Here is a 57,671-nt window from a genome sequence, read left to right as displayed (position 1 = left end):
GTAAAAAAGAAATTATTAAAGAACAAGCTGATTATGGGGTATGCGCCTATAAGGTTTATATGACTCCATCGGTGCCAACCTATGAAAGAGTAACAGACCCTGAAATGCTAGAGGCCTTTAGATGGGTTGCAGAAACTGGATTACCAGTAGGAATTCATGCCGAAAACTACGCTATGTGTGACTATTATGTAAATAAGTTTCAGAAGGAAGGTAGATTGGATGGACCAGCTTGGGCTGAAGCAAGACTAGAATTAGCTGAAAAGGCTGCTATTCAATTGGGAATAAGCTTTGCTGAAGAAACTGGTGCAAGATTACACATCGTTCATATGAGCACAGGCATCGGAGCAAAACTAGTAGGTGAGGCGAAAAAGAAGGGTTTAGATGTAACCTCTGAAACCTGTCCCCATTATCTAACGCTAAATTATCAAGATGCTATGACGGAGCACCGACAGTATGCTAAAATTGCACCCCCACTTAGAACAAAGAGAGATAATGAAGAGCTTTGGGAAGGTCTACAAAATGGCAGTGTAGATTTTATGGGTACTGATCATGCTCCTTATGAAATCGCAACAGAAAAAGAGGCTGAAGGTGTGAACATTTGGACTGCTTTCCCAGGAATCCCTGGGGTGGAAACATTAGTTCCTATTATCGTAAGCGAAGGCTATAACAAGGGAAGATTGACCCTTAGTAAAATGGTAGAGGTGTTAAGTACCAATGCAGCAAAGCAGTATGGACTATATCCTAAAAAGGGTGCAATGCATATTGGATCAGATGCAGACTTTACTATCATTGATCTTGAAAAAGAGTGGACAATTGATCAAAAGAAAACCTATTCTATGGCAAAATACAATCCATTACATGGAATTAAGCTAAAGGGGAAGCCAGTAAAAACGGTTGTGAGAGGTACCCTCGTATACGATGATGAAATCGGTATTGTTGGAGAAGAAGGCTTTGGACAATTTGTCAGAAGACAAAGTATTCAAAAACTAGATAGAGTAATTAAATATTAAGGAGGAGATTTTATGTCTAGACATGCGGTACTCGTAATAGATATGTTAAATGATTTTGTAGGAGAAAGGGCTTCTCTCCGATGTCCCGGTGGAGAAACCATCATACCTGACCTTCAAAAACTATTTAAATGGATTAGAAGTCGTAAGGATGATGATATTCACTTAGTTCATATTCAAGAGGCCCATAGAAAAAATGATGCTGACTTTCGTGTAAGACCAGCGCATGCAGTGAAGGGAAGCTGGGGATCAGATTTTATTCCAGAGCTATATCCAGAGGGTGATGAATACATCGTGCCTAAAAGAAGACACAGCGGCTTTGCTCATACAGACCTTGATTTGTATTTAAGAGAGGAAGCTATTGATACTGTTGTAGTGACAGGGGTTTGGACCAATGTATGTGTAAGAAGTACAGCAACCGATGCTTTAGCCCGTGCCTATAAAGTAATTACCTTGAGTGATGGTTGTGCTTCAAAGACTGAAGAAATGCATCAGTATGGTTTGAATGATTTAAGTATCTTCACGAAAGTAATGACAATCGATGAATACATCAAGGCTTGGAAAAACAGTGAAGATCCATGGATTGGTGGAGGAGATACACAAAATAAAGTTAAGTAAAAAAATGACATTTCTTCAGATAGAAAGTGGTGCTAAGCTATGAAAATTGTTGTAGGTATCACAGGAGGTAGCTGCGCTATCTATGGTATTGGACTTTTAAAAGTATTACAGACCCTGGAAATTGAGACCCATTTGGTTGTATCTACCATGGGAGAATACGTTGCAAAGCATGAATGTGGTGTGGGATTAGAAGAATTAAAGGAATTGGCTTCTGTCCATCATGACAACAAAAATCTAGCTGCTTCTATTTCTAGTGGTTCCTTTAAAACCGATGGAATGATTATTGTTCCATGCTCTATGAGGACTTTAGCAGCAGTAGCCCATGGTATATCAGATAATCTTTTAACTAGAGCTGCTGATGTAACCATTAAAGAAGGACGAAAACTGGTGATGGTTCCACGGGAGACACCTTTAAGTGTAATACATTTAGAAAATATGATGAAGTTGGCAAAGCTAGGGGTCACTATTTTGCCAGCTTCACCTGGTTTTTATCATCATCCCGAGACCATTGAGGATATTGTAAGCATTATGGTGGGGAGAGCATTGGATCAAATGGGAATAGACCATGGTTTATTTAAAAGGTGGGGAGAATAGATATAGACATATGCCTTTAAAGTTAAATTTTAATATACACGGCCTACGGTTTCGCCCAAAACCAGGGCTGCAAATGTAGACCTTAGTATATTAAAATTTAGGGGCGTATGTCTAGGATACGGAGAGGAGGGTAAGCTGAGGATGGAAACCCAAATGCTTAGGGCTGCTATTGATCAATTAAAAAATAAGGGATATTTACAGGTATGTAATGTAGAAGTGGATCCTAAATTTGAATTAGGGGCAGTCTTAAAATGTTTTAAAAACGAAGTGCCTATCATGTTTAGTAAGGTAAAGGGTAACAAAATGCCAGTAGCGGGGGCTTTATTCGGAAATAGAGAAATCTATTATGAGATGCTGGGGATGAAACATGAAGAAAGAATTTATAGAATGATGGATGCTATTGCTAATCCAAAAGCTACAAAGTTTTTGGCAAAAGGGGCAGTCATGGAGAACATTATTACTAGAAATATTGATATTCCGAAAATGTTTCCTATTCCTACCTTCCATGAAGAGGATTCCTCCAGCTATATTACTTCAGGCATTGTAGTTGTAAAAGATCCTGAAACCGGTAAGCGGCATATATCTGTTCGAAGACTACAGGTTAACGGAGGAAATGAGATCAGTATATTGATTGCTTCTCCCTTAGCTACCAAGCAGTTTTTGCAGATGGAGGAACAAAATAAGCCTTTAGAGGTGGCTATATTGTTAGGTTATGATTATAGTCTATTGCTAGCTTCTCAGGTGAGCAGTGAAGTCTATGGGGTAGATAAATATGAAGTAGACAGTGCCCTTAGGGGAGAGGCTTTAGAACTAGTGAAATGTCATAGTGTTGATTTAGAAGTACCAGCCTATGGAGAAATTGTGTTAGAAGGTATTATGCCGCCTCATCGCAGAAAAGATGAGGGCCCCTTTGGAGAATTGATGGGTTATTATGGTGGTGTAGCACCCCATCCAGTAGTAGAAATAAAAACTGTAATGCATCGAAATGATCCTATTTTTCAAACCGCATTTCCCTGTAGAGAAGAGCACCTATCCAATGGATTGATCCGAGAAATTGAGCTTTACACAGCAGTGAAAAACTTAGTGGATGTGAAGGACGTGAACGTAACCGTATCGGGAGGATGTAGATTTCACGCATTTGTCTCAATTCATAAGCGACAAGAGGGGGATGGCAAAAGTGCCATTTTAGGTGCATTAGCCAGTAGTAAAGATGTGAAACATGTGGTTGTAGTGGATGATGATGTAGATATCTTTAGTCCCGACGATATAGAGTGGGCCATTGCAACAAGGATGCAGGCATCTAAAGACTTAGTTATTGTACCTGGAGCATTGGGGTCAGGACTAGAACCCTCTCATAGCTTAAGCGGTATAACGGATAAAGTAGGGATAGATGCAACAAAACCTATAGGAGAATTGGGCAAAAGATTTGAAAGAGCGGTTATTCCTGGTTATGAGAAAATAGATATTTCTAAGTACTTCCAGGGGGAAAATTATAGGTAAGGATGGTCATGCCATATGAAGCAAGCGTTAGGAATGATAGAAACAAGAAGTTTAGTAGCCGCCATACAGGCGGCTGACACGATGGTAAAATCAGCTGATGTAAAAATTATTGATTTCAACTATGTAGGGTCAGGAATTGTAGCTGTAATGGTAGGAGGAGAAGTTGCAGCGGTGCAGGCGGCTGTAGCAAACGCAGTAGAAACAGTCGAATCTATAGCAGAAATTATTTCCACAAATGTAATTGCAAGACCCCATGATGAAGTTGATAAGTTGTTAGATTAAGATAGCATAGTAAATGGTGGTGATCGTATTGGCAAATCCATTAACAAAGGTGGTTATGAGCAATATTGCTCATAAATCTTTAAAAAGAGAGGAATGTAGAGAAAAAACAAGTGTGAGTCTACAAAAAAAAGAAGAGGATTTACTAATTAATTTAATTCACAAAAACAAAAAAAATGAAAATCTAAGGGATAAGGGTTTTTCAACAAATGATAACGAAGAGCTTCAAATTGTAACATTATCAGAGCTTGCAGCTAAGACTGGTAAGCTTCAGAGGGAAGAAAGTGAAGAGGATAAGGGGAGAGAGAGGAAAGGATTCTACTAAATTAAAAAAGAGAAATAGGGGGTGTTTTCGTGAGGGCAGCCTTGGGATTAATTGAAGCAATAGGATTAACGACGGCTATTACAGCCTTGGATGCAGCAGGTAAAGCAGCAGATGTTAAATTAGTAGGATACGAAAAAGTAATAGGGGCGGGTAAAGCTGTAAGTGTAACTGTTCATATAGCAGGAGAAGTTGCAGCTGTTAAGGCTAGCGTGGAGGCAGGGGTGGCTGCTGCTAGCAAAGTAGGAACTGTATTGTCCCACCATGTTATTCCTAGACCCCATGAAGAGGTTGATTTAATAATAAAGGCCTTTGAAAAAAACTTACAGAAAAAGGCAGTTAGAGAACAACTAAAAGAATCTGAGGGTGTAGAAGAAAATAATAGTGAAGACAAAAAGAAGGAGGAATAAATATGAGTCAAGCATTAGGCATGATAGAAACTAAAGGATTGGTAGGGGCAGTAGAAGCAGCAGATGCCATGGTTAAAGCGGCAAATGTTACTTTGGTTGGATATGAAAAGATAGGTTTCGGGCTTGTAACTGTAATGGTGAGGGGAGATGTAGGGGCAGTAAAGGCTGCTACTGATGCTGGAGCAGAGGCTGCTAGAGCTGTTGGGGAACTTCACTCTGTACATGTAATTCCAAGACCCCATGCAGAAGTAGAAAGAGTGCTGCTTAAGGGAGAATAATCATCGTTAATGGGAGAAGCCTCCTACTCTATGATTGAGGGGGAAAAGGATGAATAGATATAACCAAACCCAGAAAATTATGGAACATCTTATTTTAAAAAATAACAAAAATTTTTCTAAGGAGGAAAACCGTCATTTAATGATTGTTTTTACAGGAACAACCACTGAGCAGCAGGAGATCGTAAAACAATTGGAGAATCTTAGAAGTAAGGGATATAGCTTTGATTTTATATTTTCTATTCATGGAGAAAAATTGCTAAACATAGATGAATTAAGTAGACGGCTTCAGCCTAGAAAAGTATATAGAGAAAGTAATCTATCTATAGAACATAGCTTTATGGAAGGAATAGAGGGGGTGTTGGTACCCCTTTTAACACAAAATACTGCTATAAAGCTCTCGTTAGGAATTCAAGATCAATTGATTCCAAAGCTATTATGGGAAGTATTGTGGATGGGGAAACCTATATGGATGAACCTGAAAGGGCTGTTGGAGTATAAGGGAGTGACTAGCTCTAATCTCTATATGACAGAAAAGCTAAAGCTTGTTTTGTTAGAGCTGGAGAAGATGGGCGTTAAACCGCTAGATGCCTTTAAGGATATTGGCAAATCCATCCCTCATCATTTAGATATAAAGAATAAGGAAACAATCATAGAGCAAAGAGTCATTACGGAAAGAGATGTGTTAACATTTGACCTTTCTAGTGTAGATATGATAGTTGCCTCTGATGCAATAATAACCCCATTAGCAAAGGATACCGCGAAGGCAAGAGGGATAAGAATCATAAAAGCCTAGTAGTTCCTTTAAAAGGAGATGGTAGTATGCATATCGGTAGAGTGATTGGAACAATCGTGGCTACTAGAAAAGATGAGAGATTAACAGGCAGCAAGCTTATGATTACACAGCCTCTGAATATACAAAAAGAACCTATAGGGGAAGCATTAGTTGCAGTAGACACTGTAGGAGCAGGTATTGGTGAAATTGTTATTTATGCAAAGGGAACTGCTGCTAGACATGCTGCAGAAAAATTACAGTCTCCAATCGATGCAGCCATTGTTGGTATAGTAGACAACATCGATATTTATTGAGATGCTTTTCAGAGGAATTAAGCAGAAGGGGGGAGGAAATTGTCAGATGCTTTAGTAATAAAACAAGCTATAGAATATAGAGGACTTATTGATGTACTCATGTCAGACAAACATTTTGCTGATATTGTGTTATATCAAGGAAACATAATCAATGTGTTAACAAGGGAGATTTATCAAGGAGATATCGCTATCAAGGGGAAGTACATCCTAGTAGTAGGGGGCGCAGAAAAACTAATAGGACCAGAAACCATTGTAGTAGATGTGAGAGGAAAATATTTGTCTCCTGGCTTTATTGACTCCCACATGCACTTTGAAAGCAGTATGTTAACGATAACAGAATTCTCTAGGCTGTCTATTCCATCAGGAACGACTACTTTGGTGGCTGATCCTCATGAAATAGGCAATGCCCTTGGACCAATAGGTATGAAGGCTATGGCGGAGGAAGCCAGTGTGGTTCCTAACCATGTACATCTAGTGGTGCCAGCCTTAACCCCTGATTGTCCAGGACTAGAGACAGCAGGTTATGATGTAACCTCCAAAGATATGAAGGAGATTTTAAATTATCCTAATGTTATCGGTATAGGTGAACTGCAGGGCTTCAGTAATGCAAAACATGTCTATCGAAATACGCCAGAAGTTATTACGGATCTAGTGGCCTCTACTGTCTATGCAAAAAGCATAGGAAAGATTGTAGATGGCAATGCTCCAGAATTATTTGGGAATGAACTGGCTGCTCACATTATTTCGACTGGTGGAACGTGTTCCTGTCATGAAACAACTACAAAGGAAGAGTGTGTTGAGAAGCTGAGACAGGGAATTTACGTTTTTATGAGGGAAGGTTCTACCCAGCGAAATATGGGGGAATGTATCAAGGCAGTTACAGAAGAGAGATTAGATTCAAGAAGATGCATTCTGGCAACGGATGATATGGTAGCAGAAGATTTAGAAAAGCTTGGGCATATGAATGAAATTGTCAAGAGAACTATTGCTGAAGGAACTGATCCTATAGAAGCCATACAAATGGTTACTCTTAATCCATCAACCTATTTTGGTTTTCACGATAGGGGAGCTTTAGCTCCAGGAAAATTAGCAGATATAGCTATTATTGAGGATCTAAAGGAAATGAAGGTGGAAGCTGTATTTCTTGAGGGAAAACTGGTGGCTTCCCAAGGAAAGCTTTTGATAGATATGCCGAAATACACCTATCCAGACAATGTGAAAAATTCAGTGAAATGTAAAGGGATTACTGAAGAAGATTTAAAAATAAAAGCTCGAGCTAGTGAAGCTAACATTCGATGTATAGAGCTAATTCCAGATCAAAATTTATCAGAAAGTTTGGAATTAACCATTAGAACGCAGCAGGGAACTGTTTTGCCTGATATAAAACAAGATGCTTTGCAAATCGTGTGTGTTGAGCGATATGGCAGAAATGGAAGTATAGGCAAAGCATTTGTAAAGGGCTTTGGCTTACAACAGGGGGCTTTTGCGGAAAGTGTCGCCCATGATACTCATAACATTATTGCTATAGGAACCAACCTAAAGGACATAGTGACAGCGATTAATCATGTTGTTGAAATTGGTGGTGGCATTGCAGTAACAAAAAATACACGGGTGATAGAAGAACTAAGACTTCCGGTTGGGGGACTAATTACTGATGAGCTAACGGGGTCTGAAGTCAGTAGAAAAATTGCTGATTTAGAAAAGAGTGTTAAAGAGCAACTGGGCTGTAAAGTCCATGCGCCTTTCATGCATCTATCCTTCCTGGCCTTATCTACTAGTCCAAAGTGGAAAATTACAGACCAGGGTTTAGTGGATGTAAACAATTTTGAAATATTACCACCCGTTATATAGATATACGTTTTTAGAATTAAATTTTAATATACACGGTCTACGTTTCGCCCTTGGCTAAAAAAGCATAGCCAAGGACTGCAAATGTAGCCTTTAGTATATTAAAATTTAGCGGTGTACATCTATATAGATAACCAACCATAGATCTTAATAAATAATACTAAGTGAGTGCATTTGCAGACAGTGGCTATAATTCCCAATGAACAGAGATGTTAAATCCGTAAGAAATTTGTGTGTTTGAGCGAAGCGAGTTCGCAAATTTCAGGATTTAACATCGGAGTGAGTTGTAGGAGTTATCCACTGGCGAAACCACAGGAACGTGTATTATTTATTAAGGTTAACACTTGGTTATCTATAGAATAATGGGAATTAGAAAGGAGGGGAGCAGAGAGCGACAGATGAGAAGTGGTGTCCTACCACAGGCAGCAATAGTAAAATTCTATGCCTAAAAGGGGGTTAAATTGTGAGTACAAAGATGCAAGCAGAAAATAGTTTTTTGGAAAGAACCTTTAAGCTGAAGGAACACAAAACAAATGTGAAGACAGAAGTAATTGCAGGAATCACAACCTTCATGACGATGGCCTACATTTTAATTGTTAATCCACTGATCCTGTCGGATGCAGGGATGGACTTTGGAGCTATTTTTACAGCAACAGCTCTAGCCTCCATCATTGCTACATTGGTAATGGCTTTTTATGCTAATTATCCATTTGCTTTAGCACCAGGAATGGGACTGAATGCTTTTTTTGCCTACACAGTAGTGCTTGGAATGGGCTATTCTTGGGAATTTGCCTTAACAGCAGTACTTTTAGAAGGTATTATATTTATTTTACTTACCTTCCTTAATGTAAGAGAAGCTATCGTGAATTCTATCCCGTTGAACTTAAAGCATGCTGTTTCAGTAGGTATAGGTCTATTTATTGCCTTCATAGGCCTGGTAAATGCTGATATCATTACACCAGGTGACGGGACCATTGTAGCACTTGGGGACTTAAGCAGTCCAGCTCCAGCTTTAGCAATTATCGGAATCATTATTACTGGAATTTTATTAGCAAAAAATATCAAAGGAGCCTTGCTGCTTGGAATTATTGCAACTACAGCCATAGGAATTCCGATGGGAGTTACTGAGCTACCTGAAGGATTGCGGTTTATGAGTACGCCTCCTTCTCTAGAGCCAATATTCTTCAAATTTGACTTCTCCAATATTTTCAGCTTAGATATGTTAGTGGTACTATTTACTTTCTTATTTGTAGATTTGTTTGACACATTAGGAACCTTGGTAGGCGTAGCATCTAAAGCGGATATGTTGGATAAGGAAGGCAAGCTTCCAAAGGCAAAGCAAGCACTATTTGCAGATGCGGTAGGAACGACGGTTGGTGCCTGTCTAGGAACCAGCACCGTTACTACCTATGTAGAAAGTGCAGCTGGAGTAGCTGAGGGAGGCAAAACTGGGTTAACGGCTCTATCAACAGCAGGTATGTTTACTATTGCACTATTATTCTCACCATTGTTTATCATGATTCCTGGAGCGGCCACAGCGCCCGCCTTAGTACTGGTTGGATTGTTTATGATGTCACCAATTAATAAAATTGACTTGGATGATTTTACCGAAGCAATTCCAGCCTTCTTAACCATCATTATGATGCCTTTAGCCTACAGTATTGCAGAAGGTATTGTATTTGGTATGGTTTCTTATGTATTCTTGAAGCTTTTAACAGGCAAAGGTAATAAAGTATCTCCTATTATGTACATATTAACAATCCTATTTATCATTAAGTTTCTAATACACTAAAGGAAAGGATCTATTTCCCGTTCAGAGGGGACGGGAAATAGATATAATTAACCCTAAAAAGTAAATCTAGTATAGAGGCACATGTCCATAGCTAGGTTTAGTTTTTAAAGTTAATGATTGTAGGAGGGATTCTGTGGAAAAAATACTTATTAAAAATGGTAGAATTGTAACCATGAATACCGAAAGAAAAATAATAAAGGGTGATATCCTTATTGAAAGAGATAGGTTTAAGGCAATAGCTCCACATTTGAAAATAGAAGATGCAAGGGTAATTGACGCTGAAGGAAAAGTAGTCATTCCAGGATTAATTCAAACCCATATTCATTTAACCCAAACCCTTTATCGGGGGCAGGCTGATGACTTAGAGCTTCTAGACTGGTTAAAAGAAAGAGTCTGGCCTTTAGAAGGAGCGCATACCTTTGAGTCCAATTATATTTCTGCAAAGCTGGGAATCGCAGAACTAATAAAGGGAGGAACAACAGCGATCATTGACATGGGTACAGTCAATCATACAGATGCTATTTTTGAAGCGATAGATGAAAGCGGTTTTAGAGGAATTGCTGGTAAATGTATGATGGACTATGGCCAAGGAATTCCAGCAACATTAATGGAAGACACAAAGTCATCTATAGAAGAAAGTGTTAGATTATTAAAAAAATGGCATGGTAGAAGGAACAATAGAATTCAATATGCTTTTGCACCAAGATTTGTTATATCCTGTACAGAGGAATTATTAATAAAGGTTAAGGACCTAAGTAAGGAGTATGGTGTTATGATACATACCCATGCTTCGGAAAATAGGGGAGAGATTCAAATCGTTCAAAAAGATAGAGGGATGAGGAATGTTGTTTATCTGCATCATTTAGGTCTTACAGGGAAAAACCTGATTTTAGCCCATTGTATATGGTTAGAAGAAGAAGAAATGAAAATATTAGCAGAAACTGAGACAGCTATTGCCCACTGTCCAAATTCAAATTTAAAGCTGGCTTCGGGAATTGCCAAAATTCCTGAACTAATAGAAATGGGGGCCGTAGTCTCTTTAGCAGCTGATGGCGCTCCCTGTAATAACAATTTAGATGCTTTTCAGGAAATGAGAAATGCAGCGCTGATTCAAAAAGCTCGACTATTAAGTCCGACTGTCATGCCGGCGCAGCAGGTTTTTGAATTGGCCACCATCGGAGGAGCTAAGGCTATGGGTATGGAGAAGGAGCTGGGAAGTATTGAAGCTGGTAAAAAAGCTGACTTAGTCATCGTAAATCTAGATAAGCTACATAGCTGTCCAAACCAAGAAGTAGACGTTATATCTCAGTTGGTTTATAGTACCCATGCTTCTGATGTAGAGACTACCATAATAGATGGCAAGGTTGTTATGGAGAACCAGAGATTAACTACTTTAAATGAAAAGGACATTTTAAGGGAGGCAAACAGAGTCATTTTTCAACAAATATTGAGAGGAAATATAAAAAAAGCATAAATAGTAAAAGCTATGTTATATTTCATCTTTCCCTATCAGTGATGATTATGAAATATATACATAGCTTTGCTTCAAGTAAATGTTTTTAGTATAGGGGGATGGGGGATGGAAATAAAAGAGGTGTTTCAAACGAAAGAGATCAAGAAAACTCTTGAAATATTAGAATATTATCAACACCAGTGTAAAATTATTGCTGGCGGGACGGATTTGATCATTCAATTGAGAGAAGGAAAAGAAAAGCCAATTGCTTTGGTGGATATATCAAATATAGAAGAACTAAAAGAGGTAAAGGAGACAGCGGAATGGATAGAAATCGGCAGTGCAGTAACCTTTACTCAAATAATAGGTATCTCTTATCTACAGAATAAACTAGCAGCATTAGTAGAGGCTGCTGCTTCTGTGGGATCGCCTCAAATAAGAAATGCTGCAACAATAGGAGGAAATATTTGCAATGCCTCACCGGCAGCGGATTGTATTCCACCATTATTAGCCTTAGATGCGATCGTAGTATTGCAAAGGAAAAATATTATACGAGAAATGCACCTAGAGGACTTCATTACTGATAAAGGAAAAGCTGCGCTAGAAGCTGATGAACTTCTGACTAAAATAAAATTCAAAAAACTTCAAATAAATCAAGGCTTAGGCTTTAGCAAGCTAGGATTTAGAAAAGCTTTAGCTATTTCAAAGATATCCACAGCTGTATATATAGACAGGGAACAAAATAATAGATGTAAAGAAATAAGAATTGCCAATGGAGCTTTAGGAAGATGTGGATTGAGAGAGAAAAAGGTTGAGGAATATCTATTGGAAAAAACATTAGATAAGACAACAATCCATCAAGGTGGAATAAAGCTAAAGGAAGAAATTGAAAAAAGACTCCATGGACGTTCAACTGTAGCCTTTAAAAAAGAAGCTGTTATTGGTGTGTTTCAGAAGGCATTTAAAAAAGCATTAGAATGCTGTGACACAGAAGGGAGCATTTAGGTATGAAGAGAATACAATTAAAAGTAAATGGGAAGGTATACGAGGTTGATATAGAAGAGGATATGAGACTTTTAGATGTATTAAGAGATAAGCTTCATTTGACGGGAACAAAGGAGGGCTGTGGTGAAGGAGAATGTGGAGCATGTACCATTATTATGGATGAAACAACGGTGAATGCCTGTATGGTGATGGCCTTTCAAGGAGAAGGAAAAGAAATTATTACGATAGAAGGTGTAAAAGGAGATCATGATCTACATCCCATACAGAGGGCTTTTTTAGAAGAAGGAGCAGTACAATGTGGTTTTTGCACACCTGGAATGGTGCTATCTGCTAAGGCGCTATTGGATCAAAATCCTTCCCCTACTAGAAAGGAGATCAGGGAAGGTATATCAGGTAATCTTTGTAGATGTACAGGATATAATCAAATTGTGAATGCTATCGAAAAAGCTTCCCAGTATTTAAGAGGGGAGGAAACAAAGGAATGAAGCTAGAGATTGTAGGAGAAAATGTTATACGAGTAGATGGATTAGCAAAGGTGACAGGAAAAGCCACCTATCCACAAGATTTGTATGTGGATGACATGGTTTTTGGTAAAACCTTACGTTCAAAAAAACCTCATGCTTTCGTTAAGCTAGACATCAGTAAAGCAGAAGAAATATCTGGAGTAATAAAAATATTAACCTATCAGGATGTGCCTAACAATCATCATGGCGTATTGTTTAAGGATCATCAAGTTTTCTGCAGCAAGAAGGTTAGGTCTATAGGGGATTCCTTGGCTTTTGTCATAGCTACGTCGGAAAAAGCTGCTGAAAAAGCAGTGGCAGCTATTGAAGTGACTTATGAAGAAATAGAGGGGGTTTTTGATCCAATTGAAGCAATGAAAGAGAAAGCACCTAAGGTTCATGACGATGGAAATATTCTCTATCATTACAAGCTAAGAAAAGGAGATGCAGAAAATGCCTTTGAAAAGTGTGACGTAGTGGTGGAGGGAGAATATAAAACCTCTATGGTGGATCATGCATTCCTGCAACCGGAGGCAGGATTAGCCTATAAAGAGGGGGATACGATTGTGGTATGTGCAGCCACGCAATACCCTCATTTTGACCAATTGGAAATCGCAGAAGCATTACAGCTGCCATTAGAAAAGATTAAGGTCATCAATACTGCTGTTGGAGGTGCTTTTGGTGGCAGGGAGGATATTACTATGCAAATCCATCTGGCTTTAGCAGTGAAGGTGACGGGGAAACCGGTTAAAACTGTTTACTCTAGGCAGGAATCCTTTGAAGCTCATAGTAAAAGACATCCCATGATTATGTATTATAAAACAGGTGCAGATAACAATGGAAAACTGATGGCTATGGAGGCCAAGATCATTGGTGATACAGGTGCTTATGCCTCCTGGGCTATAAATGTCTTAAGAAAAGCTGGAGTTCATGCAACTGGGCCCTATGAAATCTCTAACGTGAAGGTGGACAGTTATGCAGTTTATACCAATAATCCCTTTGCTGGAGCTATGAGGGGGTTTGGTGCAGTTCAAGTTCCTATAGGGCATGAACAACAGATGGATATGCTGGCTGAAAAGTTAGAAATAGATCCAATTACCTTCAGATTAATGAATTGCTTCAAAGTCGGCTCTAGGACTGCAACTGGGCAGGTATTGGAGGAGAGTATCCCCTTACAGAAATGTATTGAAGAAGTAGCAAAAGCTATGGATTTTGAACAAAAACTAGAGGGGGCTGTTTAAATTGAAGAAACGTGGGATTGGTTTTGCAAGTATATTCTATGGAACAGGATATGGTAATGGCTTCCCAGACATTTCTAATGCTATAGCAGAACTTGGGAAGGATGGAATGGTAACCATCTATGCTGGAGCCACCGAGGTAGGTCAAGGAGCTAAAACAATTTTGAGCCAAATTGCCGCAGAAGTCTTAGGTGTTTCCGAGAAGGAAATTAACCTAATATGTGAAGATACAAGTATTACACCTGATGCTGGCACAGCTGCCGCCAGCAGACAAACCTATAACACTGGAAATGCTATAAAAATAGCAGCAGAGAATCTAAAGGAAGAGATGATCGCTATCGCTATTGAAAAGTTAGGATTAAATAGTAGCGTAGGATTAGCTGTTAAAGATGGAAGTATTTTTCTGAAAATCTACCCTGAGAAAGGAATTTCTTTTAAAGAAATTGCTTCTCTTGTTGAAGAGAAAAGGTTAAGAAGAGCAGGAAACTTTACTGCTCAAACAACACGAATGGATGAAGATACAGGTCAAGGAGCACCCTACTGGCCTTATACCTTTAGTGCTTATGGAGTTGAGGTGGAGGTAGATATTTTAACAGGGACTGTTGAGGTGCTTCGAAGTGTTTGTGCTCAAGATACGGGTAGGACGATTAACCCTAAGTTGGTTGAAGGGCAAATTGACGGAGGCTTTGCAATGGGTTTAGGCTATGCTATTTATGAAGATCTAAATATTCAGGAGGGGAAAATCAAGAACAATCGTTTAACAAATTACTTAATACCTACTGCTCTTGATATGCCAGAGGTGAAAAAGATTCTTATAGAAGACCCAGAATCAACAGGACCCTATGGAGCAAAGGGTATAGGGGAACCTGTAACCATCGCTGCAGCTCCAGCCATCCTTAACGCCATATATAATGCTATAGGCATAAGGATGAAGGAGATACCTGTTACACCAGAGAAGCTAATAAAGGCTTTAAGGAAGAAGGAAATGGAGGCTTAAAATGATGAAGGAGAAGCTAAAAAGAAAAATAGATATAGGTGCCGGCAGAGAAAAGGCTGAAGTGGTATTAAAAAATGCTAAAATTGTTAATGTGTTTTCCCACGAAATCATAGAAGGGGATATAGCCATTGATGATGGCAGAATTGTTGGTATTGGCGAATATGAAGGGATTAAAGAATGTGATATTGATGGAAGATATGTAGCTCCGGGATTGATCGACAGTCATGTACATATTGAATCTTCTATGGTTACTCCAGGAGAATTTGCTAGAGGAGTCGTACCGAGGGGAACTACGACAATTATCGCTGACCCACATGAAATAGCAAATGTATGCGGTGTAGAAGGAATTCAATATATGTTAAATGCCAGCGAAAATTTACCCCTTAATATCTATATTATGCTACCCTCATGTGTGCCTGCAACTTCCTTTGAAAATGCAGGAGCAATACTAAGAGCTAAAGAATTAGAAGGTCTTATTCATCATAACAGAGTATTAGGTTTAGGAGAGTTGATGGATTATCCAGGAGTAATCTCGGCAGAGGACAGTATATTAGACAAAATTATGATTACCAAAGAGAAAAAAATAGACGGGCATGGACCTAACATTATAGGGAAGGAATTAAATGCTTATGTAGCTGCAGGAGTTAAGACGGAGCATGAATGCTCCACAGTAGAGGAGATGCAAGATCGTTTAAGGCTAGGAATGTATATTTTGATACGAGAGGGGTCAGCTGCTAGAAACCTAAAAACTTTAATTAGGGGTATTACTAGGGAGAATGCAAGAAGATGCTTGTTCTGCACTGACGATAAGCATCCAGAGGATATTCTGGTAGGAGGACATATTGACAATAACCTTCGCTTGGCAGTAAAAGAAGGAGTTCATCCTATTACAGCTCTTCAGATGGCTACCATTAATGCAGCAGAATGTTATGGGCTTAAAGATCTAGGGGCAATTGCACCAGGCTATGATGCAGACCTCGTCGTTTTAGAAGATTTGCAGAATTTTGAGGTTTTAGAGGTTTACAAGAAGGGGAATAAAGTGGCAGAAAATAAAAAACCTCTTTTTGATATTGTGGATTCTGACCATGCTAAAGTGATGTATACGATCAATATGGAATTAATTACAAAAGAGGATTTAGAAGTAAAGGTTACTTCTGACATTGTTAATGTAATTAAGCTACTGCCTCACAGCTTAGTGACCCAAAAGGTAGTACGAAAAGTAGATGCAGAAAAAGGTATTTTCCAATACAACAAGAATCTAGATATACTAAAATTAGCAGTGATTGAAAGGCATAAAGCTACTGGCAATATAGGACTGGGATTGGTTGAGGATTTTAAAATGAAGAATGGTGCTATTGCTTCAACAATTGCCCATGACTCTCACAACCTCATCGTTATTGGAGATAATGATGAAGATATAGTACTGGCTATTAAAGAAGTAGAGAAGGTAGGAGGAGGCATCACGATCTGTAGTAAAGGGGAAATATTGAAAACCCTACCTCTTCCTATAGCTGGATTAATCTCTGATGGAACAATGGAGAAGGTTAACCTTCAATTGAAGGAAATGTTAAATATAGCATATGACCAGCTACATGTGAACAAAAACATAGATCCCTTTATGACTTTATCTTTTTTGGCTTTACCTGTTATTCCAGAAATTAAACTGACGGATATGGGATTATTTAATGTGACAAATTTCTCATTTATGGATTTAACATTGACAGAGTAAAGCTTGCAATATTGATCTATGTCTATAATAAAAATCAGCATACAAAAAGCCGCATGGAATGCGACGTTTTGTATGCTGATTTTTATTTAGAATAATATTGTAAGATTAAAATTTAAAGCTATTAAAGATAATAATAATAAGCTATTTTTAGAATGAAAATATACATTGCAAATATGAGATAAAATCAATTTATCGTAGCATTTAGCTAAAGTAAGTAGAGAAAGGTATTGAATTTAACTTGTTTATACCTTATAATAGGGAAGGAATTCATAGTGGGAAAAAAAATTCCAAAGGAAGGACATCTTTAAACGTAAAGAGGATCATGTTAATCTTTAGTGAAATCTCTAAATTTTTGGAGGAATAAATAAATGGACAATAATTTGAACATTTTAATAGTAGATGATGAAAAAGAGTATTTACAGGCTATTCAGTCAGTACTACTTACTAATGATTATACCTCTCACAGTGTTAATTCTGGTGAAGAGGCTATCGCCTTAATTAGAAAAACGAAAGTCGATGTAGTAATAATTGACTACAAGATGAAAGACATTAATGGATTTGAATTGGTGGATAAAATAAAAGAAATTAGTCCAGATACAGAAGTTATAGTCATAACAGTTGATGGAGATATTAAAAGTGCAGTTGAGGCAATAAAAAAGGGGGCTTTTGGTTACTTTATAAAAAATCACGATCTGGATGAATTAATACTTGAAATCAAGAAGATTGAGAAGGTCGTTAAATATAAGAATAAAGTTGAAAGTTTATCTGCTCAGAATTTTTTTCTTGAATCTGAAAACGAATCATTTAATAAAGCATTAGATTTGGCATCACGAGCTGCTGATAGTAACTCTACTATTTTACTTCTAGGAGAATCTGGAGTTGGTAAAGAAGTTTTTGCTAATTACATTCATAATCTTAGTTCAAGAAAAAACAATACTTTTGTAGCAGTGAATTGTCATGCTTTTTCTGAGAATTTATTGCAATCAGAACTATATGGTCATGAAAAGGGAGCTTTTACTGGAGCCTACGAGAAAAGAATTGGAAGAATTGAAGCAGCCCATGAAGGAACCCTATTTCTAGACGAAATTGGAGATACTTCCTTAGATGTACAATTAAACTTACTAAGGGTGCTTGATAATAGAAAAATAGCGCGAATAGGTTCTAATCGATTAATTGATATAGACTTTAGATTGATATGCGCTACCAATAAAGATATTAGCCGGAGCATTAAAGAAAACAATTTTAGGGAAGATTTTTATTACAGAATTAGTACTATTGTCATAAAGATTCCTCCGTTAAGGGATAGAAAAGAGGATCTTAAGAAGTTAATTAATTATTTTATTACAACTTACGCTAGTGAACTTAAAAAAGATATCCAAGAGATAGAAGAAGAAGCTTTAAATACTCTTATGAGTTATAATTACCCTGGAAATATCAGAGAATTGAAAAATATAATAGAACGTCTCGTAGTTCTTTCGAAGGATGGTATTATTAGTATTCGTGATATATCTGATGAAATAAATATGAATGTATCAAATCGGGTACTTCTTAAAGATGTTAGAGCAGCAGCTGAAAAGAAGCATATAGAAAAATTATTATTAATTAATAATTTCAATATGACAAATACGGCAAGTCAATTAGGCATAAGTAGAAGACAATTGTTTAATAAAATTAATGAATATAGCATTGATAAGCATTAGTTTAAAACACATTTTCAGCGCTGATATTTAAGAAAAAGGCATTCTTACAATAGTTTCATAAACATTTCTAAGAAGTATATATTAGTTAAAATGGCTTGTTTTCCCCACTATATTTGATAAATATGATGAATTGCAATAAAATGAGAAAAAAATTTCATGTCACAAGAAAAAAATTTCCCGATTCTTGCCGTCAAATTGTGTCAAAATGTTGATTTGTCTGAATTATTAAATTTGGCACACATTTTGCTTTATATATCAACGGCAATTATATTTACTAAATCATATTTAGGAGAGGGGAGTTTTAAACATGGCAGGAATTTTAGATTTTCTTAACGACATTATTTGGTCACAATGGTTAGTTTGGCTTTGCCTAGGTGCTGGGGTATACTTTTCAGTTCTTATGAGATTTCCGCAAATTCGTCTTATAAAAGACATGGTAGGTCAATTGTTCGGTGGTCAAGAGTCAGATTCAGGGGTATCATCTTTCCAAAGTTTCGCGATGGCTTTAGGTGGACGTGTTGGTACAGGTAACATTGCTGGGGTTGCATCAGCCATTGGTTTTGGTGGTCCTGGTGCAGTATTCTGGATGTGGGCAATCGCTTTCCTAGGCGCAGGCTCTGCTTATATAGAGGCAGCGTTAGCTCAGGTTTGGAAGGAAGAAATGGATGGCGAATACCGTGGAGGTCCTTCTTACTTTATTGAAAAAGGATTAGGACAAAAATGGTATGCTATGATCTTTGCAGTTGCTGCTATAATAGCTATGGGCTTCTTCTTACCAGGGATCCAAGCTAACAGCATTGCAATTTCTATGGAGAATGCATTTGGTATCAGTCCGGTGATAACTGGTTTAGTTGTTGCTGGTTTATTAGCAACTATTATCTTTGGTGGAGTTAAACGTATCGGTAAAGCGGCTGAGATTATTGTACCTTTTATGGCGATTGGGTATATTATCGTTGCTTTAATCATTATCGTGCTTAACATTAGCCAAATTCCTTCTATATTTGCTCTTATTTTCTCATCAGCATTTAGTTCAAAGGCTGCTTTCGGAGCTATTATAGGTCAAGCTATTATGTGGGGAGTTAAAAGAGGGATTTACTCAAACGAAGCTGGTCAAGGTACAGGTCCGATGGCGGCAGCTGCTGCAGAAGTATCTCATCCTGCAAAGCAAGGTTTAGTACAAGCATTTTCTGTATATGTTGATACATTATTTGTATGTTCAGCAACTGCGTTTATGATTTTAATAACTGGTGCTTACAATGTATCTGATGGGGCAGGTGGTTTTATAGCACAAGGTCTTCCTGGGGTAGAGCCGGGTCCAGCCTTTACACAGGCTGCTGTTGGTAGTTTGATGCCAAGATTTGGAGGCGCATTTGTAGCGATTGCATTATTCTTCTTTGCTTTCTCAACACTTATGGCTTATTACTACTATGCTGAAGTGAATGTTGCTTATGTAACAAGAAACTTTAAAAATCATAAGTTAATATTTAACATTACTCGTGTAACATTACTTGTTATGGTCTTCGTTGGTGCAGTTAATTCAGCAGGTATGGTTTGGGCGCTAGGTGATATAGGGGTTGGTTTAATGGCATGGTTAAACATTATTGCTATCATCCTTCTTACAAAGCCAGGCATAGCAACTCTTAGAGACTATGAAGCACAAAAATCACAAGGATTGGATCCAGTGTTTGATCCTGCTAAATTAGGAATTAAGAATGCAGAATTGTGGAATAAAATAAATGCTAAAAGAAAGGCTCCAAAGGCAGAAAAATCTTCATAAGTAGTATTAGATAAAAATACTATAGTTTTAAGAACTACTATAGATAACCAACTACAGAACTTAAGCAGATGACTGAAATCTATGATTTCATGTCAGTCGCTTATACAAGGTGAAATTTTGATATACTAAGGGCTACATTTGCAGCCCATGGTTTTGGGTGAAACCGTAGACCGTGTATATCAAAAGTAGATGACCCAAATCTTTGATTTGCTGTCAGTCACTTTCACAGAGTGCAATTAAAGTTTAAAATTGGTTATCTATAAATAGAATAAGAAATACCAGTGCACAATGATATGCTCTCCTTAAGGTAGACAGATTAAGTAATACAATCTGTTGCTGAAAGGAGAGCGTTTTTTATATACTAGGAAAGTTCTACTTTCCTAATATATAAAAATAGGGGTTGTAGGGGATGAAATCCCCTGCCCGCCTTCAGGAAGGTGCTCAGACAGCTTTGCTGTCGTCGAAGGAAACCTAGGGTTTCCTAGCGAAAGCATCGAAGATGCTTTTTTTATGTCTAAAAGAAGTAAGTATACAGCCGAAGAAAAATATCAATTCAGGTTTTGAAAGAGTCATATATTTAAGAATCTTAATCATTGATATTTAAGCATAAAAATGATATTATTCATATAATTAATGGAAAATTTTTAATAGTATGTCTTTTGAGAATCTTCACTAATAATGATTTTGGAGTGAATATAATGAAAAAAGATTATCAAGAACAAATAACTACAAATGATATTTTTCACATGAATGAATCAGAACTTAATGAAGTATTAATCATCAATACCATAATGAATAATTCACAAGATACAATCTACTTCAAAGATAGAGATTCTAGCTTTATCTTAAGTAATAAGGCCCACGCATTGCTATTTGGCATTGAAGACCCTCTAGAAGTGATAGGAAAAAATGACTATGATTATTTTCCTGAATACTTTGCTAATAATGCTTCAAAAGATGAAGAAAAAATAATGGCCACAGGTGAACCGATTGTAGGCAGAGTAGAAAAGCTAGTTAAACCAGATGGAAGCACTATTTGGCTTTCGGCTTCAAAATATCCTCTTTACGACTCCGAAGGAAAAGTTATTGGTACTTGGGGTACCTCTAGAGATATCACATCTTTGAAAAAAGCAGAAGAAGAACTGGTACAACTTAATGCACAGTTAGAGGAAGCAAATAGACAGCTAAGGGTATTGTCAGCAATAGATTGTCTTTCGGGTTTATATAATCACAGACATTTTTTTGAAGAATTGCAAAAAGCATTTGATTTGTATAAAAGACAAAAAGAAAAAGGCATTATTAATGCTTTTTCAATTATTTTATTTGACATAGATAATTTCAAAATCATAAATGATACTTATGGTCACTTAACGGGAGATTTAGTAATTAGGCACATCGGGCAAATGATCACAACAAATACTCGCTCCACTGATAGTTGTTTTAGATACGGTGGAGATGAATTTGCCATATTATTACCTGATACCAGTATAGATGAGGCAAGAATAGTTGCTGAAAAAATACGTAAGACAATAGAAGGAACTTCCATTTCTGCTCAGCACACAGAATTAAAGATTACCATCAGTCTAGGAGTTTCCTCATTTGATGAGGCTGCAAACGTTAATAATTTATTTCAAAACGCTGATAAAAATCTTTATTGCTCAAAAAATGAAGGGAAAAATAAAGTTACTTCATAAATCTCAATAGTAGGTTAACAAATAAAATAAAAGAGTATAGAAATTTATAAGCATATATACATATATGGCACTTAATGAGAAAGAATGTTTAGATATTTCTTTTTTGTGGAAGGAAAATCAACAACAATGTCGAAATAAGAAAAGTAAATAGGCAATTGTTACCAAAAATGGACGATAGCGGTATTGTTTCTTACAAGTCTAGGTTTCATCATCTGCAGGACATTATAAATAAACTATGCAATCTAATAAAAAGGGGGTTTTAAATATGAGTGGAAAGAAAGTACTACTATGTGATGATTCTATGCTTATTCGGGTACAGCTTAAGAATTTTTTGAATAACCACATAGAAGGAGTAACCATCTTAGAAGCTGCCAATGGAAGAGTAGCAATAGATATTTATAAAAAAGAAAAACCCAATTTGGTATTAATGGATATTGTGATGCCTGAAACAGATGGACTACAGTGTTTAAAGGAAATTATAGATATGGATAAAGATGCAAAGGTGATCGTGTTATCATCTGTTGGTAATAAAGAAATATTAAAGGAAACCTTAAAAATAGGTGCAATTAACTTCATTCAAAAGCCATGGGAAGAAGAACCACTTTCAAAGACAATTCAACCTTATATATAGTATGTAAAGGAGGTATGCATAAATGCTAAATCAATATTTAGGCAACTATTTATTAAATCATAATTTAGTAGATCGTGATATATTGATAAGTCTATTAGATGAAAATAAGAAAGCCCATGTAAAATTAGGGGTATTAGCGATTGATAGTAATCTAATGACAGCAAAGCAAGTCAGTGAAGTACATGAAATGCAAAAAAGATTTGATAAAAAATTCGGAGAATTAGCTGTGGAAAAAGACTACTTGAAGGAAGCGGATGTTGATTATCTTCTTAATCAACAAAAACTAAATTCAATACAGCTGAGCCAATTATTAATAGATCATAAGGTTTTTTCTTTAGAACAGCTTGAAGAAGTTTTACATGCATACAGAAAAGAAAACAATTTTACTGATGAACAATATAGACTAATGCAAAAAGGAGACTTAAATAAAATACTAGAATCAATGATACAATCACAATGTGACCCATTACATATAGGCAAAACACAGGAATATTATGATTATGTAAAGCTCTTTTTAAGAAATTTTGTGCGATTTATAGATCACCAGCCATTGATAGCTGATTCAAATGGAAAAATGTTTTTGGAAGATGCTGAGGATGTTATTGTAGCTTCCCAAGAAATATATGGCACATACAATATGGTCATTTATCTAATTATGAAGAGAGAGACTTTTATAGACTTTGCATCTCACTATTCAAAAATGAAGATAAATAAAAGAGATGAACTGGCGGAAGCTTCAGTAGCTGAATTTCTGAATCTTAATAATGGACTTTTTACAATAAATATGTCTGAAGAAGGTAATCCTATCATGTTAAAACCGCCGACGATACTAGATGAAGTAGATGATTTAGTGTTAGGCTCTCTTATTCAGATTCCTATTATAACTGGTATAGGCAAATTGGTTTTAGCAATAAAACCTCAATAACGATAAAAGTTATCCCTCGTTGTGTTGCTAATCCCTATAAGGCTTTAGGTGAGGATTAAAAAACATAGTGCTGTACTCAATACAAGATGAGTACAGCATTTACTTTTATATCTAATTAAACTTTTATACACAACTACAGAATAATTTAAGTAAAGTTGCACAAGCTAACTACTTAAATTTACACAAAGATTAGATGCATAAAAATATTTTAATCAGATTGATCTGTATTAAATTACTATAGAGAGTTTGATTAGGTGTGCATAGTAGGCTATAATGATAACAAAAGATAAATATGGTATACATAAACAAGTTTACAACATTTTACCAAGTTAAATTTAAGGAGGTTTATCATGTTGAATTGGTTTAACGACAAAGTATCTGATGCAAAGATATTGGATTTTTCGACAGAGATCTATAGGAAAAAGTTTAAAACTTTAATAGGATTTCAAATACTTTTTACTATCATTATGGTTCTGATGATTATCGCAGGTGGGGTAATCATGATTCCTATTTTATCTTGGCTTAATTTTAGCAGAGCCCTTGGACTTATTTTCTTTGCTTTTATTTTACTAATCATGGTGGGAGTTTTTATAGGTATTGATAAAGCAGGAGTGTTTCATATAACCTATGGTTACTTAAAGGGAGAGAACGTCACTGCTAGTGAAGCGGTAGGGAAGGCTTTTCAAAGTATCAAAGCAATTGCTAAGGTAGTTATGCTGTTGGTAATATTCATATTACCTATCATAATCATTATCGTCATGATGGGGACCAATACCACAACCATTACTCTTTGGCAAAATAGACTGGCATCCAATGTTATTCTAAACTTTTTTGTAAATGTAGTAATGTATTCTTTCGTTGCAGCTTTGGTAGGAAGCTATTTGTTCTATTCTTTGCATATAGCTGTTTTTGAAGAATCGACAGGCTTCGCTGCTATTAAGAAAAGCATAAGACTCGCTAAAGGAGAGGGATTGAAAAACATTTATAGAGTATTTAGCATATTTATGATTCAATGGGGAGTCAATTTATCTGTATATTCTACTATAGCAGTAGCTTCAGGACTATTGTATTTCTTAATAGGGAAGATAGAGACAGGACATTCATTGATGACTCAAATTATACTGGTTAGTGAAGTATTAAAACCATATTTGAATTTTATATTGGGTATTCTATTAGAGCCTATTGGGCCGATCGTCTGGACCCTCTATTATGTAAATAGTAGATATAAAAAAGAAGGTCTTAAAGTCCATCATATGTTGGATAAGTTTCAGGAGCAATCAAGCAAAGCACCCACTGAAGCTGTAGACCTATACAATAAATAAGAGGAGAAAAAAATTGGAAAACAATTTATTATCTCACCAAGAAAATTTTAAAAAAGTTGCAGAGGAGATCATTAATAGTTCTAAATATATGCATTTAAAAGAAAAGGAAAACTTATGGGAAAAGATTGCAGAAATAATTGAGAGGATTTTTAACAGAATTTCCCCAGAAACATATGAACCTTATAACGTAAATCCTATAGGAAGTCAAAATTTATTTTTTGTTATGTTGATCCTGCTGATAACTTTATTGCTATTTTATCTTATAAAATCTCAAAAGAATGTAGTAAAGAGCCATCAGAGGGTAATCTACGGAGAGACAGTTGATCAAAATACCACCTATGAGGGGTTGTACAAGAAGGCTCTCCATCGTGAGAACGAAGGGAAATTTAGACATGCTATAAGGCTTTATTTTATCAGTGTACTGTTGTATATGAATGAAAAATCTTTATGGTTTTTAGATGACTCGAAAACAAATTACGAGATCGCAATAAGTTTAAAAGAAAAAGGTTTTAAAAAGACAAATAATTTCAAAAGCATGGGAGATTACTTTGAATATATTTGGTATGGAAATAAACAAATTGATTCGGTAAATTTTTCTCGGTATAAAGAGATAGCAAAGGAGCTTTTATTGGAGGTTAAGAACTATAGTGAAAAAAAATAAATCTGTTATCATTTTTCTTATACTGATTGTGACATTTATAATCATAAACCACTACTTTGATGTGCTAGATAAGGACATCGGCAGAAATAGTCAAAACAATGAATCTTTACCCATTAACACCTCATACAAAGGCGTATCTATTTTCTATGATACTTTAAAGAAGATAGGCTACGATGTAAGGATAGATGGACAAAATTTTTTAGAAAAAAGCAACCAAGGCATCTATGTTGTCACTACATACAAAGAGAGTACTAATTTCGATTTGAAGGAGGCAGAGGATTGGATAAAAAATGGTGGGAAATTGGTTTATTTAACCGAGCATTACCATCAATATCATTATCCAGACTTGTTAGAAAAGTACGAAGAGAGAGCTTTCTTATATTCCTTGGGTAAAGGAAAGCTGTTGATAGGAGATATTCATCTAATCACTAATGAAACATTATTGAAAGACAAAGAAGGCTCCCTCTTTATCTTGGAGGTTTTAGATGGATTAGGGGAACCTATTTACTTTAATGAATATCATCGGCTATTGGTTGGTGAAATGCCTTCTCTATATAAACACATTCCCTTTTATATAAAAGTGATACTGTTCCAACTATTGATTTTCATTGTTAGCTATATACTTTATTTAGGTAAAAGATTTGGCAAAGTAGAGAGAATAATGGGAGAAATAGAAAGAGATGAGAATGAATATTTGTATGCAGCAGCAAATCTTTATGAAAAGGCAGAGTCTATAGATATTGTGTATGATGCTTTTTATAGCAAGTTACAAATTGAACTAAACAAGACGATTAAAACAGCAACTAATTCTAATAGATGGATAGATTTATGGCAAAAACATAATCTTCCATTGAAGGAGAAAGCAGCTAGGTTGTTTCATGATGAGAAGGAAAATAGTAATAAGAGAAAAAAAGAATCATTAAATAGGATCAAAGACATGGATGAGCTAATACAAATGCTGGAAAAGAGGAGGGAAGCCCATTGGAAGCTATTGAAAAAGAAGAATTTATCAGAGGAATAAAAAAGGAGATTAGTAAAGTCATCATTGAGCAAGAGGAAGTAATAGATTTACTATTAATTTCTATCTTTACCAAAGGTCATACTCTGCTAGAGGGAGTTCCCGGTCTTGGTAAAACATTGTTGATTAAATCTCTGGCAAAAACGATGGGAGTCGATTTTAAGAGAGTACAATTCACACCGGATTTAATGCCTTCAGATATTACTGGGGCTAGAATCTACAATGTAAAAGATAGAGAATTTGAGTTTATAAAAGGGCCTGTTTTTACCAATTTTTTATTGGGTGATGAAATCAACAGAACACCTCCAAAGACCCAGGCAGGTCTTTTAGAGGCGATGGAGGAGGGCGTTGTGACAATTGATGGGCATGGTTACAAACTGTCTGATCCTTTTATAGTTTTTGCTACACAAAATCCAATAGAATACGAAGGAACGTATCCTTTACCAGAGGCTCTATTAGACAGATTTTTCATGAAGATCTGTATTAAATACCCATCTCTAGCAGGAGAGCTGCAAATAATCAAAAAATATCACGAAGGTTTTGACAAAAGCTTAAATAACATTCATATAAATCAAATCGGTACCCTAGAAGATATCCTAAATTGTCAAAACGAAATAGAAAATATTATTGTAGAAGATTCTGTGATGCAGTATATTATAAACATTATTAGAAATACCAGGGACTTTCCTTTTATAGAAATAGGCAGCAGTCCTAGGGGGTCTATCGCTTTATTGCAAGCAGCCAAAGCAAATGCAGTATTGATGGAAAGAGACTTTGTTATTCCTGAAGATATTAAAAAAATGGCTTACCCGATATTAAGGCACAGGATTATTCTGAAACCAGAGGCTTATGTGGAGGGAATTGAAGCAGATGATGTAATTCATGATATTTTATCAAATATAAAAGTTCCCCGTTAAGGGTGGTGAAAAAATGACAGTGACAAAACAATTTCTAATACTTGTCCTTATAGGGACTGTATTCATAGGAATAAGCATACCCACAAGCTTATATTTACAAGCTTTTATTCTATACAATATGCTAATATTTATACTAATAATGATTGATTATTATAGGACTCCTACAAAGAATGTTTTTGAAATAGAGAGAGTAGGAGACAAGAAATTATCTTTACTAGAGGAAGAAAAAATCATTTTAAAAATCTATAATAGAACTAACTTATTGGCTTCTATAGAAGTACTACAGGAACTTCCCAGTTCCTTTGAATGTAAAGAAATGATAGTAGAGGGTTCTATAAATCCTTATTCAAATAAAGAATTTGTACTGCGGGTAATACCCAGAAAAAGAGGAGCTTTTCTGTTGGAAGATATTTATATAAGACGAAGAGGAATCCTACACCTTATAAAAAAAGATATAAGAATACATCATACAGAGGAATATAAAGTATACCCTAGTTTAAAAAATCTAAAAAAATATCATCTCATGCTAAGAAAAGACAATCTTGTAAAGAGTGGTGAAAACCTTCTTAAAAAAAGATCAGATGGCAGAGATTTTGAAAGCCTCAGAGAATATGTGAAGGGGGACGATGTTAGAAAAATTAATTGGATTAAAAGTGCCAGAGAAAATAAGCTGATAGTAAATCAGTATGAACCTGAAAGCGATAAACATATATATATTCTACTAGATACAGGAAGAACCATGAGCTATAGAGTGAACCAATATTCAAAACTGGATTTAGCTATAAATGCTGCACTGTTTCTATCGGATGCGGCTTGCTACAATAAAGATAAATCTGGATTGTTAGTATTCAATACCAAAATTGATGCCTTCATCAAACCTGCTAAAGGAGACTTCCATAGAAATCTTATGTTAGAAACCCTTTATCATATAGAAGGCACCAGAATGACATCATCCTACGAAGAAGCGTTATTTTATCTAAGTAAACAAGAAAAGAAAAGAAGCCTAATATGTATGTTTACGGATATAGATACTTTACAGGAAGTAGACTACATAAGAAAAGCTTTAGAATATATAGTAAAGAAGCATTACGTAGTTATTTTTTTAGTAAAAAATGAAAAATTAGAAGAAGTAAAGCTTACAAGGGTAAACAGCAGAAAAGATGCCTTTGTCAAAGGCATCGCTTATAAAATGGAGGAGGAACGAAAGAGTATTATCAGGGCACTTCAACAGCGGGGAGTTAACTGTATAGAATGTGATAGAGAGGATATTATCTATAAGGCAATCAATGAATATATGAAAATAAAAAATAGAGAAGCTATATAAAGCATACAAAATTAGGAACGTGAGGGGTGGAGATATATTGTGATTCCTACACAGGTTAATAAGGCAAAAATTAATTTAACTGTAGGAGCAATAGGCAAAGGTGTAAAGAAGCCTTCTATAATAGCAGCGATCATAAGGAAAGCACTTGATCCTAATATTAGAGAAACGCCTTCCTTGGCATTTCTAATAATGTGATCTAATCTCCTATATTTACCAGGGACTAAGATTGATTTTCCTAAAAGGAGGCCAGCTGCACCAGCTATAAATATAGCTGTTAGCTCTAATATACCATGTGGAAGAATCAAGGAGGCATATTTTAGTAAATCACCATTTAAGTATACGAGAGCGGTTAAGGCACCTAATATACCTCCATTAACAAATAAAATATATAGTGTACCAATGCCCAAAAATATGCCATAAACAAAAGCCTTCAAGCTAACGGTTATATTATTAATCATGATGATACTAGACATTAAGGCATAATCCCATTCTTTGGGTTGAAAACTGTAATCAATAGTATCTATGATATTTTGAGGTAAAAAGAATATACTGTAGGAACTATCATTGAGAACCAAAAAAAAGCTAAGAAGTAAGCCAAAAAGAAAAACTAAAAAACTAGAAAAAACGAAAAGATGGTACTGATGAAATTTACTAGGGAAAACAAATAATAAAAATTTTTTAAAATCATACCAAGGATTTTTTTTAGCAGTATACAAGTGATGGTGAGCATTTCCAACTAAAGTATTTAAGTATTTTTCTAGCTTTGAATTAGGATAATGGGTTCTAACATAAGACAGATGATGGCTAGTGGTTCGAAAAAGATTAAGAAATTCTTCTATTTCACTTGAAGAAGTACGTTTGATTTCACTTTTATCAAACCTATTTATGTAATTTTCTAGCTGCTGCCAATAGAGCTTGTTTTTTATCATAAAGTTTTTTTCTTTCAAAAAAATCACCTCAAAGCTATTGTATCAAATTTTAGTATAAGGAAAAAGGAGGAAAAAATGTGAAAACTGTTTCCATAACAACCCCAGAAAATATAGAGGTAACCTATAGACTAGCAGGAGCAGGAAGTCGAGTTGTTGCGGCTTTTGTTGATTATTTTATTCAAGGTATGTTATATTTCCTGATTCTACTATCGGTTATAGGAATGCAGAATCCTATAGATTATTTGCAGTTTCAAAGTTCTTTTTTTCTAGCATTAGTATTATTAATTATTGCAATGATCAACTATGGGTATTTTACAATATTAGAAATGACAATGCAGGGACAGACCTTGGGAAAAAAATTAGTAGGTATTAAAACAATAAGGAAAAATGGTCAGCCTATGGATATAAGCCATTCCTTAATCAGAAATTTATTTCGGATATTTATAGATAACTATATGATTGGAATTTTAATGATCTTTTTAAGAGATGATTATGCAAGACTAGGAGATTTATTTTCTTCCACGATGGTGATAGAAGAGGAAAAGGGAGATCTGTCAGATGTTTATATTGAACTACATGAAGATTTAGAGAGAAAATTAACTGAAGAGGAAAAAGAACTGTTAGTAGCTTATAGTAAAGTTAAAGAGAAAATAGAACTAGGAAGAGAAGAATTACAAGAAAGGCTGATAAACTATTTTAATAGTCAATATAATGAGATAGATACAGAAATAGTAGGGCTGATAAAGAAGCATTTGTAAATTTTTTAATATTGATTTATTTAAGTTTTTCTTATGATATAAATCCTCAGTGAATAGTAAAAATAGTATTGTTATAGGTTAAGTATTGCTTTATATTACCTACCATATTAAAATAGTATTTATAGTAAAAAGCTATTTAATAATATATTACATAAGCAAGGGAACAACAGGACTAGAAAAAACGAAATTAGCATTGATGCGATTTGAGGAGGCAATCATATGAAGCAAGAGGATTCTTTAAGAATAGATAAAGCAATATTACATATTTTAGATAGTAATGTTCAAATCCCTATTATTTCGTCAAAAGAGCTAGAATTAGAACAAGACATATTAAAGTTTCTTGAAGGACATATTTTAAAAGTACTAAGCAATGGAAGTGTTAAAACTGGTGTTTTTCACAAAGTAGATAATCTTATTTATAATTTGTGTAAAAAGCTAACATCGGAAATGGAAAATTTCACAATTATTAGTGCTGAACTAGCAAACAATTTATTTAGCATCATGATAAAAAATCCAGATATACCCCCAGGGGATGTTATAATCTGTATTTTTGAACAGGAAAATAATAAATATGTAGCATTAATGAAATTTAACTACAAATCAAGTTATATACATTATGTTATGAATACTGATGAGGGCAATGTAAATACTATCATTAAGCAAACTACTACTTTACCAAATGATGCGCAAAAATCAGATGAATGCATCATAATCAGTCTTTCTGATTATGAAATAAAGTTGTTAGAGAAAGAGTATGAGATAAATGGTAGTAAAGACTTTTATTTATCAAAGTTATTTTTAAAATGCGACTGTGACTTTTCAAATGATGATAAGTTTAAAATAATTAATAAGGTAACTCAGAAATTAAATAAAAAATATTTTGATGAGGACTTTAAAAAGACTGCCAAGCTACATAAAGCTATAGCCGACAGCATGGAAGAAAGTGATGAGATTAAAATTGATAGTATTGCCAGTGAAGTTTTCGAAGGCAATCATGAAATAAAAAACGAGTATATTGATGAGATAAGAAAAGAAGGTCTTAAGGGAGACGTTGTGAATATACAAGAATCAAATCTGGTAACTAAAAAACTAAGAACCCATAGATTAAAGACGGATATTGGAATAGAAATAAACTTACCATCAGATCATTATCATAACAAGGAGATTGTTGAATTTATAAACAATCCAGATGGAACAATATCTATACTACTAAAAAATATTACAAAAATAATCAATAAATAAAGTAACATAATAAAAAGCCGCATTTTATGGGGCTTTTTATTATGCGCTATAATGCCTTAATTAAGAGGGCTACATATTTATCCATAAAATCACAAAGATCATACTGACCATCATGCAAGGACCAGTTATATACCCCACCTCTAACCGCGATAAATAAATAGTCTACTATTTCTTCGGATGTCATACTGGTGGTGATGTCCCCATTTTTTTGGCCTTCTTCAATGATAGTCTGTAGTGTAGTCTGCATATGTCTTCCTTTAGTAGCAAATAAATTATTTTTCACTGTATATAATTGTTTGACAAAATCTAAACCCCGATCTATGTTATAATTCGCATAATAATGAAAAAAACGAATAATTTTATCTTGCGTGGTACCTTCTTTTAAATCATTAGCAACAACGTTTAAAAAATAGTCATCTGCTACTTTGAAAATTTTATCTAGTATATCATGCTTTGATTGAAAACAATTGTAAAAAGAACCTACTGAGACGCCGGATGTTTTAGCTATTTCAGCAACTGTAATGTTTTCAAATCCCTTTTTTTCAATTAACTCTATGGCGATACGATATATTTTTTCTTGGGTATTTTGTGCTTGGATTTGTCTTTTAGTTAACTTAGTACTCACAATTATTGGCTCCTATCTCACAGGGATTTATAATAAATTATATCAAATTTACTTTTTAAAGAAAATAGCTAAATTAAATAACAGAACCTATTAGATAAAATATATTTTGAAAAAATAGAAAATATTGACTAATACTTCACAATATTATATAATGAATGTGTTCGATGAACTAATTCATTACATGAACAAATGTTATAATTATAACGAAGTTTAAGTTTAATTCAGCTATTGAAGGTGCCCAATAGTTAAAAAAGCACTTAACAGCAATGATAAAAGCAAAAAAAAGAATTGACGCTTTAGAGTATTTCAGTTATGGATTTGGTCAAAAAATGCAAAACTATAATGATGAAAAGAGGATGAACAAATGAAGAAAAATATAGAATCAAAAAGAATAATTTGTGTACTATTATGTCTTTTTATGACTATAGTTGCTGTTGCCTGCCAGTCTAAACCTGCAGCGCCAACTACATCGGTTATATTCACAGCAGGTACCTACATAGGAACTGCAGCTGGCCACAACGGAGACTTAAAAGTTGAAGTTACCGTTGATGAAAGCTCAATTAAGGAAATAAAGATTCTTGAGCATAAGGAAAGTCCCGGTATATCTGATCCAGCAATAGAAAGAATACCAAAGGCAATCGTTGATGATCAAAGTTTAGCTGTAGATACAATTTCAGGTGCAACTGTTACAAGTAATGCGGTTATTGAGGCGGTTATTGATGCACTAAAGCAATCAGGGGCAGACATCGATGCGCTAAGCATCAAAAAGGATGGTGTAGAGGTTACTGGTGAAAATCTTGAGTACACAACGGATGTTGTTGTCATAGGTGGTGGTGGTGCAGGGCTTGCTGCAGCAGTATCTGCTCATCAAAATGGTGCACAGGTTATCGTGCTTGAAAAAATGCCAAGACTTGGTGGAAATACAATCCTTTCTGGAGGAGCATTCAATGCTGTTGACCCGGGAAGACAATCAAAACAGGGTATCGAAGATTCTATTGATAAGCATTATATACAAACCTATGAAGGTGGCGATAAGTTAGGCAATCCTGAACTTATAAGAACTTTTGTAGAAAATGCATATCCTGCCGTAGAGTGGCTTGAAAGTTTGGGCATGAAGTTCAATGACGAAGTATTCACTGTTTTAGGTGGCTTGTGGCCAAGAGCTCACAAACCATCTACACCTTTGGGAACTGGTTTCATTGACACCTACGAAAAATATATTAATGAAAATGATGGTATTGAAGTACTTCTTGATACTGAAGCAAAAGAGCTTATAGTAGATGGAGGTAGAGTAGTAGGTGTTAAGGCGAAAGGTCTAAAGGGTGATGTTATTTTACAAGCCAACAATGGTGTAGTTATGGCTGCAGGTGGATTTGGTGCTAACATTGAAATGAGAGATCAATATAATGAAAATTGGCCTTCGCTTACAAATATTAAAACAACCAACCATCCAGGAGCAACAGGAGATGGTTTAGCTATGGCAGAAGCCGTTGGAGCAAACCTTATTGGTTTAGAAAATCTTCAATTACTTCCAATGGGTGATCCTAATACAGGAAGCCTTAGTGGAAACATTGAACAAGGTGTTGAAAATCGTATTTTCGTAAACAAGTCTGGCAATCGCTTTGTGGATGAAGGTGCCCGCAGGGACGTTATGACAAAGGCACTGCTGGAGCAAGAAGATGCTTACATGTGGGTAGTTCTTGATCAGCGTAACTATCCAACACCAGATACAAAAAATAACTTTAATGAAACGATAGAAGAATTAATTGCACAAGGTAGAGCATTTAAAGGAGATACTCTTGAGGAGTTAGCAGAACAAATCGGGGTTGATTCAGCGAACTTAGTTAAGGCAGTAGAGGAATTCAATAAGGCAGTAGAAACTGGCGGTCCAGATGCATTTGGAAGAACACTGTTTGATGCTAAGATTGAAAAAGGACCTTTCTATGCGGGTCCACGTGTACCAACAGTTCACCACACAATGGGTGGAATTGAAATCAATACAAGCGCACAAGTTATAGATAAAAATGGCAATATAATACCAGGTTTATATGCGGCTGGTGAGGTTACAGGTGGTATTCATGGAAGCAATCGTTTAGGTGGTAATGCGCTTGCTGATATAGCAGTATTTGGCAGAATTGCTGGGGAAAGTGCAGCAGCGAAAAAATAATAATTTTTCTGATGAATAAAGAAATATAATGAGAAACTCCTCCTTTATATACAACAGTTGTTCAAGATTAGTATATCTCTACTTCCAAAAATCACCTGTCATAGTACAGGTGATTTTCCGTTGAACCAAAGCTCGCATTTATTATGAAAACTAATCAGATTGGAAAAATTACGTTAAAAAGTGTAAAATGGTAGTATTATCTCCTATTTCATTCTCCCTTTGAGATTTTTATTTTAGGGTCTTTGTAATAATAGTAGATAGAGATGATATTAAAACATGAAGCAAAGAGGGGATTTTTAGATGAGAATTAATAAATTTATTAGTGAAACTGGCATTTGCTCAAGGCGAGAAGCTGACAAATGGATTGAAGCAAAGAGGATAACCATTAATGGTGTTTTCGCTGAAGTCGGGAGCACAGTACAGCCAGGAGATGTTGTAAAAATTGATGGAAAACCTGTTGCTAGCAAGAAGGAGCCTATTTATATTGCATTAAATAAACCCGTAGGAATTACATCTACCACCGAAAGACATGTAAAAGGGAATATTATAGATTTTGTTAATCATTCTGAGCGAATTTTTCCAATTGGTCGTCTAGATAAGGATTCCGAAGGTTTAATTCTCTTAACAAACGACGGAGATATAGTAAACAGAATTTTGCGCGCTGAGAACAATCATGAAAAAGAGTATATCGTGACAGTTGACAAACCTATTACAAGGTCTTTTGTAGAGGCTATGACTAAAGGAGTAAGGATTCTAGGTACAAAGACGAAGCCTTGTAAAGTGACTACTATTAGTAGCCGAGTATTTCGCATCATTCTCACTCAAGGACTTAATCGTCAAATTAGAAGAATGTGTCAAGCGCTAGGTTATCGAGTAACGAAGCTTCGGCGTATTCGAATCATGAATATACGTATAGATGGCTTGAAAACAGGTGAATGGCGGAATCTAACTGCTAAAGAATTAAACGTGTTAATAAAGGATTTATAAACAATGCAAAGGTCTCTTTTTATGATAGATATAAAGAAGATCTTCTATTAACTATGGCAAAACAATTTCCAATCTAAAGCTAGATAAAATACCACTTTAGGGCTAACGATCTGAAGCCCCGTAGCTTCGCATAATTTTTTTCATGCCATCAGTAGATTCCACCTTTCCATTAGGCATAACCCATATTGCTTCAACCCCATCAAGGCCTTCAACCAGTCTATGGCTTTCCTCATAAGGTAGAAGGAATAATTCTGTTGAAAGAAAATCTGCAACTCCAGAATTTTCCGTGACAACTGTTACTGCTCGGTAATGTGTGGCTGGCATCAGAGTTTCTGGGTCTATGAGATGGTGAAACAACTGATTTCCCACTTTATAGTAACGCTGGTAATCACCGCTGTTAACTACCGAGGCATCTGTAATAAAAACAACATCTAAATTCTGATCATCTGACAATATAGAACTGTTAGGATCCTGCACGCCGATTCCCCATCGTTGACGCATACCATCTAATGGTTTTCCAATAGCACGGACATTTCCTCCCGAACTAATAATACCTGATGTCATACCTGCTTGAGAAATCTCTTTAGCGACTATCTCGGTTGCGTAACCTTTTGCTATTGCCCCTACATCAAGACGCATATGACTGTCAGCAAGGTAAACGGTACTGTTTTCTATATCAACGATTACTTTATCCATATCTGTATGTGTTGTAGCATTCTGTAATATTTCCATTGGCGGCAGTTCAGCGTTTTGAGGATTATCAATTCCCTCTATTCGATAATCGTGCCATATTTCTAGTACAGAACCAAAGGCAATGTTTGTTAAACCTCTAGTTTTTCCATGCCATTCTTTTGAAAAAACAATGAGATCAATAATTGGCTTATCTACCTTAACTGGTTTTACACCTGCATGGTCATTAATTGTTTTTATATTGTTTATTCCAGCATAATTATTATATTTATCATACAGCTTGTGAAGTACTTGAAAGTCTTCGTGAATTTGTTCAAAGTAAGTATTAAACTCATCTTCACTTTTTGCATAGCCTACAACAACTGTTACAGTATTAAAGGTATCAAAAAAACTGTCGGTATATTTAGTATATTCATTTTTAGGAACTGCCTTGCAAGCTGTCAATAGTAGAAGTAGAGCGAATACTGTAAAAACAGTCACTTTTCTTTTCATATTTATCACCCTTTATTAATAGTAACAGACGCTAGACAAAGATAAAATAACTCCCCACTAAGGGGGAGTTATAGAGTTTTATTTTATTAAGTGTCTGTTTATTTTGCGTTAGTAAAAGCCTCTTCAACAGAAGCAATGTAATCTTGAACACTAATAGTAACCAATGAGGTTAACTCAGGAACATCAGGAACTGCAGGATGAGAATCGTCAACTTCTTTTACATTCATAGCTTTGATTTCTGCTACAGTTTTACCAACCATCCACTTCTCAAGTTCAGCAATTTGTTGGTACCATTCTTTACCAATTTCAGATGCATTAATCATACCATAAGCATCACCAAGTTCAATCTTAGTTTTAAACTCTGCAGCTTTATCAGAAGTTACTTTTCCTTCAGCGTCAAAGTTAATTCTAGTTTGAGCATTGTCAATTATAGTACCTACTACTTTACCATCTGTATCAAATGCAGTAGCTGCCATAACTGTATCAACTTGTGCAAGAGGAAGTGTTTCATTACCATCTGCATCAACACTATAATCTTTTGACTTACCAATAGATACTACATGACCAAGACCTAGCTTTTCAGCACCTTCAACCTCTATAGCGTTAGCAAATGCTTTTTCAAGAGCAGCAACGTAATCTTGAATACTAATGGTAACTAGAGAAGTAAGCTCAGGAACATCAGGAACCGCAGGATGAGAAGCGTCAACCTCTTTTACATTCATAGCTTTGATTTCTGCTACAGTTTTGCCAACCATCCAATTTTCAAGTTCATCAATTTGTTGGTACCATTCTTTACCGATTTCAGATGCATTAATCATGCCATAAGCATCACCAAGCTCAATTTTTGTTTTAATTTCAGCAGCCTTATCATTTGTAACCTTTAAATCAGCATCAAAATTCACTCTAGTTTGAGCATTATCTATGGTTATACTTACAACCTTACCCTCTTGATCAAAGGAAGCAGCCACCATAACAGTATCAACTTGACCTAGTGCGAGAGTATTATTATCGTCTGCATCTTTAGATTTAGCAATTGAGGTAATAACGCCGAGCCCCATCTTAGCAGCCGCACCTTCGTTTTCACCAACAACCTCAACAACATCGCCAGGTTCATCTTTACTACCTTGAACAGGTGTATTGCTAGAACAACCAACCATTAAGAGTAGCACTAAAGCTAGTGATAATAATAATGCTAATGTTTTTTTCAATACAATCTCCTCCTAGTTTTATTATGTATTGTTATCAACTATATAATAACATAGTGACAAAAAAATAACAACCAATCAATTTTAAATATTAGTAGAAAAATATTTAAAATTAATAGTAGATATGGATGGAGAATTATAGTTGATAAAGAAATCTATAACGCTCTATCTATATCTATTTTCTATACGTTGTAGTGATATAAAAACTTATTTATAAAACTTAAGGCGTATATCTATAATTTAAAAGAATGAGGTAGAAATTTAGTTCACAAAAATAAAAATAAAGCACTATTAAAAAAGGAAACAAGTAAATACATCTAGAATTAATAGAACAATCAAGCTGCCAAATCAGAAGATGTAATAATAAAAATAGCTGATAATTCATCAATAGATTATATGATTAGGACTATTTACTATGATTATTAGCATAAATAGTATAAGTAGTGATATTTTTCGAATCCTACTTAATAATAGCATTGATTAATAGCATTTATTTCATTTAATGAAAAGAGGAGGATGTTACATGCTAACTTTTAAAGATTACCAATATACTAGACCTGATATGGAATTACTTCAGCATAAATTTCATCAACTTTTAAGACAATTTGATGCTGGAGATTCTTTTAAAATTCAAAATGATATGATGACGGAAATTAATGTACTAAGAAGCCAATTTGATACTATGGAGGCATTGGTACATATACGGCATACTATTGATACTACCGACGAATATTATGAAAAAGAAAATGACTTTATCGATGAGATTAAACCTATATATGAAGGATTGATAAGTGAGTATTATCAATCCCTAGTAAATTCAAAACATAAAAGTGAGCTTAAGGAAAAATGGGGAGAACAATTATTTAGGATAGCAGAAATGCAGTTAAAAACCTTCTCCCCAGAAATCATCGAAGATCTACAAAAGGAAAATAAATTAGTAAGTCAATATACAAAATTAAGAGCTTCTGCAAAAATTATCTTTCAAGGAGAAGAAAGAAATCTTTCACAGATGATACCTTTTATCGAAGCGCCAGAAAGAGATATAAGAAGGGCAGCCCAAGAGGCCTTTACTAGTTTCTTCTTAGAAAATGAGGATCAATTTGATGAAATATATGATGATTTAGTAAATGTGCGCACTAAGATTGCCAAGAGACTAGGGTTTGAAAATTTTATAGAACTTGCTTATGCACGTCTGGCAAGATCTGATTACGACGCAGAAATGGTAGCAAATTATAGAGGGCAAGTACTTAAAAATGTTGTGCCGTTAGCAGTGAAACTAAGAGAAAGACAGAAAAACAGACTTAGACTTAATGATCTTAAATATTATGATGAAGCACTTGAATTTTTAACAGGAAATGCTGTTCCTAAGGGAGGTCCTAATTGGATTGTTGAAAATGGAAGAATAATGTACAGTGAATTGTCACCAGAAACAGATGAGTTTTTTGCTTATATGATGGAAAGACAGTTATTAGATCTTGTAACAAAAAAAGGAAAAGCGGGAGGAGGTTACTGTACCTATCTAAACAAATATAAATCTCCTTTCATATTTTCTAATTTTAATGGAACATCTGGGGATGTAGATGTACTTACCCATGAAGCAGGCCATGCTTTTCAGGTGTATTGTAGTAGGAATTATGAGGTTCCCGAATATATATGGCCTACTTTAGAGGCTTGTGAAATTCATTCTATGAGTATGGAATTTTTTGCATGGCCTTGGATGAGCTTATTTTTTAAAGAGGATGAAACAAAATATAAGTTTACCCATTTAAGTTCTTCGTTGTTATTTATTCCTTATGGAGTTTTGGTAGATGAGTTTCAACATTGGGTATATGAAAATCCAGATGTAAAACCATCTAAAAGAAAAGCGGTATGGAGAGAAATCGAAAAAACATACTTACCTTACCGAGATTATGAGGATAATGATTTTTTGAATAGAGGAGGATATTGGTTCAGACAAGGACATATTTTTGCAAATCCTTTTTACTATATAGACTATACCTTAGCCCAAGTTTGTGCCTTTCAGTTTTGGGTTAAGGCTAGTGAAGATACTGAAAGAGCTTGGAGCGATTATTTAACCTTATGTAAAGCTGGAGGAAGTAAATCTTTTCTTGAATTAGTTGAATTAGCTAATTTAAGAAATCCTTTTGAAGAGGGGTCTATAAAATCAATTACTGGTCCGATCGAAGAATGGCTCAATACTATCGATGATTTAACTTTATAAATATTTTCGGTAAGAGGCCATTATAGCAATCTCTGAAGTTAATTAGAAGCATTGAAGAAAAAAGGATGAAGGAGCTACGCTTTCATCCTTTTTTAATTATGATTTTTACAACACTTTCTTATAACTTTAGTAGGATTCCTTTAAGATATCAACAAAAGTTTTATAAGTAGAGAAAGTTTACTGTAATATTGGGAAGGATGATTACTATTTTACAAAATATTATACTTGATGATATAATGACTTAGATTTATGATTTTGTTTGTATTTAAATAGAAGGGTGATAACTGTGAATATAGATATGCAACAACTAAAAAAACAGTCTAATATAAAATTATTGAAATTAATTTTATGTGCTTTGGTTATTATGGGGGTTATATTAGCAATGCTAATTAGTAGCCATAACTATTATAGAGATATTGTAATCAAGTCACAGCAGGAAAATATATTGAATATTGTTACTACAGCATCATCTCAATTGGAGCAATACTTCAATGTAAGAGAGCATTATTTAAGGGCAATATTAAAGGATTCTCAATTTCAAGAAGAGTTTATACAGTTTACAGAGGGTAAAAAAATAGAGGTCAATTTAATAAACTTATTATATACAATGGGACAGGAAGAATATGTAGCAGTGGAGTTGATTGATAAGGAGGGAAATATATTAAGGGCTTATACAGATGATCATCCTTCATATCAATATCGACGGGGAGAGGATATTACTAGGGCAATAAGCAGCCACAATGATATATATTTTATAGAGACTTTTGGAGATCGAAGCATTAATATTATTCAAGCGGTTAAAATGGATGGTGAGTTATATGGCTTTGTAAGGATAAAAATAAATTCAGATTATATCTATCGCGTTTATTTAGCTGATTACCAGTTAAATCAAAAAGGATATATTTCTCTTAAGGATCACCAAGGTAGATTGTTTTTACACCCATCTATGGAATTTATAGGGGAAGAAGTTGTTCAGGCTCGGAAACAACAATATCCTGATTATGATTGGAGTGAGCTGGAGGAAAACGTAAGACGACAGATCAATAAAGAAACTGGGGTTGGGATATATCATTCTATATGGCCTGGCGACGATACTCGAGTTAAAAAATTAAGTGGTTTTACTCCTGCTGACATAGGAGATACTTTTATTATATTAAACTTTTCTGCGGACTATGAAGAAACCATGATCAGTTTTGAAGGGATTACCAATGCAACCATAGTTATATCTATTCTCTTGATTGTAACAAGCTTAATCATTATCCTATATATTTATAGAGTAGAAATGAAAAAAAATGAAATTGCATTAGAAACTATTTATTTCAACGAACTTAAGGAGAAGAATGCTTTGATCATGCATCAATCAAAATTTGCTGCAATGGGAGAAATGCTAGCAACGATAGCACATCAGCTTAAACAGCCGTTGAATGCTTTGAAAATATCTCTATATAATATTGAGGATTATCATAACTTGAAGGAAAATGATGAAGAGTATTTAGAGATACTACTAAAATCCAACCATAAGTTTGTAGATAAAATTTCAAAGACAATAGATGACTTTAAGTATTTTTTTAAACCTCAAAAGGAAACTAAAGTATTTAATATATATAAAGCTATTGAATTTGCGATTGAATTAAACATGGCAAGAATAAATAATTTAGAAATTATGGTCAATATCTACGGCGAGAAAGAATTAGAAATAATGGGAGAAAGCAATATTTTTTCACAAGTAGTTCTTAATCTATTAAATAATTCAATAGATGCCTTAAAGATGATCAAAGAGAATAGAAAAATAGATATTTACTTTCATGGAAAAGGTGAAGAAATTGTTATAGAAATCATAGACAATGGTGGGGGAATTAGAAAAGAAGTGATGGAGCATCTATTTGAACCTTATACTACAACTAAGGGCAACGATGGAACTGGACTTGGTTTATATATAGCTAGATATATCCTTAAAGAGAAATTTAATGGAGAGTTACTTGTAGAGAATATAGTAGATGGAGTAAAAGAAAAAATTATTATACCAAGAGAAAAGCGGGAATAACAATAAGATATTAGCTATCTGTGTAAATCTAAAAACAAGTAGTAGATTGAAGGGAGTTGTTCATATGTCAAATGAAGAAGTTTATACAATTAGTGATACTGCTTTTATCATAGGCAACTTTGCGGTAGAAGCAATGCTTTATGAAGTAGCATGTTATCCATCACCAGGATTAGTCTCTCCTGTATCAAATGGAGCCCATAAGGACATGAACTATTTCAGCTTTATTGACAGCACGATGGCCCTTAGTAAATATTTTACCCTATTTGCTCAGAAAGGTCTTGGTGATAGTTCTTATAAGGAAATTTTCAAAGGGATTAGAAGACTTGGCATAGATGCTGAAAAAGAGATGTTTGCTAAGACGAAGGGAGTAAATACCCATAAGGGAATGCTATTTCTTATGGGTATTTCCTGTGCAGCTGTTGCAAAAGCTATATATGAAAAAAGAGATTTTCATGAAATTCAGCATATTATTAAAATGATGACGAAGGGGATTGTGAAGGAAGAACTTTCGACATTAGACCAAAGAGAAGATTTGTCCCATGGGGAGAGGTTGTATTTAAGACACAAGATAACGGGAATACGGGGGGAAGTAGAAGCAGGAATACCAACTGTTTTTGATTTCTCTTTGGACTTCTATAAGGCGTGTAGTCATTTGTCCATCAATGATAGGTTAATTCATACTCTGCTAGGAATTATGCAAATATGTGATGATTCGACGATTCTCTATAGGCATTCTCCCCACGTACTGGAGGAGGTAAAAGAAAAGTCCAGAGAGATCATAGCCAATGGAGGAATGCAAACCCCTGTTGGCAAAGAAAAAATCAATGAATTGTCTATGAAATTCATTGAAAGAAACATCAGCCCAGGTGGAAGTGCAGATCTATTGGGGGTAACAGTGTTTTTTTATCTAGTGGAGGAATATATGAAAAAATCAACTTAGAAAATCTAAGTTGATAAAATATGAACTTCTTCTGTGAAATAAGTCTATAGATATGTGCTTATAAATTTTAATATACTAAAGGGGAAACCGTAGACTGTGTGCATTAAAATTAAAATATGAAGTCACATATCTATATATGAATATCGGCTAAAGCCAATACCTTTGAAGCGGTTGAGGCATCTGTAATTAAGACATTAATATATTTTCCTTTTAATGCTCCTAATATTGATTCTGCCTTATATTTGCCAGAGGCTACTCCGACAGTATATTTAACTTGACGGAGTGTATTTAAATCTGTTCCGATTATTTTTTTATTAATATCTATGTCTACTTCTTCTCCATTAATATCGAATAAACGAGCATAGATACAACCAGCTGATTTTTTAGAATTGATATAAAAGTTCTTATTTTCGATTAAATAATTAGACCATAGGGTAGAGGCAAAAACGGCATCAACAGTACCAATACCAGTTAAAATAATGTCACATTTACTAGCTAAAAATAGCGTGTCATTAATAACTGGCTCTTGAAGTAATGCTCTTCTTGCATAATCATTATCGATATATAAAGGTGCATATAGATATTTGTATTTCCCTCCGTAAGCATTTGCAAAATTGCGAATTAACTCTGGGGAATCAATAAGTGGGTTGTCCTTTGCTGCGGCTCCAAGAACTTGGACTGCTGTAATGGGCTTTTTGTTTTTTGGATTTATATGTTTAATTACATTGAAAATTGTTTTCCCCCATAATATACCCACGATTGAATTTTCTGTTATGATATCATCAACATATTCAGCACCTAGCTTTCCTAAGGAATGAATGGTTTCATCGTGAGACATCGTATGATTATTTAGGACAACTGCATTTGTTAACTGGAAATGCTTTACTAGCGAATTTTCAATTTCTAATGATCTTTCATTAGGTTGATTAATGATGATCTCAACAACATTTTTATCTTTAGCCTCTTGAAGAAGCTTAGATACCTTAAAACGCGTTGTAGAAAGTTGATTAGCAATTTCGACTTGGGTCATATTTCCTTCATAATACATATTAGCAAGATTTGCAAGAAATTTCAGTTTTTGGGTTTCATTCATCTTTTCATAATGATCCATAGTATTGACTCCTCAAATCATAATATTAACTATTCTTTCCATATTAATTAATTTAATTATATCTTAGAAATTATTTTCTAACAAGGCGAAAGAGATTTTTATGATAGTTTCTGACTCTTTTTGTTTTAACAAATGATTAAAATATAAACAAATGTTAAGATAAAAAGTTTGAAAATTGCACCTATAACCACGGATAAACATATTCAATGTTGAGAATAAGCCAAATTAGCATGGAAATGCATCTAACGCGTGTTAAAAATAGCAACAAATGTTTTGACGAATTGACATATTTTTGATATGATGAGTTTGAAGAAATTTATTAAACCTATAGCCCTTAGAGAAAAAACTAGCACGAATGAGATTGCTTTTATAGCTTGCTCACTAAGGAAGAAGGGATAACTAGGTGTAAAATTAGCTCTAATAATTATAAAGACAACAGGAGGTGTAATTAAACCCTTCGAAGGAATGGTTTGATAAACAAATGAGCAATTTAAACGAGGAAGCTTTAAGACTGCATAGAGAAAGACAAGGAAAGATTGAGGTGATTGGGACGCTGCCATTAAATAACGGAAATGACCTGGCTATTGCATATACGCCAGGGGTAGCAGGACCATGTATGGAGATTGCTAGAGATAAGAACAATGCCTATCAATACACAATGAAAGGTAAAACGATTGCTATTTTGACCAATGGGACCGCAGTACTAGGATTGGGTAATATTGGACCTGAGGCAGGCTTGCCAGTAATAGAGGGAAAAGCATTATTACTGAAGACTTTTGGGAATGTTGATGCTATGCCAATATGTTTAAATACCACAGATCCTGACGAAATTATTAGAACTATTAAGACCATTGCGCCTGGTTTCGGAGGTATTCATTTAGAGGATATTAAAGCACCTGAATGTTTTTATATAGAAGATCAACTTAAAGAAGAACTAGATATTCCGGTTTATCATGATGATCAACATGGAACGGCAATTGCTGTTTTGGCAGGATTATATAATGCTTTAAAAATTACAGATAAGAAAATAGAAGAAGCTGAGATCCTTATCAATGGAGCGGGGGCATCTGGGATAGCTGTAGCTAAACTTCTAACAGTTGCAGGCGCAAAAAACATTGTGCTTTGTGATTTAAAGGGAGCCATTGTAGAAGGAGATCTTTCCATAAATGAACCGCAGCAAAAGATTGCTAAAACTACGAATAGGAGCCTTGAAAAAGGGGAACTTAGAGATTTAATAAAGGGTAAAGATGTCTTTATTGGGGTTTCTACTGGAAATGTTTTGGATCGAGAAATGGTTTCAACCATGAATAAAGATAGTATTGTTTTTGCTTTAGCTAATCCTCAGCCAGAAATATTACCTCGGGAGGCAAAAGCTGCAGGGGCAAGAATAACAGCAACTGGAAGATCTGATTTTCCAAATCAAATAAACAATGTATTGGTTTTCCCAGGAATTTTTAAAGGAGCTCTTAAGGTGAGAGCTAAAGATATTTGTGATGAAATGAAAATAGCTGCTGCAAAAGCTATTGCTGAATTAATCAGCAAGGAAGAATTAAATGAAAACTATATTGTGCCCAATGTATTTGATAAAAGGGTCAGTGATGCTGTGGCAGGAGCTGTCATGAGTATAGCAAGGGAGATCGGTTTAGCTAGAGCTATTTAGCTTTATTGCTGTAAATTAGGTACAACAAAGTCTAAGTGAGGAGTGAATGCAGTGGAATTCTTAAATCTAAAGGAATGTATTATTGAAAACCATGGCACTGTTCACAGGAAATTAATAAATGAATTTCTTATGAAGCAAGGGTTAAGAGCGGAGGAAAGTATTGAATACACCTTTGCTCTGTTAAATGAAGATAAAGTTGTAGCAACTGGTTCGTTAGATGGAAAGGTCATAAAATGTGTGGCAGTAGATGAAAACTATCAAGGAATGGGAATTACAAATAAGGTGATTTCCAATCTGTTGAACGAAGCCCATAGAAGAGGAAGACAACATTTGTTTGTTTATACAAAGCCAAAGAACTTAAGCATTTTTTCAGATTTAGGCTTCTATAAAATCGCAGAAGTTTCACAAGAGGTTGTATTATTAGAAAATCAACCTAGAGGTATTGATGGTTTTATTGAAGAAATTTCATCCGCAAGAAGAGATGGTTCAATAATCTCAGCAATCGTAGTTAACTGTAACCCATTTACATTGGGACATCAGTATTTAATTGAAAAGGCTGCTAAAGAAAGTGATTTTTTGCATATCTTTGTTGTGTCAGAGGATAAATCAGACTTTCCTACTGAAGTTCGTTTGAAATTAGTTAAAGAAGGTACGAAACACTTGGAAAATGTTATAGTGCACCAAACTAAAAACTATTTAATCTCCAGTGCCACCTTTCCATCCTATTTCATGAAAAAATATGATGATACAGTAAAAACCCACGCACTATTGGATATTCAAATTTTTGCTAAATATTTTGTCCCAGCTCTAGGTATTAATCGGAGATATGTTGGAGAAGAGCCCTTCTGTCAATTGACTTCAAAATATAATAGCACTATGAAAACGTTGTTACCAAACCATGGTGTTGAAGTGATTGAAGTCCCTAGAAGGAAAGGTGATAGGGAAGTTATAAGTGCATCAAGAGTAAGAAAATTGTTAAGAGAGGGTAAGTTAATTAATGTAAAGCAATTGGTACCAATAAACACTTATCAATTCCTTATTTCTGAAGAAGGGCAAAGAATAATAGAAAAAATGGAGAAAGCGTTAGCTTTAATAAGTTAAATATAGGAGGTAAATTATGAATGTTAAAACCATTGCAATGGCAGGAACATTGGAATCCAGCGATGTTTCAATTGTTGTTGAACCAAGTCGTAATGAAGGAATCACTTTAGAATTAAATAGTCTTGTGGAAAAACAATATGGGGAACAGATTAAATGTGTTGTATTAGAAACTCTTGAACAGCTAAAAGTGAAAAAGGCAATTGTTAAGATTCATGACAAAGGTGCTTTAGATTGTGTGATTATAGCAAGATTGCAAACAGCAGTGCTAAGAGCTGCAGGGGTAGAAACCTTCAATTGGGAGGAGGAAAAATAATGTTGAAATTAAGAAGAACTATGATGTATGTTCCAGGAAACAATCCAAGTATGGTGAAGGATGCCCATATTTTTGGGGCTGATACAGTTATGTTTGATTTAGAAGATTCGGTATCTATTAACGAAAAAGATGCTGCAAGATTTTTAGTTTATAATGCTTTGAAGCGTATTGATTATGAGGGAGCAGAAATAGCAGTTAGAATCAATGGACTTGACACACCTTTTGGATTACAAGACTTAGAAGCCATTGTTAGGGCAAAACCAGATATTATTCGTTTGCCTAAAACTGAGACTCCTCAGGATGTAATTGAAGTAGAGAAGGTTATTGCAGAAATCGAAGGAAAAATAGGGATAGAAGTGGGAACGATTAAAATGATGGCAGCTGTAGAAAGTGCATTAGGTATTCTTAATGCTCGAGAGATTGCTGCTGCCAGCTCAAGATTAGTTGGGATAGCAATTGGGGCAGAGGACTTTGTTACTGATATGAAAACTACCCGCTCTTTAGATGGTGTGGAGTTACTAGCCGCTAGAAGTCAATTACTATTTGCTGCAAGAGCAGCTGGAATCTACGCTCTTGATACGGTATTTTCAGATGTTAATGATGAAGACGGTTTTGCTAATGAAGTGAAGCTTATTAAACAGCTGGGATTTGATGGGAAATCCGTTATTAATCCTAGACAGATAGATGTTGTACACGATATATATACGCCTACTGATAAAGAGATAGAAAAATCTATACGTGTTATTACAGCAAGTGAAGAGGCCCTAAAAAAAGGATCAGGTGTTGTTTCTCTTGATGGTAAAATGATAGATAAACCTATTATTGAGAGGGCTCAAAGAGTATTAACACTAGCCGCTGCTGCAGGCGTATACGCAATTGAAGGAGGGAAAGAAATTGGCTATTAATAAAATAGGAAGAGAAATACCAGACTATATAGAAGGAATTGGAGAACTAAAGTCTTATGAGGGTCCTTTTAGTGTTGAACCTGCAAAACGTAGGTTTGGTCGGAAAATTTCTACAATAACTCCTAAACAGAGCAAAATCTTAGAAGATATTGAACAAGCCATTATTGAAACTGGATTAAAGGATGGCATGACGATTTCTTTTCATCATCACTTTAGAGAAGGAGACTATATTATTAACATGGTGGTAGATACCATCGCTAAATTAGGTATAAAAAACATTACTTTGGCTCCAAGCTCTCTTAACAGTGTACATGCTCCAATTATTGAGCATATTAAGAATGGCGTTATCACTAAAATTGAAACCAGTGGATTAAGGGGTTCTTTAGCGGATGCTATTTCAAAAGGAATTTTAGAATATCCAGTAAAAATTCGTTCTCATGGAGGTAGAGCTAGAGCCATCGAAGCAGGGGATGTTAAAATTGATGTAGCTTTTTTAGGTGTACCTGCCTGTGATGAGTATGGTAATGCCAATGGACATTCTGGAAAATCCTTTTGTGGTTCATTAGGATATGCTAAAGTAGATGCACAATATGCTGATAAAGTTGTTTTGATTACCGATAACTTAGTTCCTTATCCTAATGTTCCCGCAAGCATCGCACAAACTGATGTAGACTTTGTAGTTAAGATGGATGCCATAGGAGATCCTAAAGGGATTGTTTCTGGTGCTACAAGATATACAAAAAATCCTAGAGAACTGCTAATTGCTAAATATGCTGCAACAGTCATTAAAGAGTCTGGTTATTTAGCAGATGGGTTTTCTATGCAATGTGGTACAGGTGGCGCATCCCTTGCAGTAGCTAGATCTATTAAACAGACAATGATAGAAAAAGATATTAAAGCAAGCTTTGCGTTAGGAGGTATTACAGGGCAGTTTGTAGAAATGTTAGAGGAGGGTCTAATCAACAAATTATACGATACCCAATGCTTCGATTTAACTGCAGCTAAATCAATAGGAACCAATCCGAATCATGTTGAAATAGATGCAGGGTTCTATGCGAATCCTCATAATAAAGGTTGTGCAGTAAATGTTTTAGATATTGTTATTTTAAGTGCATTAGAGGTAGATACTGAATTTAATGTGAATGTTATCACTGGTTCAGACGGGGTGTTAAGAGGAGCCTCTGGTGGTCATTGCGACACTGCTGCAGGTTCAAAACTATCCATTATCGTTGCACCACTGATTAGAGGTAGAATACCAACGATAGTAGAAAATGTAAACACAGTGATTACTCCAGGAGAAACAATTGACGTGGTGGTAACAGATAGAGGGATTGCAGTTAACCCGTTAAGAACAGATTTGATTGAAAAGCTTTCAAAGACAAATTTACCTATATTTACGATTGAAGAATTAAAGGAAAAAGCTGAAAAAATTGCAGGTAAACCAAAAGCAATCCAGTATGGAGAAAAAATCGTGGCATTGGTTGAATATAGAGATGGAACGATTATTGATGTGATTAAAGAGGTTAAGTAAAGAAGAGGTGGTATCCAATGAATAATACAAAGATATCAAAGCTACAAGAAATCCTAGAGGGAAGAGAAAAAAGGGCTCATCTACAAAAAAAATTACTAGAGACCTATAATATTCCCCTGGCTTCCTTTACTTTGAACATCCCAGGACCAGAAAAAAACAGCCCAATATTGAAGAAAATCCATCATATTGGAGCGAGTATTTTGGAAGAAGAGTTAAGAAAAAGAAGCATTCCACTTATATATAGTGAGACTAATGAAAGTGCTGCAGGACCTGAACAATTTTTCTGTATTGATTGGGATGCTACCTCTATTAAAAGACTAACAGTATCTATTGAAGAGAAGGATGATTTAGGAAGATTATTTGACTTTGATGTATTTAATGAAAACGGAAGCCAAATTAGCAGACAGTTATTAGGTTTGCAGGGACGTAAATGTCTTTTATGCCATGAGAAACCAGCAATATGCAGTCGCAATAAAAGTCATTCCCTAGAAGAATTACTAAAGGCTGTATACAATACCATCAAAGATTATGAATCGAAAAAGTAATACTGATTTCAATAATCTATACAACTAGCCTAAGGAGGATAAAATGAGTATTGATAATAGTCTATTAAAAAATCTAAAGGTGCTTTATGTAGAAGATGAGTTAGAAGTCATCCAACAAATGAGTTTCTTTCTAAAAAAAAGGGTTGGTAAACTGATTGTTGCAGAAAATGGAATGGAAGGCTTAGAACTATTTAAAGAACATCTGCCTGATCTAATATTAACTGATCTTAAGATGCCTGATATGGATGGTATGGCTATGGCAAAGGAGATTAGAAAAATCAGTGATGTTCCCATTATCATTGCCACTGCCTTTTCTGATAAGGAAATCATTCTAAAAGCTGTGGACTTAGGGATTGATAATTATGTTTTGAAACCTATAGATGTACGGGAATTAGTAAATGTGATGGAGAAAACTGCTATCAAAATATTAAGAAATAAGGGTACTCTACTAAGAGTAAGAAATACAGCACTATCTATTGAAGAAAAAAATAGATTAGAAGAAAATATAAAAAACACCTTTGCAAAATTTATAAAAGAAAAAACAGGCAAAGGTCCACAAAATGTTAAAGTTTTTATCCATGGAGATGGACTAGAAGTAGAAATCACTGATGCCTTTACTAAAATGGAAAAAACATTATTAGAAAATGAAAAAAATATATCTATAGTAAAATACAATAGAGAAATCTTTTATAAGGATTCTGAGAAGGCGTTAGCTAACTTCTTGAGAGAAACTTTAAAGTGGGAATCAAGATTAATCACAATTGAAGTAGAGACATTAAAAGACATAAATCGACTTAAATTTACATTTGTTTAAAAAACACTTTACAAATCTTATTAAATAGTATATATTATTAATGTAACTAAGTTTGAAAAGGTTTTCATTGAAAGGCTTTTTAAAATAGTTAAAATATCTTCAAAGTAATGAATTGAATATAATAATTAGTGTATGTTGAATTTATTTGAGAAAGTCTATTGATTTAGCTTAAAAAGGTCAACACAGAAATATTTATTTCTGTGTTGACCTTTTTTATTTTTATTTTAATAAAGGAGGTAAATTTATGGTTAATCAAGAAAAAATTCAAAGTAAAAATGCAATAGGAATGAATAGTTTAAAGGTATATGGGATACCGTTGCCGCTGTTTGCTTTCTTTGCAGTAGCTGTTATTGCAGCCTCATTAACTGATGTTCTTCCAGGAAACATTGTAGGAGCACTAGGGATCACTTTGGTATTAGGCGTTATCTTTGGTGAGATTGGTGACAGAATTCCAATTTGGAATGAGTATGTTGGTGGTGGAGCGATTCTTGCTTTCTTAGGTTCCGCATATTTAGTGTATGCTGGTATCATGCCAGAAAAAACAATTGACACAATTTCTGGTTTTATTGAATCAACAAATTTTCTGAACTTATTTATTTCTGTTTTAATCACTGGTAGTATCTTATCTGTCAATCGTAAGCTTTTAGTAAGAGCTCTTGCAGGATATATTCCAACAATTATTTTTGGCGTACTTGGAGCTATGATTCTTGGAACTATAGGTGGACTTATAACTGGAATTTCTCCAAGAGAGGTAATAACAATGTACGTACTTCCTATTATGGGGGGAGGAACCGGAGCTGGAGCATTACCAATGAGTGAAATCTATGCTTCGACAACTGGAAATGATCCAAGTAACTTTTTATCCTTTGCTTTTCCAATTTTAACTATTGCTAACATTGTAGCAATTATAGTAGCTGCATTGCTAAATAAGTTAGGAGAAAAGCGAACTGAATTAACTGGTAATGGTGAATTAGTACGATCTAAAAATATTGATGCACAAGATGCAAAAGTAGATGTTAAAGTAACAAATCATGAACTTGGAGCTGGATTACTATTATCTACAGGCTTTTTTATCTTAGCAACGTTAGTAAGTAAGAAGATTTTACCAAGTATTTTTGGTGTTCAAATCCACACGTTTGCCTATATGGTATTATTTGTATCTTTATTTAATGCATTAAACCTTATTCCTGAAGAATTAAAGCAGGGAGCTAAAAAATTACAAAGTTTCTTCTCAGGTAGATTCTTATGGGTAATTATGATTGGTGTAGGGGTAGCCTATACAGATCTTGGAGAAATTATTGCGGCACTTACTGTGCAAAATGTTATAGTTGCAGCATTTATCGTAGTGGGAGCTACTATTGGGACGGCTTTATTCGGATATGTAGTAGGCTTCTTCCCAATTGAATCAGCTATTACAGCTGGGCTATGTATGGCCAACAGAGGTGGTTCTGGAGACTTAGCTGTTTTAGGAGCAGCGAAGAGAATGGATTTAATCTCCTGGGCTCAAATTTCTTCAAGACTTGGTGGAGGAATTATGCTAGTAATTGCAAGTATTGTATTTGGGTTGTTCTATTAGGTAACTAAATCAAATAATCAGTAGAATAACTATTTTCAACTATTATGATAATTATTACTAAATAAAAAGGTATGATTTTACAAACATAGCAGGTAGACTAGATTGCCACCTGCTATGTTTATATTTCATTGCTCATATCAATTTAAGAGAATAAGCATAGAATTGATATAACCTATATTAAAAATTTTACTATTATGAAAAAATGAAGGAGGAAAAAGATATGGCTGGAGTAAAAATTACAGAAACAGTATTGCGGGACGCACATCAATCCTTGATTGCTACTCGTATGAAGATAGAAGAGATGGTACCAATATTAGAAGCACTTGACCAAGTGGGTTATCATTCGTTAGAAGTATGGGGTGGAGCTACCTTTGATAGCTGTCTTCGGTTTTTGAATGAAGATCCTTGGGAAAGATTAAGAACCATTAGAAAACATGTAAAGAATACCAAGCTACAAATGCTTTTAAGAGGTCAAAACCTTTTAGGCTATAAACATTATGCTGATGATGTAGTAACTGAATTTATATATAAGTCAATAGCTAATGGTATTGATATCATCCGTATATTTGATGCTTTAAATGATGTAAGAAATCTTGAAACAGCACTTAAGGCAACGAAAAAGGCAGGAGGACATGCACAAGTTGCTATTTCCTATACCATCAGTCCTGTACATAATATAGATTATTATCTTAAGTTAGCAAAAGAAATGGAGAAAATGGGGGCAGATTCTATTTGTGTAAAGGACATGGCAGGAATTTTAACCCCATATAATGCATTTGAGTTGATTACTAGTCTTAAAAAATCTATAAAAGCACCTATTCAGCTGCATACCCACTATACCAGTGGAGTGGCTTCAATGACCTATATAAAAGCTATAGAAGCTGGCGTTGATGTAGTAGATTGTGCAATTTCACCAATGGCATTAGGAACATCTCAGCCTCCAACAGAGCCCCTTGTGGCTTCTCTTCAAGGAACAAAGTATGATACTGGATACAGCTTAGAGACTTTGAATGAGATTGCTGAACACTTTATGCCGATTCGAGAAAATTATATTAAAAGTGGTCAACTAGATCCTAAGCTTTTAGGAGTAGACATCAATACTTTAGTATATCAGGTGCCGGGAGGGATGTTATCAAATCTTGTGTCTCAATTAAACATGCAAAATGCATCCCATAAGTATGAGGAAGTATTAAAGGAAATTCCTCGTGTTAGAGAAGAACTAGGCTATCCACCATTAGTTACTCCTCTTAGTCAAATGGTTGGTACTCAAGCGGTATTTAATGTGGTTCTTGGAGAACGTTATAAGATGGTACCTAAGGAGATCAAGGCATATGTTAAAGGTGAGTATGGAAGACCAGCAGTAGCTATTTCTGAAGAAATTCAAAGAAAAATTATTGGTAGTGAAGAAGTGATTACAGGAAGACCTGCTGATAGCATTGCCTCTCAATTGAATGGCTTCCAGAAGGAAATGAAGGAATTTTTAGAGCAAGAGGAAGATGTATTGTCCTACGCTTTATTTCCACAAGTCGCAATAGAATATTTTAAATATCGAAGGGCTCAAAAGTATAAAATTGATAGTGGATGTGTTGATTTAGAACAAAAAACACATCCAGTATAGAATTTTCTATTATATTAGTGAATAAGGACTAAATAACCCATAGAGATTTGACATGTATACCTTACAAAAGAGATAGGTGTATCTCCTAGTATGATTGCGCAATTAGAAGATAGCAAAGTACATGCATCCTTGTGGAAAGGTGTGGAGAGTTCTCCACACCTTTAAAAATATAGCTACTGAATTACAGAATAAACATGGCTACAATAAAAGTAGCTGCGAATCCTATAAGGACAGGAATGATATTTTTGCGAGCAAGTTCTAACGGGCTTACATTACAAATAGCTGCTACTGGGATGATTCCCCATGGAATAATTGTTCCGCCGCCAACCCAAATTGCTGTAAGCTGGCCTAATGATGCAAGCGCTTCTTTACTGATTGTAATGGCGGAGGAAAAAGTTTGGGCTAAAGAACCAACTAAAGGTAGACCTGAAAAACCAGAGCCGTCTAATCCAGTTATTCCACCGATAACCATTTGAATCATCACTACAGGAAATTTAGATAATGTAACTTTATTTGCTAAATACATACCTAAGTCCGAGAGAAGTCCTGTAGCATTTTCACCTAATATTTGTTTAGCAATTTCTCCACTTCCTAGGAAAAAAAAGCCGCCGATAACTATAACTGGAGCAAAAATCTTGATTCCAAACATAAATCCTTCTCGAACATAGTCGGTTATTTTTTCAAAAGCGTTAATTAAGTTATGCTGTACGATGGAAGAAAAGGTCATAATTAGAATAGCAGTCCCACCTACAAGAGCGGTGGCGTCTCCTCCTCTTAGTTTATATTTATACATAACAATGATATCTATCAAAAAGACTAATGGAGTGATAACAGCTACTAGATAGACACCTAAGGAAGGCTTTGAGTCTTCTTTTTTTTCTGGATTTAATATTTCTGTAACTTCCTTAAAGTTTTTCATCTCTTTACGCATCATAAAATAGGAACAGCCTACTGTTACAATGGACATAGTTAGCCAAAGAGGTATGCTTGCTTGTATCAGAGCCAAAGGATTATTAATTGCAGCTGCCTTAGCAGTAATTCCTGGAGCACCTTGTATAAAGTAATCGCTGGAAAGAGCAACACCATGACCAAAGATATTCATAGCTACAGCAGCCCAAATAGGAGGAAGGCCTGCTTGAATGGCGGCTGGCAACATGATTGCTCCTACTAAGGCAACTGCAGGAGAAGGCCATATAAACCATGAGAAAATCATCATTATAAATCCTAAACTAAAAAAAGCAATATGGGGGTTGATCATAAGCTTCTTTATTGGGGCCATAATTAATTGATCTGCCCCGATGTCGCGAAGTGAATGGGACATGGCAACTACCAGTGAAATAACGAGGATAATACCCCAAAATTCAATTCCTGCAGCAATTAAGGCGTTAAAAACTACTTGAACACCTATTAAAAGATTACCTGAATAAGTAAAACCAATGACAAATAAACCAAGGATACAGGGTAGCACAGTATCCTTTCTAAAGGCCATTGTGATAATAACGATTAAAACCATCAAAACATAGATATAATGTAAAGCAGATAATTGGACCATTTTTTTTCCCCCTTAGTATTTAAAAATTAAGCATATAGAATATAATATTCGATTAGTTTATAAAGGTTCCAATTACAAATTACCTCTTTAATATTTATCCTTCGATGTATTGCCAAAGCTTCCACTTATAGATGAACAAATTAAGCGACTAATATAAAATCATAGATTGTCCTCTGAATTAAGTTTCATTTTATCTCGCAACATGTTTTTTTATGATATAAACGTAAAACTTTCATTTGCAAACCAAAGAAAGATAGTCCTAGCACACTATGAAAATAGTGTGATTTTTAATTGATAATAGTTGATAATTGGGTATATATTGATAATAGGTATGTATAACCGGAGGTGTCATATGAATAATAAATCTTCTGTACTTCTTATCATTTCAATTATTTTAATAATAGTATTGGGAAGTACTAGTCTTTCAATCGTTTATATTGTAAAGACAATTGAAAATGATGCTAGAACAATTAATGACTTAGGTATAATTAGAGGATCTATTCAAAGGCTTGTAAAGTTGGAACTGAGTGATATAGTTAATGACGAACTAATCAATAAAATCGATGCTGGAATTTTTTATTTTTCAGATGACAAGGATAGTAGTGAAAATAGTAACAATGACATGATCAATTCCATTGGCAAGATAGCAGATTTATGGGCTGAATTAATAGAAGCTATCAATGAGTACAGAAGTGGCCCTACAGAAAGTAATAGATCTATCCTATTAGAAATTAGTGAAGAACTATGGATTTATACTGACAATGCTGTTTCGTCAATGCAATGGACAACAGAGAATAGGATAAGAAATTTTAGAACGTTATTTCCTCTGCTTATAATTAATCTTTTACTTATGATTACTATTACAATGCTTATTAAAAGATATGTTCGAGATCAACTTGAGAATAAAATTAACTTTGACCCTTTAACAGAGGTATATAATAGACAATTCTTTTATCAATCATTTAAAAAAGAAATAGAAAAATCCCAAAGGTACCAAAGACATTTAACGTTTATTATTTTTGATATAGACCATTTTAAAAAGGTAAACGATTCCTATGGACACGACGTAGGAGATCTTGTTCTTAAGGAGTTATGCAAAGTTTGTGAAAGCAGTATTAGAAAAAGCGACATTCTTGCTAGAATTGGTGGAGAGGAATTTGCTATTATAGCACCAGAAACAAGTATAAGTTCTGGAGTTGTATTAGCAGAGAAGATAAGAAAGGTTGTAGAAAAACACAGCTTTGAAAAAATCTCCCAAATTACAATTAGTTTAGGCATAACGCAATTTATCGCTGGTGATACAATAGATGACATCTTCAAAAGAGCGGATGTAGCTTTATATAAAGCGAAGAATAATGGAAGAAATAAACTGGAAATTGAACTTTAGGAGTTAAGAAAAAGGCAAGCTACTAAAATCAGCTGTAATGCAAGAAATCCTACAAACATAGACAGTAGGACTTCTAGATATAAGATTATCGAAATGTAAGAAAAAAATATTAACTTTGTTAATGTTTTTTTCTTATAATCCATTGAAGTGAATTGCTGGAGTGATCCATGGGTGAAACCGCAGAAACGTGTATTTTTATTAAGGTTAAAAATTGATTATCTATATGGGTAACCAACTACAGAACTTGATTTTGATATACTAAGGGCTACATTTGCAGCCCATGGTTTTGGGCGAAACCGTAGACCGTGTATATCAAAATTAAAGTTTAAAATTGGTTATCTATATTCTATGGACATAGCTTGATAATTATATATAATAGAATTTGTCGATATATATATTTTATGATTTATGGTAAGGATAAAAGCAATAAAATGATCAAAAGAGGTGTAATATGACAAAAGAATCTAATGTTGTATATGATGTAAGTAATAAAGTAGGTTGGATTAAACTTAATCGGCCACAGGCATTAAATGCTTGGATTGTCAACATTGAATTAGACAGTTTTTTTAAGGTTATGTTCTTTATATTGTTTAGGACTTAAATATCCTAATGTTGAATGAATCCTAATAT

Annotated in this window: 52 protein-coding genes (1 of these 52 running past the window's edge); 46 read left to right on the top strand and 6 right to left on the bottom strand. The window is 34.8% G+C overall.

What is annotated here, in order from left to right:
• The 28 genes from CHB72_RS14490 to CHB72_RS14355 all read left to right on the top strand — a co-directional run.
• A protein-coding gene (locus tag CHB72_RS14490) for a dihydroorotase (protein ID WP_089283602.1) crosses the window boundary here: on the top strand, positions 1-1,010 show its 3' portion. Its footprint begins 406 nt before the window's first position; 1,010 of the gene's 1,416 nt are visible here — the last part of the coding sequence; its start codon lies beyond the left edge, outside the window; the stop codon is at positions 1,008-1,010.
• 12 nt (positions 1,011-1,022) lie between these two features.
• A complete protein-coding gene (locus CHB72_RS14485) occupies positions 1,023-1,625 on the top strand; it encodes a cysteine hydrolase family protein (RefSeq protein WP_089283601.1) in 603 nt (200 codons plus the stop codon).
• A 39-nt stretch (positions 1,626-1,664) separates the two neighbouring features.
• Positions 1,665-2,219, top strand: coding sequence for a UbiX family flavin prenyltransferase (locus CHB72_RS14480; protein WP_089283600.1), 555 nt, complete (start codon positions 1,665-1,667; stop codon positions 2,217-2,219).
• 141 nt (positions 2,220-2,360) lie between these two features.
• The gene (locus CHB72_RS14475; protein WP_089283599.1) at positions 2,361-3,719 is read left to right on the top strand and encodes a UbiD family decarboxylase; all 1,359 of its coding nucleotides are present in this window, start codon (positions 2,361-2,363) and stop codon (positions 3,717-3,719) included.
• 15 nt (positions 3,720-3,734) lie between these two features.
• Positions 3,735-4,001 carry a BMC domain-containing protein gene (locus tag CHB72_RS14470; protein ID WP_089283598.1) on the top strand — a complete coding sequence of 89 codons (267 nt, stop codon included), beginning with the start codon at positions 3,735-3,737 and terminating at the stop codon, positions 3,999-4,001.
• A gap of 28 nt (positions 4,002-4,029) precedes the next feature.
• Positions 4,030-4,323 carry a hypothetical protein gene (locus CHB72_RS14465; protein WP_089283597.1) on the top strand — a complete coding sequence of 98 codons (294 nt, stop codon included), beginning with the start codon at positions 4,030-4,032 and terminating at the stop codon, positions 4,321-4,323.
• Between the two features lie 29 nt (positions 4,324-4,352).
• Positions 4,353-4,730: a BMC domain-containing protein gene (locus CHB72_RS14460; protein WP_089283596.1), complete on the top strand. Its 378-nt coding sequence runs from the start codon at positions 4,353-4,355 to the stop codon at positions 4,728-4,730.
• Between the two features lie 2 nt (positions 4,731-4,732).
• Positions 4,733-5,008, top strand: a complete 276-nt coding sequence (locus CHB72_RS14455) for a BMC domain-containing protein (protein ID WP_089283595.1) — start codon at positions 4,733-4,735, stop codon at positions 5,006-5,008.
• A gap of 49 nt (positions 5,009-5,057) precedes the next feature.
• Complete coding sequence (locus CHB72_RS14450; protein ID WP_089283594.1) at positions 5,058-5,801, top strand: hypothetical protein; 744 nt, start codon at positions 5,058-5,060, stop codon at positions 5,799-5,801.
• 26 nt (positions 5,802-5,827) lie between these two features.
• Complete coding sequence (locus CHB72_RS14445; protein WP_089283593.1) at positions 5,828-6,094, top strand: EutN/CcmL family microcompartment protein; 267 nt, start codon at positions 5,828-5,830, stop codon at positions 6,092-6,094.
• Positions 6,095-6,133: 39 nt separating this feature from the next.
• Positions 6,134-7,945 carry an adenine deaminase gene (gene ade, locus CHB72_RS14440; protein ID WP_242975140.1) on the top strand — a complete coding sequence of 604 codons (1,812 nt, stop codon included), beginning with the start codon at positions 6,134-6,136 and terminating at the stop codon, positions 7,943-7,945.
• Positions 7,946-8,417: 472 nt separating this feature from the next.
• On the top strand, positions 8,418-9,734 hold the full coding sequence (locus tag CHB72_RS14435) for an NCS2 family permease (RefSeq protein ID WP_089283651.1): 1,317 nt from the start codon (positions 8,418-8,420) through the stop codon (positions 9,732-9,734).
• A 133-nt stretch (positions 9,735-9,867) separates the two neighbouring features.
• Entirely contained in the window at positions 9,868-11,208 is a 1,341-nt protein-coding gene (locus CHB72_RS14430; RefSeq protein WP_089283592.1) for a 5'-deoxyadenosine deaminase, read from the top strand.
• Positions 11,209-11,313: 105 nt separating this feature from the next.
• The gene (locus tag CHB72_RS14425; protein WP_089283591.1) at positions 11,314-12,192 is read left to right on the top strand and encodes an FAD binding domain-containing protein; all 879 of its coding nucleotides are present in this window, start codon (positions 11,314-11,316) and stop codon (positions 12,190-12,192) included.
• 2 nt (positions 12,193-12,194) lie between these two features.
• Positions 12,195-12,677, top strand: coding sequence for a (2Fe-2S)-binding protein (locus CHB72_RS14420; protein WP_089283590.1), 483 nt, complete (start codon positions 12,195-12,197; stop codon positions 12,675-12,677).
• Positions 12,674-13,936: a xanthine dehydrogenase family protein molybdopterin-binding subunit gene (locus tag CHB72_RS27775; RefSeq protein ID WP_089283589.1), complete on the top strand. Its 1,263-nt coding sequence runs from the start codon at positions 12,674-12,676 to the stop codon at positions 13,934-13,936. The genes CHB72_RS14420 and CHB72_RS27775 overlap by 4 nt, the downstream gene beginning before the upstream one ends.
• Position 13,937: 1 nt before the next feature.
• Complete coding sequence (locus CHB72_RS27770) at positions 13,938-14,930, top strand: xanthine dehydrogenase family protein molybdopterin-binding subunit (RefSeq protein ID WP_089283588.1); 993 nt, start codon at positions 13,938-13,940, stop codon at positions 14,928-14,930.
• A 1-nt stretch (position 14,931) separates the two neighbouring features.
• On the top strand, positions 14,932-16,659 hold the full coding sequence (gene ade / locus CHB72_RS14405) for an adenine deaminase (protein ID WP_330397045.1): 1,728 nt from the start codon (positions 14,932-14,934) through the stop codon (positions 16,657-16,659).
• Between the two features lie 368 nt (positions 16,660-17,027).
• The gene (locus CHB72_RS14400; protein ID WP_242975139.1) at positions 17,028-18,359 is read left to right on the top strand and encodes a sigma-54-dependent transcriptional regulator; all 1,332 of its coding nucleotides are present in this window, start codon (positions 17,028-17,030) and stop codon (positions 18,357-18,359) included.
• Positions 18,360-18,666: 307 nt separating this feature from the next.
• Complete coding sequence (locus CHB72_RS14395) at positions 18,667-20,136, top strand: alanine/glycine:cation symporter family protein (protein ID WP_089283587.1); 1,470 nt, start codon at positions 18,667-18,669, stop codon at positions 20,134-20,136.
• 698 nt (positions 20,137-20,834) lie between these two features.
• The gene (locus tag CHB72_RS14390) at positions 20,835-21,830 is read left to right on the top strand and encodes a sensor domain-containing diguanylate cyclase (RefSeq protein ID WP_089283586.1); all 996 of its coding nucleotides are present in this window, start codon (positions 20,835-20,837) and stop codon (positions 21,828-21,830) included.
• 265 nt (positions 21,831-22,095) lie between these two features.
• Entirely contained in the window at positions 22,096-22,461 is a 366-nt protein-coding gene (locus CHB72_RS14385) for a response regulator (RefSeq protein ID WP_089283585.1), read from the top strand.
• A 22-nt stretch (positions 22,462-22,483) separates the two neighbouring features.
• Positions 22,484-23,386, top strand: coding sequence for a chemotaxis protein CheX (locus CHB72_RS14380; protein ID WP_089283584.1), 903 nt, complete (start codon positions 22,484-22,486; stop codon positions 23,384-23,386).
• A gap of 350 nt (positions 23,387-23,736) precedes the next feature.
• Positions 23,737-24,708, top strand: coding sequence for a hypothetical protein (locus tag CHB72_RS14375; RefSeq protein WP_089283583.1), 972 nt, complete (start codon positions 23,737-23,739; stop codon positions 24,706-24,708).
• Positions 24,709-24,721: 13 nt separating this feature from the next.
• Positions 24,722-25,369, top strand: coding sequence for a hypothetical protein (locus CHB72_RS14370; RefSeq protein ID WP_089283582.1), 648 nt, complete (start codon positions 24,722-24,724; stop codon positions 25,367-25,369).
• Positions 25,356-26,390, top strand: a complete 1,035-nt coding sequence (locus tag CHB72_RS14365) for a hypothetical protein (protein WP_089283581.1) — start codon at positions 25,356-25,358, stop codon at positions 26,388-26,390. The genes CHB72_RS14370 and CHB72_RS14365 overlap by 14 nt, the downstream gene beginning before the upstream one ends.
• Entirely contained in the window at positions 26,351-27,304 is a 954-nt protein-coding gene (locus CHB72_RS14360) for an AAA family ATPase (protein ID WP_176431388.1), read from the top strand. Before CHB72_RS14365 ends, CHB72_RS14360 begins: the two co-directional genes overlap by 40 nt.
• Before the next feature lie 13 nt (positions 27,305-27,317).
• On the top strand, positions 27,318-28,628 hold the full coding sequence (locus CHB72_RS14355) for a DUF58 domain-containing protein (protein WP_089283580.1): 1,311 nt from the start codon (positions 27,318-27,320) through the stop codon (positions 28,626-28,628).
• Positions 28,629-28,639: 11 nt separating this feature from the next.
• Here the strand turns inward: CHB72_RS14355 and CHB72_RS14350 are convergent, their stop codons facing one another.
• Positions 28,640-29,575 carry a stage II sporulation protein M gene (locus CHB72_RS14350; protein ID WP_089283579.1) on the bottom strand — a complete coding sequence of 312 codons (936 nt, stop codon included), beginning with the start codon at positions 29,573-29,575 and terminating at the stop codon, positions 28,640-28,642.
• A 59-nt stretch (positions 29,576-29,634) separates the two neighbouring features.
• Here CHB72_RS14350 and CHB72_RS14345 point away from each other — a divergent pair, with 59 nt between their 5' ends.
• Together CHB72_RS14345 and CHB72_RS14340 are read left to right on the top strand one after the other, a co-directional pair.
• Entirely contained in the window at positions 29,635-30,315 is a 681-nt protein-coding gene (locus tag CHB72_RS14345; RefSeq protein ID WP_089283578.1) for an RDD family protein, read from the top strand.
• Positions 30,316-30,534: 219 nt separating this feature from the next.
• Positions 30,535-31,557: a nucleoid-associated protein gene (locus CHB72_RS14340; protein ID WP_089283577.1), complete on the top strand. Its 1,023-nt coding sequence runs from the start codon at positions 30,535-30,537 to the stop codon at positions 31,555-31,557.
• A 46-nt stretch (positions 31,558-31,603) separates the two neighbouring features.
• Here the strand turns inward: CHB72_RS14340 and CHB72_RS14335 are convergent, their stop codons facing one another.
• Positions 31,604-32,182: a TetR/AcrR family transcriptional regulator gene (locus CHB72_RS14335; protein ID WP_242975138.1), complete on the bottom strand. Its 579-nt coding sequence runs from the start codon at positions 32,180-32,182 to the stop codon at positions 31,604-31,606.
• A 364-nt stretch (positions 32,183-32,546) separates the two neighbouring features.
• Here CHB72_RS14335 and CHB72_RS14330 point away from each other — a divergent pair, with 364 nt between their 5' ends.
• Together CHB72_RS14330 and rluF are read left to right on the top strand one after the other, a co-directional pair.
• Positions 32,547-34,349 carry a flavocytochrome c gene (locus tag CHB72_RS14330; RefSeq protein WP_089283575.1) on the top strand — a complete coding sequence of 601 codons (1,803 nt, stop codon included), beginning with the start codon at positions 32,547-32,549 and terminating at the stop codon, positions 34,347-34,349.
• Positions 34,350-34,649: 300 nt separating this feature from the next.
• A complete protein-coding gene (gene rluF, locus CHB72_RS14325; RefSeq protein ID WP_089283574.1) occupies positions 34,650-35,336 on the top strand; it encodes a 23S rRNA pseudouridine(2604) synthase RluF in 687 nt (228 codons plus the stop codon).
• Between the two features lie 102 nt (positions 35,337-35,438).
• On the opposite strand, the gene CHB72_RS14320 is transcribed toward rluF, so the two are convergent.
• On the bottom strand, positions 35,439-36,518 hold the full coding sequence (locus CHB72_RS14320) for an FAD:protein FMN transferase (protein WP_089283573.1): 1,080 nt from the start codon (positions 36,516-36,518) through the stop codon (positions 35,439-35,441).
• Positions 36,519-36,616: 98 nt separating this feature from the next.
• Complete coding sequence (locus CHB72_RS14315) at positions 36,617-37,675, bottom strand: hypothetical protein (protein ID WP_242975137.1); 1,059 nt, start codon at positions 37,673-37,675, stop codon at positions 36,617-36,619.
• Between the two features lie 571 nt (positions 37,676-38,246).
• Between CHB72_RS14315 and CHB72_RS14310 the strand changes: the two genes are divergently transcribed.
• The 3 genes from CHB72_RS14310 (at position 38,247) to citG (ending at position 42,928) form a co-directional block, all read left to right on the top strand.
• Positions 38,247-39,944 carry a M3 family oligoendopeptidase gene (locus CHB72_RS14310; protein ID WP_089283571.1) on the top strand — a complete coding sequence of 566 codons (1,698 nt, stop codon included), beginning with the start codon at positions 38,247-38,249 and terminating at the stop codon, positions 39,942-39,944.
• A gap of 286 nt (positions 39,945-40,230) precedes the next feature.
• Positions 40,231-41,988, top strand: a complete 1,758-nt coding sequence (locus CHB72_RS14305) for a sensor histidine kinase (protein WP_089283570.1) — start codon at positions 40,231-40,233, stop codon at positions 41,986-41,988.
• A gap of 64 nt (positions 41,989-42,052) precedes the next feature.
• Positions 42,053-42,928 (top strand): triphosphoribosyl-dephospho-CoA synthase CitG, encoded by an 876-nt coding sequence (gene citG, locus CHB72_RS14300; RefSeq protein ID WP_089283569.1) that lies wholly within the window; start codon positions 42,053-42,055, stop codon positions 42,926-42,928.
• A gap of 130 nt (positions 42,929-43,058) precedes the next feature.
• Here the strand turns inward: citG and CHB72_RS14295 are convergent, their stop codons facing one another.
• Positions 43,059-44,039, bottom strand: coding sequence for a sugar-binding transcriptional regulator (locus CHB72_RS14295; RefSeq protein ID WP_089283568.1), 981 nt, complete (start codon positions 44,037-44,039; stop codon positions 43,059-43,061).
• A gap of 481 nt (positions 44,040-44,520) precedes the next feature.
• On the opposite strand from CHB72_RS14295, the gene CHB72_RS14290 reads away from it, so the two are divergent.
• The 9 genes from CHB72_RS14290 (at position 44,521) to CHB72_RS14250 (ending at position 54,102) form a co-directional block, all read left to right on the top strand.
• Positions 44,521-45,699, top strand: a complete 1,179-nt coding sequence (locus CHB72_RS14290) for an NAD(P)-dependent malic enzyme (RefSeq protein WP_089283567.1) — start codon at positions 44,521-44,523, stop codon at positions 45,697-45,699.
• Positions 45,700-45,750: 51 nt separating this feature from the next.
• Positions 45,751-46,800, top strand: coding sequence for a [citrate (pro-3S)-lyase] ligase (gene citC, locus CHB72_RS14285; RefSeq protein WP_089283566.1), 1,050 nt, complete (start codon positions 45,751-45,753; stop codon positions 46,798-46,800).
• 16 nt (positions 46,801-46,816) lie between these two features.
• On the top strand, positions 46,817-47,113 hold the full coding sequence (gene citD / locus CHB72_RS14280) for a citrate lyase acyl carrier protein (RefSeq protein ID WP_089283565.1): 297 nt from the start codon (positions 46,817-46,819) through the stop codon (positions 47,111-47,113).
• A complete protein-coding gene (gene citE / locus CHB72_RS14275) occupies positions 47,113-48,018 on the top strand; it encodes a citrate (pro-3S)-lyase subunit beta (RefSeq protein WP_089283564.1) in 906 nt (301 codons plus the stop codon). The genes citD and citE overlap by 1 nt, the downstream gene beginning before the upstream one ends.
• Complete coding sequence (gene citF, locus CHB72_RS14270; protein WP_089283563.1) at positions 48,008-49,549, top strand: citrate lyase subunit alpha; 1,542 nt, start codon at positions 48,008-48,010, stop codon at positions 49,547-49,549. The genes citE and citF overlap by 11 nt, the downstream gene beginning before the upstream one ends.
• A gap of 17 nt (positions 49,550-49,566) precedes the next feature.
• Entirely contained in the window at positions 49,567-50,094 is a 528-nt protein-coding gene (gene citX, locus CHB72_RS14265) for a citrate lyase holo-[acyl-carrier protein] synthase (RefSeq protein WP_089283562.1), read from the top strand.
• A 43-nt stretch (positions 50,095-50,137) separates the two neighbouring features.
• The gene (locus CHB72_RS14260) at positions 50,138-50,908 is read left to right on the top strand and encodes a Na-translocating system protein MpsC family protein (RefSeq protein WP_089283561.1); all 771 of its coding nucleotides are present in this window, start codon (positions 50,138-50,140) and stop codon (positions 50,906-50,908) included.
• 244 nt (positions 50,909-51,152) lie between these two features.
• Positions 51,153-52,484, top strand: coding sequence for a citrate/sodium symporter CitS (citS, locus tag CHB72_RS14255; protein ID WP_089283560.1), 1,332 nt, complete (start codon positions 51,153-51,155; stop codon positions 52,482-52,484).
• Positions 52,485-52,704: 220 nt separating this feature from the next.
• Entirely contained in the window at positions 52,705-54,102 is a 1,398-nt protein-coding gene (locus CHB72_RS14250) for an oxaloacetate decarboxylase subunit alpha (protein WP_089283559.1), read from the top strand.
• A 181-nt stretch (positions 54,103-54,283) separates the two neighbouring features.
• On the opposite strand, the gene CHB72_RS14245 is transcribed toward CHB72_RS14250, so the two are convergent.
• Positions 54,284-55,654, bottom strand: a complete 1,371-nt coding sequence (locus CHB72_RS14245; protein ID WP_089283558.1) for a hypothetical protein — start codon at positions 55,652-55,654, stop codon at positions 54,284-54,286.
• Between the two features lie 352 nt (positions 55,655-56,006).
• Between CHB72_RS14245 and CHB72_RS14240 the strand changes: the two genes are divergently transcribed.
• Both CHB72_RS14240 and CHB72_RS26630 read left to right on the top strand, forming a co-directional pair.
• Complete coding sequence (locus CHB72_RS14240; RefSeq protein ID WP_176431386.1) at positions 56,007-57,041, top strand: GGDEF domain-containing protein; 1,035 nt, start codon at positions 56,007-56,009, stop codon at positions 57,039-57,041.
• Positions 57,042-57,492: 451 nt separating this feature from the next.
• Positions 57,493-57,642 carry a hypothetical protein gene (locus CHB72_RS26630; RefSeq protein ID WP_176431385.1) on the top strand — a complete coding sequence of 50 codons (150 nt, stop codon included), beginning with the start codon at positions 57,493-57,495 and terminating at the stop codon, positions 57,640-57,642.
• The last annotated feature ends 29 nt before the right edge of the window (positions 57,643-57,671 follow it).

It is taken from the genome of Anaerovirgula multivorans (genome assembly GCF_900188145.1).
In the GTDB taxonomy this organism is placed as follows: domain Bacteria; phylum Bacillota; class Clostridia; order Peptostreptococcales; family Natronincolaceae; genus Anaerovirgula; species Anaerovirgula multivorans.
This window is presented reverse-complemented; position numbering and strand designations above follow the sequence as displayed.

Excerpts from the sequence above, each read along its gene's own strand:
- CHB72_RS14480 (WP_089283600.1), top strand. The coding sequence starts at position 1,665 with ATGAAAATTGTTGTAGGTATCACAGGAGGTAGCTGCGCTATCTATGGT.
- CHB72_RS26630 (WP_176431385.1), top strand. The coding sequence starts at position 57,493 with ATGACAAAAGAATCTAATGTTGTATATGATGTAAGTAATAAAGTAGGT.
- CHB72_RS14380 (WP_089283584.1), top strand. The coding sequence starts at position 22,484 with ATGCTAAATCAATATTTAGGCAACTATTTATTAAATCATAATTTAGTA.
- CHB72_RS14330 (WP_089283575.1), top strand. The coding sequence starts at position 32,547 with ATGAAGAAAAATATAGAATCAAAAAGAATAATTTGTGTACTATTATGT.
- CHB72_RS14470 (WP_089283598.1), top strand. The coding sequence starts at position 3,735 with ATGAAGCAAGCGTTAGGAATGATAGAAACAAGAAGTTTAGTAGCCGCC.
- CHB72_RS14475 (WP_089283599.1), top strand. The coding sequence starts at position 2,361 with ATGGAAACCCAAATGCTTAGGGCTGCTATTGATCAATTAAAAAATAAG.
- rluF (WP_089283574.1), top strand. The coding sequence starts at position 34,650 with ATGAGAATTAATAAATTTATTAGTGAAACTGGCATTTGCTCAAGGCGA.
- CHB72_RS14295 (WP_089283568.1), bottom strand. The coding sequence starts at position 44,039 with ATGGATCATTATGAAAAGATGAATGAAACCCAAAAACTGAAATTTCTT.
- CHB72_RS14310 (WP_089283571.1), top strand. The coding sequence starts at position 38,247 with ATGCTAACTTTTAAAGATTACCAATATACTAGACCTGATATGGAATTA.
- CHB72_RS14315 (WP_242975137.1), bottom strand. The coding sequence starts at position 37,675 with ATGGTTGGTTGTTCTAGCAATACACCTGTTCAAGGTAGTAAAGATGAA.
- CHB72_RS14320 (WP_089283573.1), bottom strand. The coding sequence starts at position 36,518 with ATGAAAAGAAAAGTGACTGTTTTTACAGTATTCGCTCTACTTCTACTA.
- ade (WP_330397045.1), top strand. The coding sequence starts at position 14,932 with ATGATGAAGGAGAAGCTAAAAAGAAAAATAGATATAGGTGCCGGCAGA.
- CHB72_RS14450 (WP_089283594.1), top strand. The coding sequence starts at position 5,058 with ATGAATAGATATAACCAAACCCAGAAAATTATGGAACATCTTATTTTA.
- CHB72_RS14245 (WP_089283558.1), bottom strand. The coding sequence starts at position 55,654 with ATGGTCCAATTATCTGCTTTACATTATATCTATGTTTTGATGGTTTTA.
- CHB72_RS14455 (WP_089283595.1), top strand. The coding sequence starts at position 4,733 with ATGAGTCAAGCATTAGGCATGATAGAAACTAAAGGATTGGTAGGGGCA.
- CHB72_RS14420 (WP_089283590.1), top strand. The coding sequence starts at position 12,195 with ATGAAGAGAATACAATTAAAAGTAAATGGGAAGGTATACGAGGTTGAT.
- CHB72_RS14290 (WP_089283567.1), top strand. The coding sequence starts at position 44,521 with ATGAGCAATTTAAACGAGGAAGCTTTAAGACTGCATAGAGAAAGACAA.
- CHB72_RS14445 (WP_089283593.1), top strand. The coding sequence starts at position 5,828 with ATGCATATCGGTAGAGTGATTGGAACAATCGTGGCTACTAGAAAAGAT.
- CHB72_RS14375 (WP_089283583.1), top strand. The coding sequence starts at position 23,737 with ATGTTGAATTGGTTTAACGACAAAGTATCTGATGCAAAGATATTGGAT.
- CHB72_RS14390 (WP_089283586.1), top strand. The coding sequence starts at position 20,835 with ATGAAAAAAGATTATCAAGAACAAATAACTACAAATGATATTTTTCAC.
- citE (WP_089283564.1), top strand. The coding sequence starts at position 47,113 with ATGTTGAAATTAAGAAGAACTATGATGTATGTTCCAGGAAACAATCCA.
- CHB72_RS14355 (WP_089283580.1), top strand. The coding sequence starts at position 27,318 with ATGACAGTGACAAAACAATTTCTAATACTTGTCCTTATAGGGACTGTA.
- CHB72_RS14250 (WP_089283559.1), top strand. The coding sequence starts at position 52,705 with ATGGCTGGAGTAAAAATTACAGAAACAGTATTGCGGGACGCACATCAA.
- CHB72_RS14260 (WP_089283561.1), top strand. The coding sequence starts at position 50,138 with ATGAGTATTGATAATAGTCTATTAAAAAATCTAAAGGTGCTTTATGTA.
- CHB72_RS14425 (WP_089283591.1), top strand. The coding sequence starts at position 11,314 with ATGGAAATAAAAGAGGTGTTTCAAACGAAAGAGATCAAGAAAACTCTT.
- CHB72_RS14395 (WP_089283587.1), top strand. The coding sequence starts at position 18,667 with ATGGCAGGAATTTTAGATTTTCTTAACGACATTATTTGGTCACAATGG.
- CHB72_RS14340 (WP_089283577.1), top strand. The coding sequence starts at position 30,535 with ATGAAGCAAGAGGATTCTTTAAGAATAGATAAAGCAATATTACATATT.
- citG (WP_089283569.1), top strand. The coding sequence starts at position 42,053 with ATGTCAAATGAAGAAGTTTATACAATTAGTGATACTGCTTTTATCATA.
- citD (WP_089283565.1), top strand. The coding sequence starts at position 46,817 with ATGAATGTTAAAACCATTGCAATGGCAGGAACATTGGAATCCAGCGAT.
- CHB72_RS14485 (WP_089283601.1), top strand. The coding sequence starts at position 1,023 with ATGTCTAGACATGCGGTACTCGTAATAGATATGTTAAATGATTTTGTA.
- CHB72_RS14435 (WP_089283651.1), top strand. The coding sequence starts at position 8,418 with ATGCAAGCAGAAAATAGTTTTTTGGAAAGAACCTTTAAGCTGAAGGAA.
- CHB72_RS14240 (WP_176431386.1), top strand. The coding sequence starts at position 56,007 with ATGAATAATAAATCTTCTGTACTTCTTATCATTTCAATTATTTTAATA.
- CHB72_RS14385 (WP_089283585.1), top strand. The coding sequence starts at position 22,096 with ATGAGTGGAAAGAAAGTACTACTATGTGATGATTCTATGCTTATTCGG.
- citS (WP_089283560.1), top strand. The coding sequence starts at position 51,153 with ATGGTTAATCAAGAAAAAATTCAAAGTAAAAATGCAATAGGAATGAAT.
- CHB72_RS14400 (WP_242975139.1), top strand. The coding sequence starts at position 17,028 with ATGGACAATAATTTGAACATTTTAATAGTAGATGATGAAAAAGAGTAT.
- CHB72_RS27775 (WP_089283589.1), top strand. The coding sequence starts at position 12,674 with ATGAAGCTAGAGATTGTAGGAGAAAATGTTATACGAGTAGATGGATTA.
- citX (WP_089283562.1), top strand. The coding sequence starts at position 49,567 with ATGAATAATACAAAGATATCAAAGCTACAAGAAATCCTAGAGGGAAGA.